This is a genomic window from Bacillus sp. FJAT-25509, assembly GCF_001420605.1.
In the GTDB taxonomy this organism is placed as follows: Bacteria; Bacillota; Bacilli; order Bacillales; family Bacillaceae_G; genus Gottfriedia.
Genome location: NZ_LJIZ01000026.1, coordinates 173015 through 230685, shown reverse-complemented (window position 1 = coordinate 230685; position 57671 = coordinate 173015). Strand labels below are relative to the sequence as shown.

The following is a 57671-nucleotide window of genomic DNA, read 5'->3' as shown; positions in this document are numbered from 1 at the left end:
GATCCTGTTTTTGATGTTGATTTAACAATTTCATATCCAGTTGCACCTGATACTTTTGACCAAGTTAATTTAACAGAATCTTTTCCAGCTTTCGTTAATTTCGCATTTGATGGTTTAGCAGGAATTGCTACCCATTTAGCGTAAATTGTAGTGTTAGCTGTAACGCGATCTTTTGCGAAGTTCCAAGCTACTTTACCTGCAGCATCTTTGTACCATCCAATGAATGCATAGCCTTTTCTTGTTGGTGACTTCGGTTGGCTAATTGTTGCATTGTAAATTGCTGTTTTAGAAGTAACTGAACTTCCTCCGTTACTGTTAAATTTAACTGTATACGTGTTAATGTTCCATTTTGCATAAAGTGTGATGTTGCCTGTAAGTTTAACAGAATTTCCTACTGGCGTTTTTAATGATGCATCTTTATACCATCCAGCAAATGTATAACCTGCTTTTGTTGGTTTTGGTAAATTAATGACGCTATTGTAATTTGCAGTTTGTGCAGGAACTGTAGAACCACCATTGCTTACATAACTTACTTTATACGAATTAATTTTCCACTTCGCATATAGCGTAGTGTCATTTGTCACTTTATCTTTTGCAAAGTTCCAAGCTACATTACCTGCAGCATCCTCGTACCATCCAACGAATGTGTAACCCGTTCTAGTTGTTGTCGGTGCAGTGATACCAGTGTTATAATTTGCAGTTTTGTCAGCTACTTGACTTCCACCATTACTATTAAAGTGAACCGTATAAGAGTTAACTTTCCACTTAGCATATAGAACCATGTCACCAGATACTTTATCAGTTGCAAAGTTCCATGGCGTTTTTAATTCTGCATCTTTATACCAACCAACGAATGTGTATCCAGTTCTTGTTGGTTTTGTTTCATCAAGTAATGAATTGTACTCAGCTTTTACTGAAACTACAAGTCCAGCATCTTGCGTGTCATAGATGACAGTGTATTTTGCTGGTTTCCATGTTCCGTAAAGTGTTTTTGCAGAGTAAATTGAATTTGTGAAATCCCAAGGGATTGTACGATCTGCATCAGCGTACCAAGTCAACTCATAACCATGAACAATTGGTGCTGTTATTCTGCGTGCTACAATTTGATCTTTCGTTCCATCTTTTACTTCAGATGGTGCGTCACCTGGAAGGACGAAATGCACATTATATCCATTTCCTACTTTTTGGACTACTGTCACATCAGCATAGTCAGTAGCATTAATCGTAATCGTATAATCTCTCGTTCTTGTGAACAAGCTCTTATCTAGGGTAATCGTACGGTTAACTTTATCCACATTGTATTTCGATCCATCTACCGCACTACCGTTAAGTTTAATGCTTGTAATCGCAGTTGCCCATTCATTATCACTGAACTCTAACACCATATCGTTCCCTAGTACATTATCCTTTGTATCTGCTGTCACAACAGAACCAGCTAGGGCATATTTCGCATAAAGTGTGATTGGTTTTGTTACAATCGTATCAAAATCATATGGCATTGTTAGATTTTGATCTGTATACCAACCATAGAACTTGTAGCCAACTTTTGTTGGATCAACTGGTTTTGTCGCATTTCTGTCTACGATTTGAGCTGGAACTGGATCTCCACCATTTGATGCAAAAGTTACCGTATAACCGACAACTTGATCAGTCACTGTAACATCTTTATATCCTTCTGAAACAATCGTTACATTGAACTTTTGTCCAACTGAGAACAGATTTGCTTTAAGTGTAATATTATTATTTGAGATTGTGTAATCCTTATTTAGATCTAATGTTTTAGCGCCGATTTGTACAGCCTTAATATTGTTTTTCCATATGCCGTCATCAGTAAATGTTAATGTAATATCACTACCTACAATGTTTCCTGCAACGTCTTTATTAACCGTTGGTGGTACTTTCATCCAACATAGATAGAAAGTTGAATTATCTGTTAGTACTTTAGGATTTGTTGTAATATCAGATTTCTTATCACTTGTACCAGCTGCGTTCAAATATAGGTCATTACTTATCGTTAAATTTCCATTTATTACATGTGCTGAACCCATACTCATAGTTGGCGCAGTTGTTTTTCCATTGACTAATGCATCAGCGAAGAATGTATCATTTGCATTCTTTAACGAACCACCGTTTAAATCAATATGGCGTCTATATCCAAGTTGTACACCTGGTATTGTAACAATTTCGCCTGTTGTCGATGTTATAGTTAAATCATATCCTTTGTTAAAATTTAGCGATGGCATTTCACTAAATGCAAACTTTTCTCCTAATTTGGTTTGACCTGCTTTAACAGCCTGATCATGTGTAGCTGTTGTAAAGGATAGAACTCCATTACTTCCGTTAGACGACAAGCTATAAGTACTTGGGTCTAATGTATAAGGTGTTGCTGTCGTTTCCGTTGAACCATCGCTCTTTATCTGATAAAATTTCGCTTCAATTTTTGCAATTTTATCTTTACTCGTTAGCCAAGAAACATTCGTTAAATAATCTGGGATACTGATTTTTAAATCGCCTTCACCAAGTACCCATCCTATCCCACTTGCACCGCTACTTCCGTCAAATTTTAGTCCATTCGGGTTCGCTTTATCAACTGGTGAATAACTTTGAGTCGTATTCATTTGCCATTTTGCATAAACGGTTGTGTCTCCTATTGCAGGAAATGATACTGGATCCCACTGTGTTTTACCTTCTGCTTCATTAAACCAACCTAGGAATTTATAACCAGGTTTAGTTGGTGCAGGTTTCATGTATGAGAATAAATCGCTATTCGGACCATCCGTTCTACTATTGCCTGCCTTGTAACCTATCGCCATCGGTTTGATTGCTGACCCGCCTTGGCTGTTAAAATTAACAGTATATCCAACTGGTTGTTGACCTGTGTAAACAGGATCAGAACCTGCGATGACATCCGGGTAATTCGTACCATCTGCACCTACTGAGCCAATTGTAAATCTGTATAGTTGTGGCAAATAATTTTTCCCACCAGGGTTGACAGTCGCATTAATATATGATGTTCCATTTTTAGGATCAAGAGTCGAATCTGTCATAAATGTTTTCGCATTAAACGTAATTTGACCTGGTTTACTAATATCGTAATATTTTTGATTTGTATCTGGATTGATTAAATTACTAATATCAATGCTCTGTTTATTATTAGTTGTCACGATCACTTTATTGATTCCATTTCGCCATTTCGCATCTTCTGGGAAGGTTAATGTTAAGTCCTTTCCAATATGCGCTACTGTTGGATCAGTAGTAATTGGAATTGTAGGCGTCGGAATCGGTACTGCTGATACAGTTATAGGCTTCGTTAAATCTTGGTAGCCTGTCGCTTTCACTGTAACAGTGTAATTCGTTGCCGTCGGGAATAAAGAACCTGGGAACGTAATTTTTGATGGCATAGTTTGCTGTGCACCATTTGCATCAAGATATAAATATGCTGGGTTGATTGTTACTAAATTCGTTACATCAGTTGAACCTAGCATAATTTGTGTAATTGATTTTCTCCATACTACATCATCAACGAACACCGTGCTTGAAGGTGACATCGAAATTGTTGCTCCATTTTGCAAGTCTTGTAACATTGGTGCTGTTATGTTTGCTTGAGCTGGAGGTGTAAAATTTAGTGCTTTCATTACTTCATTTATACCATCGCCAGCTTTTAAACTAATTGTTTTAACTTTCGAATCAAGTTTAGGATCAGTATATGTTCCTCTATTAGAAGTAATCGTTATATCATTTGCCAATTTTTTCTGAGGCTCTGCAACTGTTTTACCTGCAGCAATTGCACTATCATTTTTCACCCCAAAGTTTTTAAAGATATAGTAAAAATCATTGTAATTGATGTCACTAAATGAGATACCACCAAATGCGTTTTGACCTGAGAATGCATAACTGATGTCATTATTTCTATGATCAGTCGATCCAGTAAAGAAAGCTGCTTTTTCGGCTGAAGGTGCACCTACACCTTTAAGGAAATCAAAATCTAAATATGCTTGGATTTCTGAAACAAGGTCATTCATATCAATGACATTGTCGCCATTTACGTCTCCACCTAAAAGGATCGGGAATAAACCTCGAATATCCTTTATAGTACCTGATTGATAACCGAATTTGTTTTCACCAATTACAGGTGTTTTTTCATATCCTTTAAAGTGTCCTGGTACACTTGCTTCGACTGAATACGGTTTATCACTAACACCCATTGTCAGAGCATAATATGGGTTGATAAACGTATATGCCATTGTATTATTAAATGATGTTGGTTGGTCCGTTGTAAATTTATTCCCTTTATCATCCGTAGCAGTTACCTTCGCACCAGAATCAACCGTAAATTGAGGATATTGGTTATTTATATTATTTCTTGCGAAAGATTCCGCTGCCACTTGCCCTCTAAGTACAGAGATATTCTGTCTTACATAAGGTACATTTGTTGGGAACCAAGGGACTCTTGTATCTTCACCTGACAAAGTTAAATTCGCTTGTAGTAATTGATATTCGAATTGCCCTGTTACTGGATCAGGACTGTTATAGGTCACATCTGCTTCTATAATCGGCATATCATGATCAAGTGCACCCGCTGAACCTATATTTGAAATCGTCACATCTGTTGTTAAGCCAACTCCATAAGTTGGATGTTTATAAGGTTGACCTACCGTAAGAACTTTAGTCGGATCAATACCTTTACTGATTAAGTAATTTTTATACTCATCCGTAAGGCGAATATTACTGAATTCATAGACATTGTGACTATTCAGCAAAAATTTACCGCCGGTCATTCCTACTCCATACTTAGTTGTCATTGTCATTTTGAATGGTTTATTATTATCAACGACTACTTTATCTTCGTTACCTGGTCCTGCGTCTACTCCATTAGATGAAGTTAACGTGACATACGGATTTCCCTTTTTAATGAAAAAATAAGTCTGTCCGTATACATCTCCATCACTTTCACCTGAATAATCCTGAGGCTCAATATAAAATTCACTACCCATTTTATTTGCTACATCCTCAGCAGTCACCCCAAAATGGAAGCGACCTTTCGCATCAGTATCGAAGTAAACTGTTGGGAACGAACTATCTTGATAACCTATAACACTGTTCAAAGCTTGATCAACTGGAACTGGCGTTACGCCATCCTTAGGGCTTGGCACTGACGTTTCTCCATTGTTTTTCATCACGTCTATGTTTGAGTCATAAACTGTACCACGGAATCCTTTTATTTCTTGTCCAGGCAAGTACCCTGCAGTATCAATTTCATAAATTCCACCCTTGGAGTCTTGATCCATCTTCATTGTTGGTGGTGTACCGTCAACATAGACCGTATCTTCCGCTGTGTAACGTTTTCCATCTTTACCAGTTGCAATCAACTCGAGTGAGTAAGCACCTTCTTTTAGCACTTCCACTTTGTTTGAGATGCCAGAACTGTCATATGTTCCATCGTATGCCTTTGTAAATGGAAGATACCATCCACTAAAAAGTGTTATAAGTGGTCCATACTGAACACCTGGGATCAAATTACTACCGGTTGATAACGTGTTAGCTATACCGATATATTTTCCATCCTTGTCTTTTATGGCAATATATAAGTCTTTCATTTCGTTATTTACCGATAAATTATAAGCAGTAAGATTTCCTTCTGCCGCCGCTTTTATCGCTACTTGGAATTTATTAATTCCTTTTTCCGCAACTGTAATCGTAAACGGAATACGATAAGTTTCTGATGGGTCCTTTGAGTTTACAAGGTTAATATAACCTTCGTAAGTACCATCTAATGAATTTGAGGGAACTGTAATTTTTGCATTTGCTTTAACAGTACTTCCTCCGCCCACATTAATAGAGTTCACATTTTTCCCATCGACAGAAAAATCGATTTTTACATCATTTCCTGTGCCAGGACCTACTTTATTCGATCCAGCAAATTTTGATGTAATAAATGCAGTACTTACATTGAATGTTTTACTACCAGTTCCTAGATTTGAAACATTAAAGTCTTTTGAAGAAACCACATCATCAGAACCGTTCGTTGCACCTTCTCCTCTACCTTTGAAACCAAAGAACATGCTTCCAGTCAAGTTATCAACTTCATGAGCTGTTGATGCATCTGAAGGATCGTCAAAAGTAACTGTTTTATCTAAAACTTGGACTTTAACATCTGCAGCGATTGCACGAGCCGGATCAACACGTCCTGCTCCTACTTGATATACGCTATGAGTCTTTGAATCTGTGTCAATACTTTTAGCTGTATTCATTAATGCCGTCTTAACATCTGCAGGTGTATAATCTGGATGTGCAGCTAAAACTAAAGCTGAAATCCCAGCAACGTGTGGTGTTGCCATTGAAGTACCCGACATGATCTGATACGCAAGTTTATAATCATGAGTTTTATCGTTTTGTGGCTCCCAAATATCGTATGGAGCTGTTGAAGAAATATCAACACCAGGAGCTACAACGTCAGGTTTAATTGTCCAATCTTTAACTGGACCTGTTGAACTAAAGCTTGCCAACTCATCTCCACTCTTACTAATTGGTGTATCAAGTGTAGATGGGAAAGTAATGTTAGCTGATTTAGGGTCTTTTTTAATTGCATCAGACAGAGCTTGTCCTTGTGATTGTGTCAATGAAACTGAATAAACATTATCCATACTGACACCTAAGAAGTTAGGTATATAGCCTTGGCTATCTGGATCGGCCGTATTATCCCAGATAATCATACCCGCTGCTCCAGCATTTTTAGCATTTGACATTTTTGTTTGTAAGTAGTCAACTCCACGCTTAACTAGAACAAGTTTACCTTTCACATCAATTCCACTATAATCTGCTTCACTTCCTAAACCAACATCGACGATTGGTAGTGATTGCCCTTTATAAGCATCATCTGATTGTGAAAAGTCTTTACCGAATAAACGTGCTTTATAAGAAACTGGACCATTCTTAATTGTCATTGTTGCAATTTGTTCAGGTATCGTACTTGCGCCAACAGTAATTGCTAATGCTGAAGACCCTGGTGAACCGACTGTAGCTTGTCCAGGACCAGCGTTACCTGCTGCAACATCACAGACAACACCTGCTAAAGTAGCATTGTTAATAGCAATACTAGTTGGATAATATGGGTTATTAATATTTGCACCAAGAGAAAGATTAATCACATCCATGTGATCTTTTACTGCCAGGTCTATACCATTTAATACAGATTCTGTTGTACCATGTCCACCCGGTCCTAATACACGATAGCTATAAAGGTCTACATCTGGAGCTACCCCATTAGCCGAATAAACATCATTATTATTCGTTGTATTCGCTGCAATCGTCCCAGCAACGTGAGTTCCATGAGACGTAATATATGGCTTATAATCTGCAGGAGGTGTCCCAGAGATTACATCGGGATCCGCTCTATCCGCTAACCAATCCTCATAAGTTGTTTCCATTGGATCATGGTCATCTACGTATTTAACGTTTCCGTTTGCATCTAATCCTTCATTATTAACTAAGTCATGTCCACCTTTATAAACAGCCTTCAAATCTGGGTGATTATAATCAATACCAGTATCTAATATACCAACCTTAACCTTTTGTCCTGCACGTGGACCTGATTTAATGATACCAGTATTACCTTCAGCTTGAAGTTTATCAATACCTAAATAAGAAAGCCCACCTGTTGGCTTCCCTGCAGCTCTACTTGTCGCTACAGCTTGGGAAGAATTATCTTCTGGAACAGAATATTCTACTTCCGACCAAATAGAAGCAACTTCTGGATTTTCCGCAAGTTTTTCTACTTGATTTGCAGGTAAAGTTAATGATACACCATTAAATGCATCTGTGAATTCACGTGTAATCCCCATAGAAGTATTGACAGACTTACCGCCAACTATTTGCGTCTTAGGCTGTCCATTCACAAAGCTTTTAAATTTAGCATGAGAGTCTTTAACCCTTTGTTGTGCATCAGAATATTCACTTGCAAATGCTTGACTATTTGCAGTTGCTCCCCCTTTAGCTAGAGATTGCTTTATGATTTGGATCTTAGCTGGATCTTCTTTAAATTGAACAATTACATTAATCTTTTTTGAACCAGTTAAATCCTTTTTGTCCACATGAATTTTTTGAGCGTTATCTGCCCCAGTTAGCTTATTAATATTTGCTTTTTGTTCAGCAGTAAGGCCGTCAAGAATACGGTTTACTTCTTTCGCATCAAAAGTATTACTAGATGAATCTTGTTGATTCAGTTTAGTCTCAGCATTTGTACTTGCAAAACTTTGAGGAATCGCAACGTTTAAAAACATTGAACTTAACGCAAAGACTGAGATCATCTTTTTAGTTGGCTTCATACTCTTTCTTGATAATTTTCTCTTTTCCATGTTTTCCCCCCCATTAGATAAATCATCCACTTACAATCAATTGTTAGATGTTTTTACAGAAAATTCATGAATAAAAAAACTATTCTTAACAATTGGATAATTAAATTTTACTCCAAGATTTATTTGTCTTGTATTGGGGGAATTTAGCGTTTTTTGTTTCATTTTTGAATAAGAAAACGTAGAAAAATGAATTTTTTTTGTAAAAAAGGAGGATTTTCGGGCGAATATGATTAATAAAGACTTAATTTTTAAACCTGAGCAAAGTATAAAAACAAAGTTAAATCGTAAAAATTTTGAATTTTTTAAAATTTGGGGGAATTTCGTATAATTTCAGAATTTTCATTAAAAAACTTTTAAAATTTAAAATTCCAATTTATACAAAAAAAACTATCAAACTTAAAGTTAAAAAAGAATGATAGTTTTTTATGATTCTATAATTTTTTATATTTTTCTAATCTTTTTATAACATTTTCGAAATTTTACTATTATTTTAAACCTAATTGAGTTAACACGTCATCAAGTGTTACGCCTTTATATGAAATCTTAGCTTTAGGCAGGTTTGGAACTGTACTATTTTGTAATCCTAAGTTTTTAATTACATAATCCATATCCTTTTTATTTACAACACCATCGAAGTTCAAATCAGCAGATACTTTATTTGTTCCCCAATATGTTTGTATATTTAGAGCATCTAAAATACCAATGACATTATCTTTATTTGTATCGCCAGCTTTCGCAGGAGATAATATATTTATTATAGATTTTTCAAGAGATATTCATATTCCATTGACGCGATTTGTAGATTTTTGTTATTTAAAATACACTTGAAATTGGGGAATATTATCGTTACATTAATAAGTTGAATCATTAAAAACAATTAATAAAGACTTAATTTTTGATGACGAGATGACTATAAAAAAACTCAAATCCTTGGTTTACACGGACTTGAGCAGACCTTCAATTATCATTTTTTTTTCAACGCAGTTTCCTTTGTAAGGAGTACATATTTTTACATTTGGACAAAAACCAGGATTTTTAGAACATAACGCAGTAGTAATTACCGGATCCAGTCTACTAATGGTACTAAAATAACATCCAATATAATGATTACGAGCGATACTATTTAATTGAAAAGATACTGGATAATTATGGTTTACATTCTAATAATATAATCCTTCTTCTGTAAATGGAGGGGGATAAAATTTTTCTGGGAAAGTTTCAAATAAATCATGAATATTTACGATTCTTTTATTATTTTTTACCTCTTGATTGAATCGATAAACAAAGTCAGGATCACCTACACGCGGACTACCAAAAGTATATACTGAAGCATTCTTAAATTTTGAATTCATTATAATATCTAATGTTGCTAATATTGCCAACGCACCACCATAGTTATGGCCGGTAATAAATAGCTTTTTGTTCATTGAAAGTTTGTTTAATTCTTTAAATAATTTGTTCCTTGTAGATTGATAAATACATGTAAAGCCTCGAGAAGTTTTACCACTATTTTTAACAAATAGATAATCAACTTGAAGAATGTCATACGCTGCAATAAGGTCTGCAGGATAAGAAGCGTACCCTCTAAAAGAGATTATGATGTTTTCCTTTGATTCAGCAATAAACCAAAATACCTCATTTGTAGGATTCTCTACGTTTACATCAGCATGAATAATATATTTTAGCTCGTAGCCTTTTGGTAAAGTAATTGTTCCATTAAAGAATAGTAAATACGTTTGATAGCTAAGCCAGTAATATAGCCTCTTAACTATTCAAACTATTCCTTTTGTCTGAGAGTCTCAAATTTCCACGTCCTCCCTTTTCTTGAAATAAGAATTTCCAACCTAATACCTCATATATTGTATGTTTCATATCCCTATTTAAGATTAGTTTATGTTTTCACATATACATTTTACTTTTAGAATAATTATAAAAATTCGTAAAAAAAAGAGTCTTTCGCAGACTCTTTTTTACAAATTGTTTTGTTTTCTACTAATAAAAACATTATTTTCTCAAATGATAAGGAACCGTCGTAACAACTACATCCTTTTGACTTATTAACCAAAGTCTAAGTAAAAGTGCCGTTTGATTATGAAGAAGATTATGCCACCATTTTTTAGGTATAAATTGTGGAATCACAATTTGGATGTGGCTATCTGGCTCGTTTCCTTCAATTAATTTAATGAATCTTGAAATTGGTGCAAGTACTGAACGATACGGGCTTTTTAGAACGACTAAGCGACATGGATTACCCCATTCTTCCCATTTTTCTTCCATTCTCTTAATTGATTCATCATCAAATCCAACATAAACAGCTATCGGTTCTGTTGCAATACCTTTTGCAAATGATAATGTATTATGCACAACTCGATGAGTTCCTGAAACTAATACAACTGTAATAACTTTATTTGCTTCCGGTTGAAAAGAACTTAAATCGATACTTAATTCGCTTGATACATTTTGATAATGTTTATAAATAGCTAATGAGAAGAGAATTATTGTTGGAATGACAACTAATACAACCCAAGCACCATCTGCAAATTTTGTAACTGCAAAGATTACGGTTACAACAGATGTTACGATTAAACCAATAATATTGATTGCTAATTTGCCTTGCCAATTCGGACCTTTTACTCGCTTCCACCTTCTTGTTAAACCTAATTGAGCAATTGTAAAAGATAAAAACACACCAATTGCGTAAAGTGGAATCAGCGCATTTGTATGAGCTTGGAATGCAATAATTAATATACTAGCTGCTGCAGCAAGTGCAATAATTCCATTTGAGTAACCTAAACGATCCCCTCTGTTTGTAAATCCTCTAGGTAAAAAACCATCAGCTGCAACGATTGCTGCTAACTGTGAAAATCCTGTAAAAGTCGAGTTAGCTGCCAAAATTAAAATGATAAATGTAAACCAAATGATTACTTGATATAAAATCCCTTGACCAAAATACACCTTTATTAATTGAGATAACATCGTATCATTTGGATTAGGTGAAATTCCGTTTACATATAAATGATATGCAAAGCCTAAAAGTGTAATTGAAGTAATTACGCCTAATGCTATATATGTTTTAATCGCATTTTTTTGACGAGGTTCTCTAAAAACTGGTACTGCATTTGAAATGGTTTCAATACCTGTTAAAGCAGAACATGCAGAACTAAATGCTTTTAAAACAAGTAAAATACTTAATCCTTGTGGAACTGTACCAAATGTAGGTGTATGGTGCTGTACAAAACCATTTTGGAATTCGTCAAAAAATCCGGTAAAAATCAAAAGCAACATACAGATCATAAAGCCAAATGTTGGCCACGCAAATATTTTAGCTGATTCAGCAACCCCACGAAGATTAACAACTAATAATAAAAATACACAAAATATCGCTAAAACTGTTTCATAAGGTTTAACTGCTGGGTATGCAGATGACACTGCTTCAAGAGCAGCGGAAACTGAAACCGCAACTGTTAAAATATAATCAACTAAAAGTGAGCTTGAAGCGACGAGTGAAACCCATCGAGGTTTGAAATTGTCCTTGGCAATTGCATATGCTCCGCCACCACTGGGATAAGCTAAAATACCCATAATATATGAAAGAATAAGTATTCCTAATAAAAGAACAGTTGCGATCGTAATCGGTATGATATACCAGTGTGCTTTAACCCCTAGACCGAGCAACTCGGTCATTCCCGCCTCTGGTCCATACGATACAGATGAATACAAATCGGCTGCTAGAATTGGCAGGGCAATAAACCAAATCAACTTATTATGCTGTGCATGAATTTCAGCTGTTCTCATAGGTCTGCCAATAAATACGCGTTTTACACTATTAAAATTTGATATCGAATAATAAATCCCAAAAATCGCTAAAATAAATAGTCCAATTTCTATATATTCGGACGGATGATGCATAAATTTCTCCCCTTTTCTTAAAAAAGCAATAAAACTAACAATACCTTGGTAAAAACTACCAATTTCCACTTTTTTGCATACAAAAAAACACTAAGCTTTACTTAGTGTTTAAAAACAATACTAAATAAACCCCCTTCTTTAAATGCTTACGAGGTTAGCTGTCGGATTCGGGATTAAAGAATACCCCTACCTTTACAAAAAAGGATTCACCCCAATAAAGAAATGGTTCCCCCGCTCTTTTTAAGATTAAGCAACTATGGTTATGAATTAGAAAAATATAGAATTTAAATGTAAATATATAACTTCAGGATAAATTTGTAAAGAGACTTTTTTTAAAATTTACAATAAAAAAATTTAAATCTCAAAATAAAAGAATTTAAGAATCAAGTATGGTTAAATCCCAATCTTATACTTATTAGCGTACTTGATTCCAAACAATTTGTTGTGACTTTCCCGTAGCTAAAGAGTTCATTAATACGTTTTGCACTTCTGTTTGATTAACCGTTGAGATCTTTTTATTAGCTTCTGACATATTTGTTTCGTAACCCGTCAATAAAATAGAAAATCCACATCCAACTACTAAAGATAAAATTACTTTTTTCATTTTGTACTCTCCTCTCTCGATTATTTTCAAATAAAAAAAAACCATGACCAATGGTCGTGGTTTGACGTTCGTTTTTAAACGTAAGACCAGTTCTACGGAAAATTCGCGACTAATTATCGCGCTTGATTCCAAACGATCTCTTGTGCTTTATCAACTGTTAAAGTATTTGTTAACACGTTTTGTACCTCAGTTTGATTAAAAGTTGAGACCTTTTTATTAACTTCTGAATTATTCGTTTCGTACCCTGTCAGTAAAATAGAAAATCCGCATCCAACTACTAAAGATAAAATAATTTTTTTCATTTTTGTTTTCTCCTTTCGTGATTTTTTAATATAAAAAAACCATGACCAATGGTCGTGGTTTGACGTTAGTTTTTTAACGTAAGACCAACTTCGGAAATTTCGCGACTAATTATCGCACTTGATTCCAAACGATCTCTTGAGCTTTATCAACTGCTAAAGTATTTGTTAGCACGTTTTGTACCTCAGTTTGATTAAACATAGAGATCTTTTTATTAACTTCTGACTTATTCGTTTCGTACCCTGTCAGTAAAATAGAAAATCCACATCCAACTACTAAAGATAAGATTGCTTTTTTCATTTTGATTACTCCTTTCGTGATTTTTTCATATAAAAAACCATGACCAATGGCCGTGGTTTGACGTTCGTTTTTAAACGTAAGACCAACTTTATCATGATAAAATCCACTCGTCAATTGGTGATTTTTGGAATTAGTATTGTAAACGATTACTTGAAATTAATGTTTTTTGATGTCTTATTTTTGGTAATCGTTTACATATTTATTAACTTTTAAATAAAGCTAGTTGACGAAAACATAATTGAAAAAGACAACTAAAAAATAGTTGTCTCAATGTGTAAAATTAAGATGTTTTATTGGTGTATGTTTAGACTAATATATAAACCTAATAATGTAATGAAAAGTACTGGAATGGTTATAATAATTCCGATTTTTAAATAAGTTCGATAAGAAATTTTTATCCCTTTTTGTGCCAAAACATGTAACCATAGTAAAGTAGCTAGAGATCCGATGGGTGTCATCTTTGGTCCTAAGTCCGAACCAATTACATTCGCATAAATCAGCCCTTCTTTTATAATTCCTGTCGTATGTGTATGTTCAATTGCAAGTGATGCAATCATTACTGTAGGAAGATTATTCATAATAGCAGAAAGAACTGCAGAGATAAAACCCATTCCTAGAGTTGCAATTAGTATTCCTTTATTAGCAACATAATGAATTAAATGGGCTAATACATCAGTTAAACCAACATTCTTCAATGTATAAACAATTATATACATTCCAATTGAAAACACTACAATTGTCCATGGTGCATCGCTAATATAATTGGGGTAAGAATTAATGCTCCACCATCATTCGTAAAAAAAGCAGTGACGAATGCTCCGAGAACATTTATATAAACGAACATCTTTATCCCGTTTCCATTTGCAGCACTGACCATATGTAAAGCAGCCCACTCAAAAAAACCAATTTCATCTAATATCAATGAAATGATTATGACAGCTATTAATGCAAAAGTTGCATTCCATACAATACCGGTTACTACGATAACATCATGGAAATCAACTAGCCCTAAAATGAAAGATAAGGCCGCTCCTCCAAATGCGATCCACCCAATAGAAATATTTTTCGGCTGCCAAATTACTAAAACAAGTGTTGTGATAAAAATTAATGATGCAAGAATGATTGAAACCAATTAACAATACAGCCTTTCTAGTTTTTTGTTTAGACTGAATAATTATATTACAGTCTTTTTATTAAAGATACTTTGAAATAATTTTCATTCCGTTTAATAAAATGTAGCTTTATTAAAAAAATTATTTAGAAATCGATTCTTATTTACTATTAAAAAAACGAGGGTCTCCACTTTAAGGATCCCCTCGTTTCACATTCATTTTTATTTATCTTTTTTCTTATTTACTTTCATTTATTTCATCTTCATATTTCGAAATTTTCCGCTGAATTTTATTTAAGTTTTCTTCCATTTCTTTGATTTGATCTAAAACATTTTTTTCTTGTTGAATCATCAGGCTTAAACGTTGCTGTAAAGTTTCTTCCCCGTTCATAGACCAGTCAACAAATTGCTTTATTTTCTTAATTGGCATACCTGTATTTTTTAGACACAAAATCATATCAATAAATTTAAGTGCGTCCTCATCAAAAATTCTGTCTCCACTCTCAGTTCTTTTTAGAAAAGGTAACAAGCCTTGTTTATCATAATATCTTAATTGAGAAATTGTTAAACTATTCAACTTTGCTACTTGTCCAATTGTATAATTCATGAACTCTCATCCTTACCAAGGCATAATTCCTTTTGCATTTAGAATTTTACCATTGTAGTTAATATTACTTAATGCATAGTTCGTAATAATTGTAGCACCTTCAGCTGTTGTTTTTCCTCCAGGTGTATTTCCGTTTAGGTCAGTCGTTGTAAATCCAGGAGTAACACCAAAAATTTCTGGACCATCACTACCAAATTCTTTACCAAAAGTAAGTGTCAATGAATTGTTAGCAGTTTTCGAGGAATTATATCCTAGAATATTTATTGTTGCAGTTTCTCCGCGATCAAATAATGTTTGCGATGCCATATCTGTCGTTACATTAATAATTTTTCCGCCTTCTGATTTTTTAACCAATGGTAAAAAAGTTTGAATCATTTGGAAAGTGCCGAAGAAATTCACTTCAAATGCTTGACGTAAAGTTTCAAGTTTGATTTCACTTGGTAAAATATGAAAATCTGGTGCAATCCCTGCATTATTTATTAATAGATCTAAGTGGTCAGTCACTTTCGAAATTTTATTTAAAGAATCTTGAATAGATTGTGAGTTAGTCACATCCACTAGAATAAACGTTACATTTGAAAAACCTAAATTCTGCACTGCTTCCATTCCTAGTTCTTCATTTCGTGCGCCTAAGAAAACATGATAATCTTTTTCAGCTAATTGACGAACTACTTCTAATCCAATCCCTTTATTAGCACCTGTTACTAAAGCATATTTTGTCATTTTAATTTCCTCCAATTTATAAATTTCTTGCTTACAAATCAGAGATTACAGCCTAAACCTTAGTTTAGGTCAAGGGTTTTAATTATAATTTTATTAAATTTAATAATAATAAATGAATATGAGGTAATTGTTGAAAAACATATATTATTTATGTTTTAATCAAATCGCAGTGATAAACAGATACCGCTACTAAAAAACGGAATTGAAGTTATAAACTTCAGCATTATAGAATAATCAAACTTTATATCTAGAAAAATTAAGGAGTACGAAAAATGAATATTGCGTTTTTCTTTACCCCCAAAAATGAACTTGTTTATATGAATATCAACTCGACAATGCGTCAAGCACTTGAAAAAATGGAACACCATCGTTTTACTGCAATTCCTTTAGTTGATGATAACGGCAAATACGTTGGTACGCTAACTGAAGGTGATTTATTATGGAAATTAAAAAATACAGAAAGTTTATCTTTTTCTAATACAGGAAAAATAAATCTAAATGAAATTTCCTTGCATCATGTTTATGCACCAGTTTCAATCAATGCACAAATTGAAGATTTATTTACAAGAGCAATTAATCAGAACTTCATTCCAGTAATTGACGATCATGACGTTTTTATTGGCATGGTAAAGAGAAGAGAAATAATTGAGTATTGTAGTAAGAAATTATTATCAGAAAGTGAAAGTATTTAAAGCTTTTCATATTACGAAAAGAGCAACTACAGTTTTTTTGTAGTTGCTCTTTTTTATTAAAGAAACGAAATAATAAGTCAGCTTATCTGACCCGAAGGCCCCATCTATTGTTACTGAATTGAATCAAATCTATTTAGCCTTAACAAAAGGGAAAGCTCTTATTTTAATTGATGGGTTCGATCAAGGGATTTTAGCCGATTCAGCTGATTGGCAAAAAAGGGCGTTAACCGAACCAGATACACAAAGAATTGGGAAAGGATCATTAGTAGGATTTAATGAACAGTTAAAAGTAAATGTAAATCTTCTTCCGAATATGATTCAAACTAGGGATTTTGCTGTTGAGAACTTTTCACTTGGGAAGAAATCAAAGACTGATGTGGCAATCGTTTACATTGATGAATTTGTTGACAAAAAAGTACTTGAGGAAACTAGAAGAAAGATAAAAGAAATAGATGTAACTTACTTACTCGAAGCTAGAGTTATAGAAGATGCTTTATAAGAAAAAAAGTATTGTTTCCCTTAGTATTTACTTGTGAAAGACCTGAAGTAACAATATCAGCATTGTATGAAGGTAGGGTTGCCATTATCATAAACAGTACCCCTTACGTCTTAATTGTACCGACCTTATTTATCCATTATTTTCAACAACCGGATGAATACAATATGAAAAGTAGACGTTTTATTATTAGATTGATCCGTTTTTTCTCTTGGTTGCTCTCGATCGGACTACTTGGGGTTTACGCAACAGTAGTTCAATTTCATCAGGACTGGTTTCCACATAAGTTTAGTAAAGAACTTTTATCACAATCAAATACATTATTACCGTTACCATTAGAAATGATCTTTTTACAATTTATTTTTGATTTACTTTCTGAAACATCATTACGCATTCCTATATCGACGGTTTTATTAGTGTCACTCATCGGTGCAATTGTAGTTGGACAAATATCTGTTGATGCTAAAATAGTTCATTCATTAAGTTTAATCATTGTGGGCATAAACTTTTTAGCAAGCATGTCACTAACTGCAGGAGGACTGTGGGGTGTAATGAGCTTCCTCCGTTATTTATTTCTATTTATAGGTTATTTTTTCGGAATAACTGGTATGTCTATAGGATTCTACTTACTATCGTATATATGGCATCACTAAAATCAGTTGGAGTACCTTATTTAGCACCCTTTATTCCTTTCCAATACAAGGAATTCAAAGATGTTTTATTTCGTGGAGATTTGCGTAATTTAATCAATAGTAGGCATACTTACCCACACAAGGATAAGAAATAGCTTTTCAATCATTAATTTAAAGGTGCACTTAGATCATTAGTGCTCCTTTTTTATTTTGGTGTATCCTGTTTCTGTTATCGATTTAACAATTTGTCTAATCGTAATAGGATAATATGCTCTATTCAGTAATATTAATTAATAAAGTGAGTTTTCTATAAAACTAGAATACTGAAAGTTGGTGACATTTTCATGAGTGATAAAACTGTAAAAGTAACTCATTCTACCTCTCTATCTAAGGAAGAGCTTCTTGATTTAGACCAAAAATATGTTTGGCATCATATGTCGCCTCATAATCCTAATCCGATGGTTTTAGTATCCGGAAAAAATAGTACAGTCACTGACATTGATGGTAAAAATTATTTAGACGGTATGTCAGGGTTATGGTGTGTGAATGTAGGTTACGGCCGCGAAGAAATAGCCAAAGCAGCTGCCGAACAAATGCAAGCAATTCCTTATGTTCCAATGTCCCAAGGCAATGTTCCGTCCATCTTATTAGCTGAAAAGTTAAATGAATGGCTAGGTGGAGACTATCGTATTTTTTATTCGAATTCTGGATCTGACGCAAATGAAGTAGCTTTTAAGATTGCTAGACAATATCATCAACAAAACGGAGAACCTTTACGATATAAATTTATATCAAGATACCGTGCATATCATGGTAATTCGATGGGTGCATTAAGTGCTACTGGTCAAGCTAACCGTAAAGTTAAATATGAACCGCTTTCTTCAGGTTTCCAGCATGTAGCACCACCATATTGTTATCGATGCCCTTTTGGTAAAACGTATGGAGATTGCGGTATCCAATGTGCAACTGCAATAGAAGATGTTATTAATTACGAAGGAGCTGAAACGATTGCAGGGATCATAATGGAGCCAGTTATTACAGGTGGAGGAGTTATTGTACCACCTGCCGAATACTTAACAAAAGTTCGAGAAATTTGTGATAAATTTGGTATTTTGTTAATTGTTGATGAAGTAATATGTGGTTTTGGCCGCTCTGGAAAACAGTTTGGACATCAAAACTTCGGTATAAAACCAGATATCGTCACAATGGCTAAAGGTATGACCAGTGCCTATTCACCTCTTTCAGCAACTGCAGTAAGTAGCGATCTATATGAAGTATTTAAACAACCAGGGGCAGATAATCATTTTCGTCATGTTAACACATTTGGAGGAAATCCAGCTTCATGTGCAGTTGCACTTAAAAACTTGGAAATTATTGAAAGAGAAAATTTAATAGAGCGTGCTGCCTATCTAGGTGAAGAACTCCGTAAAAAATTAGATAGTTTACTAACTTATAAAAATGTTGGAGACATCCGAAGTTTTGGTTTTATTGCAGGAATTGAGCTTGTTGAAGATAAAAAAAGCAAAAAACCTGCTAGCCCAGAGTTAGTGTTAAAAATAATAACTGAATGCAAGTCACAAGGATTAATAATCGGTCGAAACGGTGATACGGTTCCAGGCTATAATAATATCCTTACACTTTCTCCTCCATTTACAACAACTGATGAAGAGCTTGATTTTATTGTAAATACTTTAAACAAAGCATTCTCAAAACTATAATCGTACGGGGTGATATTCTTGTCTACACAAACTAATATAAAGGTTTTAAAGAATTTTATAAATGGTGAATGGATTGAAGCTTCACCAAATGCCAAAACAATTCCAGTTCCAAATCCTGCTACTGAAGAAATATTAGCATTTGTACCTCTCTCAACTAAATCAGATTTAGATTCCGCTGTAAAAGCTGCTAAAAATGCTTTTATTACATGGAGTAAAACCCCTGTTCCTAAAAGAGCAAGAATACTATTTTCATATCAACAATTGCTAATTAAACATTGGGATGAACTTGCTAATTTAATAACGATTGAAAATGGTAAAAGCTATAATGAGGCATACGGAGAAGTCCAACGTGGAATTGAATGTGTAGAATTTGCTGCCGGTGCGCCAACATTAATGATGGGTAAACAATTACCTGATATTGCGACAAATATTGAATCGGCGATGTATCGATACCCTGTTGGAGTTGTTGGGGGAATAACGCCTTTTAATTTTCCAATGATGGTCCCTTGCTGGATGTTCCCATTAGCGATTGCGTGTGGAAACACGTTTATTTTAAAGCCTTCCGAACGTACACCATTACTTGCAAATCGTTTAGCAGAACTCTTTACCGAAGCAGGTCTTCCAATAGGTGTATTCAATATTGTTCATGGGGCACATGAAATTGTAAACGAGCTACTTCAAAACAAAGATGTTCCTGCCATTTCATTTGTAGGCTCTCAGCCTGTGGCAGAATATGTTTATAAAACTGCATCTTCAAATGGTAAGCGCGTTCAAGCTTTAGCTGGTGCTAAAAACCATAGTATCGTTTTACAGGATGCAAACTTAGATGAATCGGTAAAGCAAATCATTACAGCAGCATACGGTTCAGCAGGTGAACGATGTATGGCATGCTCAGTAGTCGTAGCAGTTGGCGATATTGCCGATCCTTTAATCGAAAAATTAAAAATAGAAGCAGGTAACATTACAATTGGAAATGGACTAGATGATGATGTATTCCTAGGTCCGGTTATCCGCAGGGAACATCGCGAAAGAACGGAAAAATATATTGAATGTGGGATTCAAGAAGGTGCAACCTTATTGCGTGATGGACGCAATGATTTAATTCGAAAAGAAAAAGGTTATTTTATTGGACCAACAATCTTTGATAACGTGAACCCATCAATGAAAATTTGGAAGGAAGAAATTTTTGCACCAGTACTTTCGATCGTTAGAGTTGAATCATTAGAGGAAGCGATTGAACTTACAAACAAATCAGAGTTCGGAAATGGCGCGTGCATTTTCACCGACAGTGCAGCAAGTATTCGATATTTCAGGGAAAACATTGAAGTAGGAATGCTCGGCGTAAATATCGGTGTACCAGCTCCAATGGCATTCTTCCCTTTCTCTGGTTGGAAAAACTCTTTCTATGGTGACCTTCATGCAAATGGTGCAGATGGTGTCGAGTTCTATACTAGGAAAAAAATGATTACTAGTAGATTTGAATAAATATAATTGGGCTTTTCCATTAGTTTAGGTAACTGACTAATGGGAAAGTCTTTTTAAATAGAAAAAATCGCATATTCCGTTAGTCGTTACGGATTAGATGCGATTTGTTATTCATTATTGGTTTATTTTTATAAATCTGAGTGAAATTCATCTATTCTCTTAATGATTTAACCTTTTATAACACTCAAATTCAAGGTTAATTGCGATTCGGCCAATTTAATTGCGATTCCGCCTTTTTATTTGCAATTTACGGATTTTAATTGCGTTCGTCAGTCCTATTTGCGATTCTCAGACCTTAATTGCGATGCGACCAATTTAATTGCGATTCACTGATTCTCACAAATGAATCTGCTTAATAATCAACGATCCAAAATACTTCCGTGTATCAGCGTTCATTATATGCAGAGTGATAAACTTCTCCTCTTCATCTGGATTTTCAAAGTCAACATAAGCACCGTCTAACGTTTCTCTAACATTTTTAATCTTGTAGCCTTTTTTTATAAGGGAATCTATTTGATTTCTCTCGATTAAAAACTCCTTATATGTTGACATTAGCTACTCATTCCCTTCTTACTAATCTTCTATTAAACTAGTTTCACCATACTTCTTCCTCTTTAAGTACTGTCCACTACCTGCATTACCAACAAATTGCTTCTCTTTTATGACAAACTCTCCACGAACTAGGACACTCACTGGCTCTCCCGTTACTTCCATTCCTTCGAATGCGTTATAGTCTACTGCCATATGGTGAGTTTCAGAGGAGATTGTTCGTTTACTATTCGGATTAAAAATGACCAAATCGGCATCTGAACCAACTGCAATTGTTCCTTTCTCGGGATATAAACCAAATAATTTTGCACTTCTAGTTGAAGAGATGTCAACGAATTGATTTAATGATATTCTGCCTTTTTTAACACCTTCAGAGAACAAAATGCTTACTCGATCTTCAATCATCGGTCCTCCGTTTGGAATTTTAGAAAAATCGTCGCGACCTATATCCTTTTGACCATTAAAATCAAAAGAACATTGATCGGATCCTAAAGTTTGAAGATTTCCATTTTTTAATGCATTCCATAAAACATCTTGGTTCCATTTTTCGCGAAGTGGTGGGGACCAAACGTATTTTGCTCCTTCAAAATCAGGTTTTTCTAGCATAGACTGATCAAGCACTAAGTATTGTGGGCATGTTTCTCCCCATATATCGATTCCATTATTTCGGGCTTCCGTTATTTTTTCAACGGCCTCTGCACAAGTAACATGAACGACATATAATTGTGAATTTGCAAGTCCAGTTAATGTAGCCGCTCTTCCTGTCGCTTCACCCTCTACTTCTGGAGGTCGTGTCAATGCATGGTAAATAGGCTCTACTTTTCCTTCAGCTAAAGCTTGATTGATTAAATAATCTACAACATCTCCATTTTCCGCATGCACCATTACTAATGCCCCATATTCTTTTGCTGCTAATAGCGTACGGTACAATGTCGCATCATCAGCTTGAAATACATTTTTATAAGCCATAAATACTTTAAATGATGTAATTCCCTCTCTTTCTATTACTCTAGGTAACTCTTGTAATACTTCATCATTTATTTCTCCAATCATAAGATGGAAACTATAATCAATCACTGCTTTGTTTTCCGATTTTTCATGCCATGTTTCGATTGCTTTCTGAAGTGGTTCTCCTTTATTCGTTAAACAAAAATCAATAATTGTTGTTGTCCCACCAAAGGCAGCGGCAATCGTTCCTGATTCAAAATCATCTTTTGTGACAGTCCCACCAAATGGCATATCTAAATGTGTATGTGGATCTACTCCACCTGGAAAAATATAATGATCTGTTGCATCAATCATCTCAGCGTCTGTACAATCTAAATTTATTCCAATTGCAGTAATTTTATTTTCCTCTATTAAAATATCTGCCTTATAAGTATCCGTTGCGGTAACGATCGTTCCATTTCGAATGATTTTCTTCATTTTCTTTTCCTTCCCCCCTTTAAAATTGAATATTGATTAGATCTTGATAATACTTTTAAAGCTTGTTGACGTTCGTTCCAAGTCATCGATTGTTGTTTACTTGGAACCTTTACCATGTTGATTGCATCTTCCACCGGACAGACGATTTTGCATAAATTACATCCTACGCAGTCTTCCTCCCGAACCTTTAAATATGACTTTCCATTTTCATCTACGGACATATCAATACATTGGTGAGATGTATCTTCACAAGCAATATGACATTTATTGCAGTTAATACACTCTTCAGTATCAATCCTAGCAACTACTTGATAATTTAAATCTAAATTTCCCCAATCTGAATATTTATGAACTGCCTTCCCTACTAGCTCCGTAACTGAGGACAGACCTTTTTCGTCTAAATAATTATTTAAACCATCAATCATGTCTTCAACAATGCGGAAACCATGGTGCATTGCTGCAGTACATATTTGAACTCCAGTCGCTCCCATTAATAAAAACTCTACTGCATTTTGCCAATTCGAAATGCCACCAATTCCGGAAATTGGAACTGATATATGTGGATTACGTGCACATTCTGCCACCATATTTAATGCAATAGGTTTTACTGCAGGTCCACAATAACCACCATGTGCTCCCTTCCCGGCAACATGAGGAACCGTATTCCAAGAATCTAAATCTACTCCCATTAAACTGTTAATTGTATTAATCATACTGACTGCGTCAGCTCCGCCTCGAACTGCCGCTTCCGCTGTTACAGTAATATCAGTAATGTTTGGAGTTAATTTTACAATGACAGGTGTCTTCGCAACTTCTTTTACCCAAGAAGTTTGTTGCTCTACTAATTCAGGAACTTGACCGGATGCAGACCCCATTCCTCTTTCTGCCATTCCATGTGGGCAGCCAAAGTTCAGTTCTAAACCATCAACTCCAACATCCTCTACTCTTTTCACAATTTCGTGCCATTTATATTGTTGCGGTTCAACCATAAGTGATGCAATAATCGCTCGGTCTGGAAATCTTTTTTTTGTTTCATAAATTTCTTTTAAATTTACTTCAAGAGGTCGATCAGATATCAGTTCAATATTATTAAATCCTGCAACTCTTTGTCCGTTAAAGTTAATAGCAGCAAAACGTGAGGAGGTATTAATAATTGGTTCCCCTAATGTTTTCCAAACTGCCCCACCCCAACCAGCTTCAAACGCACGTTGGACTTGATAACCCGAATTTGTTGGAGGCGCAGAAGCAAGCCAAAATGGGTTAGGGGATTGTATGCCCGCAAGATTGATTCGTAGATCTGCCATGAATGAAAACCTCCTTTTAAGTGTTTAACTGTTTATGAATCGCATAAGCTACTTCTTTCCCTTGTTGTGCTGCAGTTACTACCATTGCTTCACCTTGCCCTTTTCCAAAAATGACATCACCACACGCAAAAACTTTAGGATTAGACGTCTGAAAAGATTCTTGGTTAATTTTCACAACTCCATCTCTATGTTCTAACCCAAATTGTTCGATTAACTCTGTATAGCGAGTTTGACCGATCGCTTTTATGACTCCATCTACCGGTATCGTGAAATTGGAATCGGGAACAAGTACAGGCCTGCGGCGACCATCTTTTCCAACTTCACCTAATTCCAATCGTACACACTCAAGTGCAATTACTTTTCCGTTTTCACCAATTATTCGTATTGGTAATGTCAGCCATCGGAATTCCACTCCATCTTGCTTGGCAAAATCATATTCAAATTGATAAGCGCTCATTTCCAATTGCGTCCTACGGTATAAAATTTTGACATTGCCTGCGCCTAAACGAACAGAACAAGTCGCAGCATCAATTGCAGTATTGCCCGCTCCTATTACAGCAATGTTTTTACCTATATAACGATTTGATAGCTCCCCTGATTTTGTCTCTTTTACAAAATCAATCGCATCGTATACTCCGTCCAAATCCTCTCCATCAATATCTAACATCGGAACTTTCCCCATACCTATAGCCAGAACAACCATGTCATATTTTGCTAATAATTCATCGGAAGAAATATCCGAACCGACTCTAGTATTCGTATGAATTTTTACATCCAAGTTTTCAATTTGTTGAACTTCCCAGCTTGATATACTTTTTGGTAACCTGAAAGAAACGATCCCATAACGATTTAATCCTCCAGCATGATTTTCCGCTTCAAAAATCGTTACATCGTAGCCTAATAGGGCAAGTTCACGAGCAGCTGCTAAACCTGATGGACCACTACCTATGATTGCAACTGTTTTTCCGTTCTTTTTTCCAGCCTTAAATAATGATTGATTATTTTTTATCGCCCAATCAGTTGCATAACGTTGTAAATTGCCAATCATGATCGGTTTAGTAGAAGATTTTAGTACGCATGCACCTTCGCACAGTTCTTCTGTAGGACAAACCCTAGCACAACTTGCTCCAATAGGATTAGATGACATAATCGTTTTAGCTGATCCTTTTAAATTACCTGAACCAATTTTCTTTATAAACGTTGGAATGTCAATCCCAGTTGGACATGCTTTAATACATGGGGCATCATAGCAATAAAGACATCGATGTGCCTCTTCAAATGCTTCTCGTTCTGATAACCCAGGATGTACTTCTTCAAAGTTCTTCGATAAATTCTCTAACGAAACTCTATTCACTAACAACACCCTCCTATTAGGCTACAAATTTACTTTTTAAGAAAGCGGATTATACAATTCATTTTCTTATACATCAGTAGTCCCTTAAATAAAGTCGTTTTCAATTAAGAAGAATTACTTACTTTCTTTCTTAAAAAGGTAAAGCTTTTTCTAAAATTGAGGTATTTCAATATATGATTAAAAAAATTAATTTAGACATGTTTATGTAAAGGGTTGTCAGTGTTTAATTAATGAGTTTTAAAGCTTTTGATTTAGAAGCTAAAAAAGCTCAAACCCTTATATTAGGTTTGAGCTTTTTTACATTTTTCTAAAATTTATTCTTCACAAAAACATTAGATCGTTTTCTATAAAAATAGATCAACAAGACGATAATTAACAGCGCTAAAATGACTTTACCGAATAAAGTGAACTCTAAAACTTGATTAACAGAATACGATTCAAATAATACGACGGGTAGCTTACCAATCAAACTTGCTAACATAAAACTTGACCATGTGATTTTTCCAAAGGCTGCAAACAAAGTAATCAAACTAGATGGAATAAAAGGAATAAAACGCAGAACTAACACCCCGTAAAAAGCTTCTTTTCCTTCTAGTCTTAATAACCTATTTAAACCTTTAAATTTAGTTGATTTACTAATAAATCTTTTTTGTAAACCCTTTCTATACAATATGAAAGATACGAATGTACCTAATAATTCACCTATGAAAGAGATTAAAAATCCACCAGTAAAACCGAATAATTTAATATTGATTGCTGTCAAAAACCAAGCTGGTATAATACCAACAATACTAATTAGAACATTAATTAAAATACTAAGTATCGCAGCATAGTCTTTGTATGTATTTAAAAAATGTTCAATTGCAGAAAGTGTCATAATTTTCCCCCATTTTTTTTAACCACTTAATTGTACAACATTTAGTATGATAAAAAAGCTAAGGTTCCAAAAATACATAAATCTTCCATAAATTAAAACCTATTTACTATTTTAGACATTGAAATTTTAAACATACTAACCAATTTAAATTTAATTTTTCAAACAAAAAAAGATGACTTCGAATGCTACTCGAAATCATCTGTTTGATTATTATTTACTCTTCTTCAGTTTGTCCTTGGAAGAAGATAAATAAATATTTTACTAATTCTAAAACTGAAATTAAGGTTGCCGCTAAATACGTAAGAGCAGCAGCCCCTAATACTTTATTTACACCTTTTCTGTCTGTATCATGGATGATACCACTTGCTAACATTAATTTCTTTGCTCGTGAACTAGCATTATACTCAACTGGTAAAGTGATTAGTTGAAATGCTACTGCTATAGAAAATAGTAAAATCCCTACTCCAATTAGAGAAAATGCTTGAAGTAAAAATCCTGCTAGTAGTAGTAATGGTGCTGCACCCGATGCAATGTTAACGATTGGGAAGATTCGATGACGAAGTGTTAAAAATCCATATGAAGTATCATGTTGTATAGCATGACCTACTTCGTGTGCTGCAACTGATACAGATGCAATTGATCTACCATAGTATACTTCCTCAGATAAGCGAACTGTTCTTGCCATCGGATCATAATGATCAGATAATCGCCCAGGCACTACTTCCACCGGTACGTTAGGTAAATTATTATTGTTTAATATATGTCTTGCTACTTCAGCTCCGGTTAATCCTCCTGATGCTGGTACTTCAGCCCAGTGATTAAAACTAGATTTCACTTTAAATTGAGCCCAAATCGATAAACCGAAGGCAATAATAATAAGGAAATCCATAGGGTGAAAAAACATTTACATTCTCTCCTTTTAAAGAATAAATGACAATAACGTCTGAATTAATTCTGATGTTTGTGACGTTAATTGACGGATAATATTTAGCTTTTGTTCTTCAGTTAAATTTTCTAGTAAATATTTTAATTGTGACAATTCTGTCTTCAGCTGACTCATATGAATCGTTACTTCTTCAGTTAGTGGCAGGATACTCTGGTCCTCCACCAAAGTTTTTTTCTTATCTAAAATCTCTTTTATTTCTTGGAGTGGTAAGTGCATTGATTTGCATTGCTCAATAAATTTTAAAGTTTCTAAAGAAGCTTCATCATAAAAACGATGCCCAGATTCTGAACGCTTTGGTTCAAGTAATCCTAGGTTTGTATAATAATCAATTGTGCGCTTTGACACTCCGACTTCTTTTGCTAGTTCTCCAATTTTATAGACAATCCCAATGGTCTCACACTCCTTCTATTTGTATTATATGTGATTCCAATAAAAACGTACAGTAAAACGTTCTATTGTTCAAATTTAAACATTTAAAAAAAACAGAAAATATCTACATTTTTAAGGACAGAATAGTAAAGGAAACAATGGGAAAAATAGGGTAAAATTACCAACCGTAGAAATGAGGAGTATTCAATGATAGCTGACCGAGATTTAGATAAAAATGAAAAATCGCTTCGGGAATTGCTATTTAATAGTTCTGACTTTAAGTCAAGTGATTTCGGAAGCAATGACCGACGTTATCGGTTATTTTATTTGGATTCTATGATTGATGATAAATCGGTACAAGAATTTATTATTCGTCCTTTACTTAACAATACAAATGTCAGTGTACGTGAAGCCGTTTCAATTCTCGATTACAATGAAACGGAACTTCTATCAATTGCTTCAAATGCGCTAATTGAAGGTAAATCAGTCGTCCAAATTGACGGACAACCAAAGTTCTATTTACTTAGAACCGAGCTAGTTAAAGAACGCCCAGTAAACTCACCAATAAATGAACGTGTTTTACGTGGATCACATAAAGCATTCAATGAAAATCTGAATACGAATCTAAATATTATACGAAACCTTGTTGCTACTCCAGATCTTGTCGTTAAGACTTTTCAAGTTGGGCGCAGGTCGAATACAAAGGTTGCTTTACTTTATTTACAATCCCTTGCTAATGATGTTGTTTTACATGAATTTGAACGTAGAATTGCTAATATTGAAATAGATTACATTGATGCGCCAGGATTTTTCCAAGAACTAATACAAGATAAAAAAAATTTCTCTCTATTTCCAAAAACGCTCGTAACGGAAAGAGCAGACCGAGTAAAATCTTACTTGATGGACGGAAAAATTGGTTGTTTTATAGATGGTACTCCCGAATGTGCATTCGTTCCAATTTCGTTTTGGGCATTTTTTCAAAGTCCAGATGATTACCAAGTTAGCTGGTTATTCGGAAGCTTATTAAGATTTCTACGTATTCTTTGTTTTATTATTGCAATTAGTTTGCCTGGAATTTATGTTGCACTTGTGACTTTCGACCCTAGAGTTCTCCCATTGGAAATTGCACTAACTCTGCAAAGCTCTATGCAATACGTTTCAATGCCACCAGTATTAGAAGCAATCACAATGCTAGCCATACTCGAGGTCTTAAAAGAAGCAACTGTTCGTTTACCAAATCCAATTGGTCAGACGATTGGTGTCGTCGGTGGTATTGTAATTGGAACTGTCGTTGTTCAATCCAATCTAATTTCAAATATGATGGTAATCATTACAGCACTTACTGGTATTGCTTCGTTTATAATTCCGTCTTATGAAATGAGTAATATTGCTCGCTTATTAGCTTATCCTTTTATCTTCATGGCTGCAGTTTTTGGGTTAATCGGATTGGAAATTTCATATTTGTTGGTTTTAACACATTTATCCCGGATGAATACAATTGGTATTCCGTATTTTTATAATTGGTTTAACGGCGATACAATTAAAGATACGATTTTTAGAGCACCGATTTGGAGCATGAAAAAACGTCCAATAGAAAGCTTGGCTAAAGACGAAATCAGAATGGAAAATCCTAGGAGTAAGACTGAATGATTCAATTAAAAAAGATTTCCATTAATCAACTTATTTGTCTTGTCGTTTTGAACCAGGTGGGCGTAAGCGTTTTATCAATTCCTTATAAAATGTCTCAAATATCAGGCTATGATTCCTGGATGTCTCTTATTATTGGGGGGGGTATAGCTCAAATTGGTATATTTGTTGTCTATCAACTTGGAAAAACTTATCCCGATCGACCGATCCAACAGTATATTACTTCAATTACAGGAAAAACAATAGGCTTGATTATAAACTTGCTTTTTGCGGTATATTGTGCTGAATCTTGTTTAATGCTCATAGTTTCTTATTCAGATGTCATTAATCGATGGTTGTTATTTGAAACACCTTGGTTCGTCCTAATCGGGCTAATGGTTTTAATCACAGGATATATTGCGTCATCAACACTTCGTTCCATTTCTACAATTACACAGTCTATCATGTTCATGTTCATAGTATGCTTTGTAATCATTTTTATTAGTGGGTTTGGAAACGGAGACTTACGCCATTTTCTACCTATAGGTACTCATGGAATTGCTCCGATCTTAAAAGGTGCTATTCCTTCATTTTGGGCGTTTGCTGGATACGAACTTCTTCTGTACGTTTTTCCATATGTAAAATGTAAAAAAAAGAAAGATATTTTAGTTGCTATGTCTGTAGCTAATGGGATCACAACGTTTTTTTACGTTTTTATAGCTTTTATAGTGACTTACAACTTTAGCGAAAAACAATTAAATCATATCCCGGAGCCAATGATTTTTATACTTCGAAAGTTCAGATGGCCAGTCGTTCAAAGTTTAGATATTTTATTTATCACTATTTGGCTATCGGTAACTTTAGTTACAGCTTATATTTATTTGTTTTTGTCCGCTCGTTATTTAGCTTTTCTTCGTAAAAAAGAAATTCAGAAACATTCACTTTTAGTGTGGGTTCTAGCTATCTTGTGTTTTTTGGCAGGAATATTTTTTACTGAAAGGCAGCTGATTCCCATTTTTTCTAAATATCATAAGATTTCAACAGCGTTCATTATTATAGGAGTGCCTACATTACTACTAATAATATCTTTTGTTAAAGAAAAGGTGACGAGCAAATGAAGAAAACTTTAATTTTATTACTTCTATTGCCTCTTTTGACAGGATGTTGGGATCGACTTGACTTAAAAAAACTACATTTGGTTGATGTAAATGGTTTTGACTTAAATGAAAAAACTGGTGAAGTAGGCGCATTTTTTCTCATTACGAAGCTTAAAAGCACGGGACAAGGTACCGGGGAGTCTATTTCAGTAGTGAATGAACTTAAAGGACCTTCATTAGCAGAGGCGATCGGCCAGTGGGATTTTACTGATCAGTCTCCTTTCATTGGAATTAGTACGAGAGTTTATTTAATAAGTAAAAGTTTCGCTTCAGATGATCCTGTTTCAGAACTTGATTTTTTACTTGGGGCACCTTATTCATCTATTAACACCCCATTAGTTGTAGTTGACGGTGATTTTTCGAAAGTATTTGAAACTGCTACAGATCCAAAAAAAGAGTTTTCGAAAGATTTAAATGAGTTTGTAGTCTCAATGGAGAAGAACAGAACAATTCCAACTGTTTCGATGATGAATTTTATACAATCCCGTGATGATCCGTTATCTGATTTAGCATTACCTATGCTAAGTCCAATCAATTCAGATTTGGAACTAAATGGCGCGTTATTATACCGGCATGGTACACCTACTGGGAAAACACTTGATCGAGATCAAGTAAAACTGTTGATGTTAATGGAAGGTGGAAATACTGGAAGGCAAAGATTTACGGGGAATTTGGAAAGGTATACTGAAAAATCATCAGGCAAAAATGGTGAAAAATCATATTCTGAAACTGCGAATAAAAATAATTTTGGTTTTACAGTGAAAAGAAACTTTTCAAAAATTACCGTTTCTAATAAATCAAATAAATTACCAAAAATTGAGGTAAAAGTAAAGTTACAAGTTAGTGCTTTTGAGCTTGGTAAAGAAGGTCATAAGTTAAAGCCTGATTATGTTCAAATGGAAAAAGTTCTAAGTAACCACTTTGAAAAAATGGCATTGGCAACAATAAAGACAATGCAATCAGCAAATTCAGACGTTCTCGGTATTAGTAAGGAATTAAAAGCATTCCACCCAAATGTTTGGAAGTCCTTAAACTGGAGAAAAGATTATCCAAAGATGACAATTGAACCGAAGATTGAGATTGATATACTTAATACTTAAATAGTTTTAGATCAATTCCACTTCATGATTAGCCCCCCTACATTTTTGTGGGGACTTAATAGACTACTAACATTACGTGTAAAAAATAAAACCCATGAACATGTGCAACTGTTCATGGGTTTTCAGCTTTCCTTTAGAATACAATTTATTTAATTACTCTTCCCAATAACGACGAGCACCAGAAAATTCTTCGATATACCCAGGAGTGTTTAGTGGAATGATCTCAACACTTCTAGCAGCGTTAGGCGCCTGAATCATTAAACCATCACCGATATACATTGCAACGTGATGTACTGATCCAGTTCCATTGTTACTCGCAAAGAATAAAAGGTCACCAGGTTGAATCTCATCTTTTTTAACTTCTATACCGCTCTTAGATTGAGGTCCTGAATCTCGGGGAATTGTTATACCATATGACTTAAATAAGCTATATGTAAATCCAGAGCAATCAAATCCAAATCCCGATACACCAGCCCATAAGTAGCGTAAACCAAGGAACTTCTTTGCAGTATTAATTAAATTTTCTGGAGTTGCCTTAGGAAACTGATTTTCATTTTGATAAACTGCCACGTCTTCTTTTTTAATAAATTTATTTCCATCATCTGGTGTTGCAACCATTACAACATCCCCAAAGTCTTTAATAACAGGTAATCGCGTATTAAAGCTAATCTCCATAAACTTATGATTTAAGGCTTTTCCATCATACAACCAAGCCGTTTGGCTAGATACCATAATAAATGGGGTATCCTTATAATTCTCTAAACGATCATCCGTCGTTAATTGTCTTTTCGGCATCCAACCAGGATAACCTAATGTATTACGTGGTGTAGGCTGACCATCTACAGCAACCTTCACCCAGTCTCCAGATTCCTCTAAAATGGTTACTTTTGTACCGTATACGGCTTGTGTTTCAAGATAACTTGTTAGCCAACGTCGAGTTTCAGTATCTTCCATATTAGCTGACCATTGACGCGGATCAACTGGATTGCTTAAAGATGGGGCATCAATATCTCTAACTTGGAATCTACCATTTGTTGTCCACTGAGTTGAAACAGACACATCAACGTAGGCTGTCTCACCTGGAGTAAGTTCTTCTTGCGATTTTGCAAAAGATTGGCCTGTCATTGTGGAAAGTAATGTACCTGCAACACATAAACTTAAAATTAAATTTTTTGTCTTTTTCATTGTAAATCCCCTCTCCATATTTTAACGAAGACTCTTTGATAATCTTCGGTGAAGCCCTAAGCCAGGTAGAGATGATAAATGGACTTCATCCCCAATAAACTCGATTCCATCCAAATCTTGATTCTTTAACCAAAGTGGAGCATCCAAATCGATTTTTTGAATATTCGGATGGGCGGTAGCTATATGTGCTGCTGCAAGTACTGAGACCGAAGTTTCCATCATACTTCCAATCATGCAAGGAATATTCGCTCTTTCAGCAATATCTGCTATTTGCAGTGCTCTTCTAATTCCACCAGTCTTCATTAACTTAATATTTAGAAGATCAACTGCATCCTCTTTAATTAGTCGTATTGCGTCTTGCGGAGAAAAAAGACTTTCATCTGCCATGATTGGAGTATTGACGTTTTGCTTAACAAATTTTAGTCCATCAATATCACCTGCATGTACGGGTTGCTCAATTAACTCGATATTAGAATTCAATTGTTCTAGTTCTTGGATAATCGAAACAGCTTGTCTTGGAGTCCATCCTTGGTTGGCATCTACACGAATTATGACGCGATCACCGACCTTTTCACGGATTGCCATAATACGTTCAATGTCAGTCGTCCAGTCTTTTCCGACTTTGACTTTCAAAATAGAAAAGCCATCCTTAATTATTTGCATTGCATCCTGACTCATTTCATCTGTTGTTCCAACGCTAACAGTCATATCATTTTTTAATTGATTTGTCTTACCCCCAAGATATTGATAGAGTGGAAGATTAAGATGTTGGCATAATGCATCATACAGTGCAATTTCCATAGCTGCCTTCGCACTTGTATTTGCCACGCAAGAGCGTTCAATCAGTAGAGAGAGTTCATTAACACTTCGAATATCTCTTCCTAATAGTAGTGGTGTAAGGACAGTCTTTAAAATCGCTTCAATACTTTCTTTTGATTCTCCTGTAATAGCCAATGTTGGTGCTGCAGCCCCTACTCCGACAATCCCATCCTCTAGCTGGACATATACAAAAATATTCTCTATTTCAGTAACTGTCCTTAGAGCTGTTTTAAATGGCTTTTTTAAAGGGAAAACTTCTGTTTGCACTTGTATGGATTGAATAATCATCGTTTTCGTCCTTTCCTATTAGATTAAAGTTAGTTCCAAGACCTCTGAGTGTCTCAAAATCTTGTATTAAATAAAAAATCCAGCTATTAGAAAGGGAGTATCCCTGCTAATAGCTGGATTTCATCTACGAAAATAGATAAAGCAGCGTTTAAGATTCGATTATTTGAGTGTATTTTATATGTGCATTTTTAAAGGCAACAGCCAGAGCTTTCTGAGAAGAACCAAAATAACGTGTATTAATTTCTTGTATTACCCCATCCACGTCTAACATTGATTGTCCAACAAATAGTTGCTGCACAAAGGATGAAGTTAAAGAAATTGTAGCTGAACAATCGGCATCACAAATCTTGTGACTTGTCCGATCGACTACCAAACCAATAAAAAATGCATTATATTTCTGCATAATCGGATTATTGGATGAAGTCTTTGCATCCCCAATAATGTAAATAGTGTCTTTATTGTACAAATTATTTCCTCCCGCAAAACAGGTATTCCGTGCAAAACTCTAACCGATTAGGAAAGAATTGGCAACGACATATGTATTCGCTTACAGTTTATATTAATATACGAAACTATTTTTGACAATATATTATGAATATTCAGTTTTAAGAAAAGTACTTGTGAACTATATTGAGACCCTTACTTTTTTACTAGAAAGAAATTTCCATTGCTATCTTATAATAAAAACAAGGAAAAATTTCCCTTGTTGTATCTGCTCCTGGTTATCAGTACCCCAATATGTTTGGATGAAAAGTTAAAAAGTGGATTGAATCTAAATAAAAAATCTCATTCTAATAAATCAGAATGAGATTTTTATTTAGTTTACATATTTAAATAGTTGAAAATAATTCGTCGCTTGATATGTTAATTTACTTTTTGAATTCTTCCTTCAACTTCATAATTGAAAGGTCTTGGAAGTGATTTAACATAATCTACAGTCGCTTGTAAATCTTCTGGTCCTACTTCTAAATCAGTCGAACGTTCGCCAATACCATATTTTACATTTCCGTACATATAATTGTTAACTACAACTGAATATTCTTTGTTCGGATCAATTTTACTACCGTTTGGTAAAAGGATGTCTACTACTTTTCTAGTTGATGAATCCCAAGTATATTTAAATCCAGCGATGTGGAAATCTAAGCCCTTATCGGTAATTTGATTATTTAATACTGTTTCAATATCTTGACCACTAAGCATTACTTTATTTAATACATTACCAAAAGGCTGAATTGCGAATAAATCACCAAATGTAACTTGACCAGCGTCAAGTTGTGATCGAACTCCGCCACCGTTCATCATTGCGAAGTCAGCATTCATTGATGCTTTCATTCCATCTGCAATTAAGTTACCTAGTGCAAAATCGCCATAAGTATCAGAAGATGGATATCCTTTTGGTAAAGATTGCATTGAGTCACCAATAATCTCAGCTTTAATTGGCATAATTAAATCTTCATATTTTTTCATGATCGCTGAAACTGTCGGATCTGGTGTATAGTCTTTTTGATAAACTGTTACTACTTCTGCTTCCTTCTTAACAACATCACCTGTTACTGCATCTAATTCTAAATCTACATCAGAAAATGCAGAACCATATGAATAAGCTTGTACGATTAATTTATTATCAACTTCTTTATTATTAAATACATGATTATGAGCAGCAAAAATAACATCTACTTCATCATCAACTTTTTCAGCAATATCAGTTGCATCATATAAATCTGCTTTACCTGTTTGAAGAGTAGGGTTATGTGCTAATACTACGATTGCTTTAATTCCTTGTTTTTTTAGAATATCCGTATAATGGTTAATTGCTTCAACTTCATCACGAATTTCAAGCGTTTCATTTCCTTTTCGAACAATCATATTAGGAGTTTCTTGCGTTACTACTCCGATGAAACCAATCTTTTTACCGCCCACTTCTTTAATTGTGTATGGCTGAGTAATTAATTCTCCTGTTGCAGAGTCATATGCATTGGCAGCAATCACTGGAAAGTTCATTCCGTCATAGCCTTTTGTACCTTTAGGATGTTCTCCACCATTAATCATACGCTTTAATTCAGCTATACCTTCATCAAACTCGTGATTTCCTACTGTTCCTACATCAAAACCCATTGCTTCCATCACTTCAACTGTTGGTTCATCTTGGAACAACGCAGAAATCAGTGGGCTACCACCAATCATATCACCAGCGTGAACTAGTAATGTATTCGGATTAGTTGCTTCATGTTGTTTCATTGCAGCAGCTGTGTATTCCATGCTTCCAGCTAAAACTTCTTGTCCATTCAGCATAACTTTTGTATCCGTATCAAGCTGACCATGTAGATCATTTAAGCCTAATAATTGAACTTTAATATTCTCTTTAGGAGCAGTGCCTAAATCTAATTTAAAAATTCCAAAGCCTGCATTATCCGTTTTATTTGTAAACGCAATATTACTATTAGGCTTTATAAATTCTTCCGCTCTTGGTGAAGACGTAAACGTTACATTTACTTTCCCACTAATTGGTGCAATCGACCAATTATTATCTGCAGTTGGTGTAATTGTTTTTGATTCAGAAATGTAATCCATTAAGATTTGACGATTTTCATCAGCAGAATCTACAACAAGTTCGCTTCCTTTAACACCTGGGAAATTACCACCGCCACCAGCACGGTAGTTATTTGTTACAACGATGAATTCTTGATTTAAATCTATTGGTTGTCCATTATAAGTTAAATTGATTACACGACTTGAATTACGATTAACAAGATTTCCGTTTAGATCATACTTTGCAGGCTTTGTTACATCAATTTGATAGTTAACTCCGTCAATTACGTCAAAGTTATAAACAGGGAAAGCTGGATTTAATAATGCTTGTTCTTCTGTTTTATTTGGATCAATTTGATTATATTTTCCAGCAGTCATTTCAATCCATTCTTTAACAACGGAACCTTTTACTTTAATTGCTTTTAACGTATTATCATAAAGATAAAGATCGCCTGCACTTCTAATTGTAAGATCGCCTTTTTTAATCTCAGTATATTCAGCTACACCATTACGGCCAGCTTTGAATGGAGCTCCTACAGATAAAATTGGTAATTCTTTATATTCTGGTTTCTTTTCAGCAATATATTTTTCTACAAACCATTTTTGTGCATTTGTAACTACTTGAATCGATGGATCATCTTGTATTAATGAAAAATAACTATGAATATCATCAGTAGTTGTTCCAATTGGTGTATTTACATATTTAACAGTTGCATCATGATTTGGTTTGACAGCATTTACGATATCTTGATCCGCAACTACAGTACTTTCTGTTATTGTTTTACCAGTAGTTGGATCCTTCACATCAGCCCAAATTTCTCTAGTTGAAGACTGGGAATTTACTACTGACCATTTTCCTTTTTCTTTTTTAAGTGTTAAGTCAATTAATCCTAATGAACCACCACCGTATCCCGCTTGAACTGCAGGTACACCATTAATTGTTCCTTTCGAATTATCGACACCTGGTAATGGCTTTTTATCTGCCCCTAAAAATAATGCATCCAGTGTAGCTTCTGATTTTGCTGGAAATACCTTATGTGTATGAGAAAACGTAATTGCATCAATACCAGGTACTTCACTTAATGAATAAATTACATCTTCTGTATTTTCTTTATTCGCATTAAAGCCTGAATGAGTCATTGCAACAATTACGTCTGCACCGTCTTTTCTCATTTCAGGTATGAATTTTTTAGCTGTTTCTACTATATTTTTAGTGATAACTTTTCCATCAAGATTTGCCTTGTCCCACTCACTAATTTGAGGTGGTACAAATCCAATAAAGCCGATTTTAATTTCTTGCTTCTTTCCTTGTTCATCAATCACTTTTTTCTTAATAATTTTATAAGGATTAAATTTGTTCTTATCATTATTAGGATTTTTATCGTGATCATCTACGTAAACGTTTGCATTAATGTACGGAAAATCAGCTTCATTATATGCTTCGTTTAAAAAGTCTAATCCATAGTTAAATTCATGATTACCTAAAGTTGCAATATCATACCCCATTATGTTCATTGCTTTAAATACAGGATGAACTTCTCCTTTTTTTAATGGGTCAATTTTTGCTTCATAAGTTCCAAGTGGTGTACCTTGTATTAAATCCCCATTATCGACTAAAACATTATTTTGAATTTCTTTTCGAGCTTCCTTTACTAAAGTTGCAGTCTTAGCTAACCCAACTTTTTCATATGCTGCATCCTTGTAGTAATCATAGTTTAGTAAATTTGTATGGATATCTGTCGTTTCCATAATTCGGAAATTCACTAAATCCTTATCAGCTTTATTCTTATTCGATGCAAGTACGTTTACAGGCACATCCTCTTTTGGTGCTGCATAGGCCTGCGTACTCACAACTGACATACCTACTAAAGATAATGCCAATGAAAATGACAACGCTTTCGAAATTGTACGATTCTTTCTCCCCATTAAAATTCCCCTTATATCTTTTATTAGGCTGTGATTAAAAATCAAACCCAAAGACTATTATAAAATTAAAATAAGTTAAAATATATTTAATTATACTTAAACTAAGTTAACCATTTCTTAATGAACACATAAATGAATTTAGATCTTTTAGCCTATATTGTTGATGTTTCGAAAACAAAATCTCTATCAATGGCAGCAAAGAATCTACATATTTCATCGTCCTTTTTATGTCGGATGTGTTCGAAATGAGTATCCTCTTCTTTCAGTAGCAGATAAAATGTATATAAATGAGTTAAAAAATGAATTTAATCGTAGGAATATTAATTAGCAAGCAATAGCTAAATAGGAAATGGCTATTACTTTAGTTCTGATCAAAAATACAATTTAAAAAGCTGATCGATAGTGCTAAAAGAACCTTTAATCGTATAAGACTAAATAGATTGTATAGTTTTCTTTTCAAGAAGAGAAATAAAAGAAATCTAAAAAGAGGTTATGGTTAGTACATAGATTACTCCATAACCTCTTTTTATTATTTAAGATTTGTAAAACGATGTAATTCTTTATTTTCCCCAATCACAACTAAGATGTCTCCTTCAAGGAGCTTTTCTTCAGGAGAAGGTGAAATATTAACAATGTCTTTACTTTTAATGGCAATTACAGTTAAATTATATTTTACTCGTATATTCAATTCTTTTAAATTTTTACCAACCATCCAAGAAGGTATTTTAATTTCTTCAATACTATAATTTTTAGCTAGTTCAATAAAGTTTAGAACATTTGGTGACATAAGTTGATGAGCAACTCTTGCACCCATATCTTTTTCTGGGTAAATTACCCAGTCAGCACCTATTTTTTTTAGTACTTCTCCATGACGTTTATCTAGCGCTTTGACTACTATTTTCTGAATGCCTAGTTCCTTTAATACTAACGTAGCTAATATACTAGATTGCATATCGTCACCAATTGCAACAATAACTGTGTCAAAATTTCCGATCCCGATCGCTTTTAAAGCCTCATTGTTTGTCGCATCAGCAACTACAGCATGTGTAGCAATATCTGCAAATTCATTTATGACTTCTTCATTTAGATCAATTACCAATACTTCATTACCTGAATTTAATAACGTCTTCACAAGGCTCGTACCGAACCTCCCCAGTCCAATTACAGCATATTGATTAATCATATTTGAATCACTCCTACCTGAGATTAATGATTAATATTTATCCAATCATAATTTTTCCTCTTGGATGTTTAAATGGATCAGAATGTCTTCGTAAAGTAACAGCAAACGCGATCGTTAACGGGCCTACTCGTCCAGCAAACATTGTTAATATAATTAGAATTTTTCCAATTGGAGTTAAATCTGGCGTCAGCCCCATCGAAAGCCCAACTGTAGCAAAGGCAGAAGTTGCTTCAAATACAATCATTAAGAAGTTTTTTCCATGTTCAGTAATTGTTAATAGCAAAGTAACAACCATTACAATAAGAAGTCCACTCACCATTACGGTTAATGCTTTATAAATCGTATCGTACATAATACGTCTTTTAAAAAGTATCACATCTTCTTTCCCTTTTATTTGTGAGCGGACCGCTCCTAATAATGTTGCAAAGGTTGTTGTCTTAATTCCTCCTCCAGTTGAGCCTGGAGATGCCCCAATAAACATTAGGATAGCAGTAATAAATAGTGTTGATTGTGTTAAATCAGGAATATTTAATGTATTTGAACCCGCTGTTCTTGGAGTTACTGATTGGTACAATGATCCTAAAATTTTACCAGTCATGGACAAAGGTTGTAATGTCTTTGGATTATTAAATTCAAAAATAAAAATAAGAATCGTCCCTAAAACCAATAATAAACCACTAGTCCAAAGAACGATTTTCGTATGTAAAGAGACTCTACGAATTCGTTTGTATTCGTATATTTCATTCATAACAATAAATCCAATTCCACCTAGCGTAATTAGTATACAAACTACTATCGTTACAAGGGGATCTTCTACATAACGAGTCAAACTTCTAAACCCTCCCATTAAATCAAATCCCGCATTATTAAAATTTGATATTGAGTGGAAAATACCAAAATATATAGCTCTTTTGAATGGCATGTCGAAGGAAAATCGAGTTGCTAATAATACAGAACCAATTAATTCAATTAGAATTGTAAAAATAAAAATCCTTTTTACTAACTTAACTATTCCAGCAAATGTCATATTATTTAGAGATTCTTGTAATAATAATCTTTCCTTTAGCGTTATTCTCTTTCCTAGAAGTACAGCAAAAAAAGTAGCAAACGACATAAATCCCAAACCGCCTACTTGAATAAGTGACAGAATAACGAATTGACCAAATAAAGTAAATGTTGATCCAGTATCAACTACGACAAGCCCTGTAACACATGTTGCTGATGTAGAGGTGAATAGAGCATTTAACCAACTAAGCCCTTCCCCATCTTTTGTAGCTATTGGAAGCGTTAGCAGAAAACCTCCCAAAACAATTATCAGCGCGAATCCTGTTACTAGTATTTTTGAAGGATCTAATGAAACTAATCGTTTATTTTTCAAGATGTTCATCCTCACTTTTTAAATAACTAGACTTCAACTTCCCCCATAGATTAGATAATTCATGAATAGCGTACCCATTGAATCGGTTAATATGAATATCTCGTATCTAATGAAGATTTTTCATTATTAAATATTTAGTAAACATCATGGTCATTATAGATAAGTAAGAGTACTAAAAAGGAGTAGTAAAAATGGAATCAGATGTAATGAAAATTGTTCAACACGAATTATTTATTATAACTTTCATCTTGGGAATTGGATTACTAGCAATGAAATTAGCAGCTAGGATTAAAATTCCTGATGTGGCCTTATTTATGATTCTAGGAATAATTGTTGGTCAATCAGGACTTAAATTAATCTCAGTACCAAATGAATCAATAGCCAATCAATTTATTATTGTATTAGGATCAATCTTAATTTTGTTTGAAGGAGGAAGGGCAATTCATTTTTCTATACTAAAAAAAGTATGGATAACAATTACTCTCTTATCGATACCAGGTGTAATTATTACTGCAGCAATTGTTGCAATTACTTCCTTTTATTTATTACATATACCTTTTTTATATTCTTTATTGCTTGCTTCTGTCATTGCATCTACAGATCCAGCAACCTTAATTCCGGTTTTTAAACAAGTTAAAATTCGTAATAAGGTAAGACAAACTGTAGAAAGTGAATCCGCATTTAATGATGCCACTGGTTCCATTTTGGCTTTCACTATACTTGGAATCATCTTAGGAACAACTCAATTATCGATTACTTCTAGTATTTGGAGCTTTATTCGTGAAGCTGGGGGAGGAATAATAATTGGAGCAATCGTAGGATATCTCGGTGTTTTATTTACCTCTGAACAGAAATTAGGTTTTTTAAAAAATTACAGTACAATTATTAGTATTGTAATGGCCATTAGCTCATATTTAATCGCAGTTTCGGTCGAGTCGAGTGGGTTTATGGCAACTTTTACAGCAGGTCTCTTTTTAGGTAATCCTGAAATTTTTCGTCTTCATATTTCAGATGAAAACAGTATGCATAGCTTTCATTTTTCTGAAACAATTACTTTAATTATGAGGAAACTGATTTTTATGCTACTAGGTACACAAGTCAACTTTCATATATTCAGTAAATATTGGGTTCAAGGAATATTGATTGTTCTTGTTTTCATGTTTATAGCTCGCCCAATTACTGTTCTCTTTTGTACTTTACCTGATCGAAAGGCAAAATGGGAGTGGAAAGAAATTATCTTTATGTTTTGGGTTCGTGAGACAGGTGTCATCCCTGCAGCACTATCCGGGATGATCGTAGCGGCCGGAGTTAAGCATGCAGATGAAATTACTACAGTCACCTTTATCGCAATATTAATGACCATTCTTATACAAGCTAGTACCACAGGTTATGTCGCTAAAAAACTTGGAATTACTATAGATGTATAAGTATATAAAGAAAATAATCTTACGAAAAAAGTAAAGAGGCTATAGTAAATAACTAATTGATTGTAGTTATTTACCATAGCCTTTTTCAACATCACTTTTCGTTTAGAAAAACTTAACGTGATTATTAACTTGCTCATGTTTGTCTAACTTTTTCTTTATTTTTTATATTCATGATTACTTTAGGGATACTCAAACCTTGAATCAATAATGAAAACACTACATTTACATATACAATCAATAAAATATTTTCTCTATATGGAAAATCATTTGGCAAAGTTAGTGCCAAGGCAATTGACAACGCACCTTTTAACCCACCCCAGTTAATAAGAAACTTTTCATGGTTTGTAAAAGTTTTAATTTTTAATAAACTAATATTCACAGCAATTGTTCTTGAAACTAAAACGATTATGATCGTTAATAAAGAAACTTTCCAATTTGCAAAAACGTCTAATCGATAAACTACTAAACCAATTAGTATGAATAAAATCGTATTTCCAACAAACGAAATGATGTCCCAAAAACTTGAAATATAATCTTCGGTTACTGTACTCATCCCGATTTTCTTTCCATAATTTCCAAATACGATGCCTCCGACTACAACTGCAATTACGCCACTTCCATGAAAATGTTCTGAAATTATATAGCTTCCATAAAAAAGTAAAAAAGACACCATTGTTTCAAGTGGGTAGTCATCTACGAAACTAATCATGTATGAAGCTAAATACCCTAAACTTAGCCCAATAACAGTTCCAATAAAGACAACTTTCAAGAATAGTAAAATGCCAGCTCCAATACCTGATAATCCCATGTTGATATAACTTAATAAAAATACGGTTGATATTTTAAAAAAGACAACTGCTATTCCATCATTAAACAGGCTTTCGCCTTCTAAACTAGCTGCAATACTTTTTTTTACATTGTATCGTTTAAACATTCCCATTACCGAAATAGGATCAGTTGCGCACATAAGTGAAGCAATCGTAAAGGATACCACAACTGGTAGCTTACAAATATAAATCAAAGCTACTGCAACAAGTACAAATGTTAAGAATGTACCTAAAAGTGCTAAACTTAAGATTTCTTTTCTATATTTTTTAATCTCTTTATATTCAAATTTCATCGAAGCCTCCCCTAGAAGTGAAGGCAAAAAAAGACCTAATACAATCAATGAAAATATCTCGCTACTGGTAAATAGATCTGCAATTTTATTTAAAAAATTAATATTCAATAAACCAATTACTAACCCAATGATTACAAGAAATATTGTATAAGGTTTATTGAACTTATTTGCAATCAACCAAGATATTACACCAATTAAAAGTAATAATAAGAATGCACCTATGATCGTATTAGCAACGCTTAGCAATCCGTGTTCCATCTAAAAACCCCTTAGTTGAATTTTGATTAGACAAAAAAATATAAAAGACACTTTTGAAAGTTGAATTGGATTGAATAGAAGTACAGAATTCAATCTAATAAAATAGATTTTCATTTAGATTATCCTCAATATTATTAATTTATAAATGAAAACTAATTTTTAAATTTATGTAACTAAACAGATATCATATAGGAGTTGAAACTACTAAAAAACAAAGAAAAGACCCATACCCTAGAAATACTTAGGTTTGAGCCTCACACTTTTATGATCACAACTGGACTTGAACCAGTGCATTATCATTAATTAGCAAAGTACTATACATAAACTTGTTCATAGTTTTTATATCCAGAGAAAAAGTTCAAACTCTTAATAAGAATTTATGCTTTTAATGATATAAAATTCTACAACGCTATCAATTTAAGTTTATTAAATCAAAACACAATCAAGTTAAAACACTAATCCCTCTATACATAAAGTGCAGAAGAAGTAATTCCTATTTCAAGAGCCGATGTTAGACCTTCATAAGTAGCTTCTTCGATTGTACGAGGTGCTAAACAATCCCCGATTTGCCGAACAACTGGTGCCATACCTTTCACTTGTTCATAAAGCTCAGAATTAGGTACTCGTCCCATTGCAAGTACAATCGTATCCCAGTCGTTAATCAATTCAGTCTCATGAGTAAAAAGATTTCTCAATTTGACCTGATTATTATGAATACCACCAAAATCAAAATGCGGGCGAACATCCACTTTTAATTGATAGAGTCTTTTTAGATATTCATTTACTAGATATGAATGTAGTTCTTTTCCAATATGAACCTTAGCGGAAAACAAGGAAACATCGTGATTTTTCTCCTTCAAGTGTATAGCAGCTTCTATTCCTGGCCAATCGCCAATTAAATCGAATACCAATACACGCTTTCCAATCTGGATAGAGTTTCTGCCAAATAGGTCATCAACTGTTATGATTCTGGGATCACCGATGCCCTCTACATGTGGAAAATATGGTCTGGATCCAACTGCACAAATAATGACATCAGGTTTTATTTCTTCTATTTTCATAAGGGTAATTTTCTTTCCAAGCTGGACATTTATCTTACTTTTTGATAGCTTTCTTGTATAATTGTCCAACATCGTTTCAGCTACTTCATGTCGCATTGGAGCCTTTCTCATTTTTCTTAGCAATCCGCCAATCTCATTACTTTGTTCAGCTAATATTACTTCATGTCCTTCACCATCAGCAGTTAAAGCAGCATGTAATCCAGCTGGGCCTGCACCAATGACAAGCACTTTTTGTTTTACTTTTACACTTTGGACAAGCGGTAATAATTCTTTTTCTTTGCCGGCCATCGGATTTTGAACACATCCAATTGGAAGGCCTTTAGAATAGTGACCTATACAAGCTTGTATACAGCCTAAACATGCATCAATTGAATGTAGATCCCCTCTCATTGCTTTATTCGGTAATTCAGGATCAACGATTAAAGCTCGTGTCATACCAACAACATCCGCTTTTCCGGAACCAACGATTCGATCTGCTTCCATTGGGTCTATGATCCGCGAGCCAACAAAAACTGGAACTGCACCTGCCATCCGAATTTTAAATGAATGTGGAGCATTATAGGAATGCTTAATTGGAGAAGGTGGAACTATATGAGTCGAACCTGCATATGTACTTGAATCGCCGGATGTTACATTTATAAAATCTACTCTAACATTTTCAACTAAGTGCTCGACGATTTTTACCGCATCTGTTACATTCGTTCCATCCATTGTCATTTCATCTGCACTCATTCGAATTCCTACAGTAAAATCTTCACCCACTTTTTCCCAGATTCGTTGTACTATTTCTACTATAAAACGCATTCGGTTCTCAAAGGTACCACCGTATTCATCTGTGCGATGGTTCGTATGGCCAGACCAAAATTGAGCTGGTAAATAACCATGGGAGCAGCAAACTTCTACTCCGTCGAGTCCAGCTTTTTTAGCTAATAAAGCTGAATAAGCATATCCCTCTATGACATCTTTAATTTCATCAATGTTCATCGGTCTAGGCATTATTCCAAATCGAAAACTTGGTTCAGAAGACGGTGCCCAAGCAGCATTACGATAATCGCTAGATACGACCTCTCTACCTCCGTGAAATAATTGACTAAAAACTTTCGTGCCATATTGATGAAGTTGCTTTGCAATTTCTGCATATGCTGGTACCACTTTTTCATCAAATCCTGCGATCGTATGTGAGGTTAGCATGCCAGATGAATGAACTGCAGCTGCTTCAAGAATAATTAGTCCAGCCCCACCCTTCGCACGTGCAATATGATATGCAGTCATTTCAGGAGTAGGAATGCCATTTTCTACATAATTTGTTTGATGTGCTGTCGATAAAATTCTATTTTTAAGCTCAGTATTTCCAATCGTCACTTTTGAAAATAGGTGTTTAAGGTCAGTCATAATTGAACCACTTCCTTTCTCCTAAAATAAATAATTTGTTTTTCACCTTTATACATTTTCTCGGAAGTTAGTAAGCATCCGATCGTTCTTTTCGATAATCATTTTAGGTTTTCTTGTAACTCTACTTACTACTAGCGTTACAGTAAAATTAATAACCATTACAACTAAACCAACATCAATATCTTGGATAACATGAGGAAACGATGGAAACAGAGTTGCTAACGTTGTACCAGTAGTTGTTGAATAAGTAACAGCCGCTACACCAATGATGATTCCGGCTGACGCACCTTGAACTGTTACTGGATTCTTTTTCCAAAGACTAAAATACAATGCTGGGAACAATTGTGCCATAAAGCTGTACGCCATAATATACAGTGTCATAATTGTAGCGCCACCATTTAAAGTAAAATAAAGTGTCACTAGTGCAATAATTGGCACTAGAACTCGGGTTAATTTTATAAGCTGATCATCTGTCGTATTTGGCTTCAAAACCTTGTATACATTTTTAGATAAGATGGTGGCAGCAGATGTTAATACTAATGAACTTGGAATAAGTGCAGCTAAAGCACCAGCAGCACCAATGACTCCTACGAACCAAGGATCAAACGAAATCTTTGCGAGTTTAAATAAAGCTAAATCTACATCTCCACCTTTTAAAGTTGGAGTTTTTAAAATAGCAGCGAATCCAACAAATAAAGAAAAGACGATAATAATTTGATAGATTGGCATAAATGCAGCATTTTGGCGAAGGGCTTTTGCACTCTTTGAAGAGAAAACTCCCATAAGCATATGAGGAAACATATAAAAGGAGAGTGCTAACATGATACTAGTTGTAATAAACCAAGAAACACTTAAACCTTTTTCTGGAAATATCAACAAATCGGGTTTAGCAGTTTGGATTGCCTCGAACATCGGCTGAAAACCACCATAATAATGTACAGGAAAATAGATTCCTAAGAAGATTACAACAAATAAAATTAGAAAGTCTTTAATAACAGCCGTCCAAGCTGAACCATGAATGCCCGAAACCGTTACATAAATTGTTATCGCAAAAACGGCAATCGTAATAGCAATACTCTGTGGGATTTTCCCATAAGAAGCCTCAGAAACAATAATACCTAAACCTTTTAACTGCATCGTTAAATACGGAATAATTGAAATGATACTAATAACTGAAACAAGTACACCAAGTGCTGAACTATTATACTTTTTCGTATAAAAATCAGCCTGTGATACAACATTATTTTCTTTTGCATACTTCCAAACAGGAGGTAACAACCAATAAGCTACAATAAAATAGAATGCATTAAATGCATAAACTGCTGGCATTCCAAAAGAGTAGGCACTTCCCGATGCCCCCATAAAAGTAAATGTCGTAAACATTTCTCCTGCTAGCAATAGAAAAACAAAAAGAGATCCAAAACCTCGTCCACCAATTGACCACTGCTCAAAAGTCATCTCTTTACCTTTACGTGCTTGTAAACCTAACCAAATTGATAAAGCTAGAAAGCCAAGAATTACGATTAAAGCTGAATTCACTATTACTCGCCCCCTTTATTAGCGGGATCAAGTTTATTCACTATTAATAAAAATATAGCTGTAAGAAAAACCCATAATATCGTCCAAAATAATACAAATGGCATTCCAAGTACAAATGGCTCAACCTTATTAATAACTGTGAGTGAACCAATTGCTGGGATCGCACTTAATCCATACAGTAATTTTTTCATTTGATTCCCTCCTTATTTTGTACGACTAGATAAACCATAAAATTAAAACGTTTTCAAAATAGAAAATAAAAAAGAAAAGCTAAGTATGTTCCATTTGATTTTTTCATTATGAATTCAAATACTTAGCTTTTTAAATCATAGTCTTTTTCTACCACTCTCAATTAACTAGATTATAAGTCGATCACTTCTTTAATCATTTTGTGGAAGTGTTGCATTGCGTTCTCAGTTGGAGAAAAAATACCATTTTCAAATGCTTTTGAATGTAAACCAGATTGCAATAATTCCACTAAATCAAAATCTTCTTCACGCACTTGATCAACAAATTTAATCAATTCCTCTTCTTCTTTCGAGATTTCTTCATTAAAAAAGAAATAACGATAGACTGCTAGTGTTTGGTTGGCATCAATTGGAATCAGTTGCGTTGTCGTCATATTTCCTCCTCCAGGAAATACACTCATCATCATATTTGGCCAAATCCAGTAGAAACGTGTTAAGCTATCATCTTGATTTTTAACATTTGAACATTGGTAAGAGAATTTATCACAAGGAACAATGCTGTAATTCGATAAATCAAATGTTTTCGAGAATGATGGATGCGCAACTGGACAATGATCGCACTCTAAGAAATTATCAACTACAGCTTTCCAATTTGCTTTAATTAAACGACGGTTTTCTTTTACTAATTGTAATGAATCAAGGAAAGAATAACGGCTTAGTTCGTTTACCAACTCCCCATATTCAACAGAAAAAGGCGCAGCTTCTCGATCCAAGTTTACAAAAATCATAGAGCGCTGTATTTCTAATTGAACCGACTTTAAGCAGTTATATTCTCCTAAATCAATATTTTTAAAGTTTGGTGCTCGATTAACATGTCCATCCAAATTAAAAGTCCAACCATGATAAATACATTGTAGGATTTTTTTATTTCCTGTTTCACTTTGCTCCACTTTTGTACCACGATGAGGGCAAATATTATAAAACGCGCGGATTTTACCATCATTAGCATGCGTAACTAAAATAGATTCACCAGCAACCTCAAAAGTGAAAAAGTCACCGACTTTTTTAACCTGACTAGTATGACCTACGAAGATCCAATTTTTACTAAAAATCTTTTTTCTTTCTGTATCGAATATCTCTTGGCTGACATATGTTTTATACGGCAATGAAGTTTGTAAAGGTTGTACTGTTTCCTTTGTAGACATAATAATGATTCCTCCTTTTATTTGGATTTCATTTGAAACGAAATTCCATCCTTTATTCATTAACTTATGCAAGATTTATGCCAATTTTAGATTCCGCTTTACCGTAAGGAGATAACACTATTTATCTATTTCCAAATCAAGGTAATTATCTTATAATTTACTCAATTCAGTCAATTTTAACTCAACTTACTATTTTGCGAGATTAAAAATGTTTTAAGAGGGGGTTATGTTTTGCCAAATACAACAAATGACAAACTAAAACTTGAGTTCAGTAATGAGATTCTACAAAAAATATTGGACAATTCTCCTAATGAATTTTATGTACTTGATAGAGATGCCCGAATCGTGTATATAAACAAGGCTTGTGAAAGACATTACGGGATTAAACTCAAAGATGTCGTAGGAAAATCAAACGATGAATTAATTTCAAAAGAATATTGGAAGCCTCTTATTCTTCCACGTTTATTTAAAGAAAAGAAAACGGTCATCATGAAACAAATAAGTTATGTTGGAAAGGAAATTATTACAACAGCCATTCCGTTATTAAATGATCAGCAGGAAATTGAGCTAATTATCACCACTTCACAAGATGCAAGCTATAAAGACTTATACATACCTGATGAACAGGAAATAAATGAAGCGGATCAAGCTGCAATTTATAAAAATAATATCATTACGAATAACAAGGAAATGAGTAATATTGTTAAAGTTTGTGAAAAGGTTGCTAAAGTAGATGCAACGGTATTAATTCAAGGAGAATCCGGCACAGGAAAAGGAGTAATTGCAAAATATATCCATCAGAAAAGCAGCCGAAATAAAGCTCCTTTTTTATCTTTAAACTGTGCAACGATTCCGGAAGAACTACTAGAATCAGAACTTTTCGGATACAAAGATGGAGCATTTACTGGCGCAACAAAAGGTGGCAAACAAGGACTTTTAGAGCTTGCAGACGGAGGAACGGTATTTTTAGATGAGATTGGCGATATATCACCTAAAGTTCAAGCAAAGCTTCTAAAAGTAATTCAAGAATTTGAATTTATGCCTGTTGGAGGCAAACAACCAAAAAAAGTAAATATCCGTATCCTTTCTGCTACTAATCGAAACTTATATGAAATGGTACAGAATAAGGAATTTAGAGAAGACTTATATTATCGCCTACACGTAGTTAATTTAAAAATACCACCACTACGGGAAAGAAAAGAAGATATCATTCCACTAACCTACCATTTTCTTTCTGAGTTTAATAGAAAACACCAAATGAATACGATCATTTCTGAAGAAGCTTTGAATACTTTTTATAACTATTCATGGCCTGGGAATATTCGACAATTAGAAAATATGCTTGAAAGCCTCGTCGTCACAAGTGATGGCATTATAAAAGTGCAAGACTTAACTGACCTATTAATTGAAAATAAAAAAGAGAGTCCAGTTAATGAAGAAATAAGTGACTGCTCGCTCCTAGCTTCTCTAGAAGAAGTTGAGAAAAACATAGTGATAAATTCCTATACAAAATATAGGAATACAAGAAAAGTAGCAGATGACTTAGAAATCAGCCAGTCAAAAGCAGCTAGACTAGTTCGTAAGTATTGTAGTGATTTAGACTTCTATAAATAAATGATGAAATGTTTTAAATAAACAGTGTACTGCAAATAAAATCTGAAAATCGCAATTAAAATTAGCAAAACTGCAATTAAATCCAATAGAATCACAAATAAAATCAAAAATTACCCATACCAGTTATGGTATCTCGACCTAAATATTGTACAAAAGAAGATACCTTCACAAAGGAAAACTTGTAAATTACTCAAATTCTTACTAAATGGAATAAAATTTGATCATTTTCTTTTAAAAAGTGATCTTAAATAAGAAAGGGAGGCTCCCTCATGTCAGTTCCCCTGACTTATGAGGCAGCCTCTTTTATTTTCAAGCTGATTGATTACATTTGATCCATATAAACTGTTTTGACTTGTGTATAAAAATCTATTGCTGTCTTTCCTTGTTCGCGGGATCCAGTACTTGAGTTTTTGATGCCGCCAAATGGTACTTGTGGCTCTGATCCTGCTGTTTCATTGTTTACATGTACAAGACCAACTTCAATGTCTTCAACGAAACGCTGTGCGATTGTAAAATTGTTTGTACAAATTGCTGCACTTAACCCATATTCAGTATCATTGGCCATCCCTACTGCTTCCTCATAGTTTTTTACTTTAAAAAGCGCTATTACGGGTCCAAATATTTCTTCATGGGCAATACGAGCATCCGGGGAGACATTTTCAAAGATTGTTGGTTGTACATAGAAACCATTTTTTAGTTCTTCATCGGCAGGAACTTCTCCACCGTATAATAGAGTTGCCTCGTCCTTTCCAGCTTCAATCATGGCAAGTACACCGTCAAGTTGCGATTGAGAAACAGCTGGGCCGACAAATGTATCGTCATGAAGTGGATTTCCGACTTTTAATGTTTTTGTCCGTTCTACAAGTCGGTCCCGAAATGCTTCATAAATCGGTTCTTCTACAATTACCCTGCTCGTTGCTGTACACTTTTGACCAGTAGATCTGAAAGCGCCGCTCACGGCAATTTCAATTGCTTTTTCTATATCTGCATCAGCAAGTACGATCAGTGGATTCTTCCCACCTAATTCCATTTGTACTTTCTTTCCTTTTGCTGTCGCCTTCTGCTGAATCTGATTTCCAACCTGATTGGATCCTGTAAAAGAAATAGCTTTAATATAAGGATGTTCTACTAATTCTGTTCCAACGACAGATCCTCTACCAAATACACAGTTTACAACCCCTGCCGGAATACCGGCCTCATCAAGCGCTTTTATAACATGGTAAACAGATTTTGGAGTCAGATCCGCTGGTTTAATAACGACCGTATTTCCGTAAACAAGTGCAGGAGCCATTTTCCATACAGGAATTGCTATTGGAAAATTCCAAGGCGTAATTAATCCAATTGGCCCAATTGGCGTTCGAGTCGTATATAAGAATGTATTTGAATTACCAGAAGGAATCACTTCTCCGACTGGCTGTCTTGCTTCTCCAGCAAAGTATTCAAGGATACTGATGGCACGCTGTGTTTCTCCAATACCTTCAGCAAGTGTTTTCCCTTCTTCTAGTGTTAAATCACGTCCTACTTCATGGACTTTTGCTTTTAATAGATCTGCTGCTTTTTGGAGGTAAGAAGCCCTTTGTTGGTACGAAAGTTTCCTCCAAGATTGAAAGGCTGTTTTGGCTGCAAGAATGGCTTGTCGTGCATCCTCTTCTGTACTTGAAGGAAACTCTCCTAAAGACTCTCCATTATGTGGACTGTAATTTTCCCGATATTCACCTAACGTAGGTTGTTTCCATTGTCCATTAATATAGTTTGCATAACGCATATCGTTTCCCCCAATTAGATTTTTTTTACTAATTAAATAAAGAGTCCATTATTTGCTATAAAGTAGATTCATTTTAGATTTATCTTGACTAGCAGATAAAATCCGTGGATTTGTTACAACTTCGATAACAGCTGGACGCCCTGATGATAAGGCCCTCTCAAGTGCTGGAGCAAAATCAGTATTTTTTTCGACCTTCTGACCGTATGCACCGAATAAGCCTGCTAACTCAGCAAAGTTTGGATTAGACAGCTCCGTACCGATTACTCGATCTGGAAAATGCTTTTCTTGATGTGTTCGAATTGTTCCATACATATTGTTGTTTACTACAATTGAAATGACAGGAATGTTATAACGTACCGCTGTCTCGATTTCCTGAAGCGTCATCATGAAGCCTCCATCACCTGAGAAGGAAACAACTGTTTTATGTGGCTGGGCTAGTTTTGCTCCAATAGCAGCCGGTAGCCCATACCCCATCGCTCCAGATGTTGGTCCGACATATGTATTTTCATGCTCAAAGCGATAATATCGAGAAAGCCACCCAAAGAAGTTTCCTGCATCATTTGTAATAATCGTATCTTTTGGTAGATGCGAGACGATATCATGCATAAAACCATCCATGTCTACAAATTCATCCGAGTAATCTTCCTTCACCTTTGAAAAGTTCATGTATTCGTTATGAAGTTTTTCTACACGCAGTTCATCTGAATTTAATGGCGTAGATAAAGCAATTGATAATGCTTCCGCTAAAAAGGCTTTCACATCTGCTGTAACTGCCAAAGAAGGCGCATAAACTTTTCCGAATACATCCTCCGAAATATCAATGTGAATCAGTTTTCCTTTTCCTGAAAGCAATGAATAATCTTGCGTCCCTACTTGGGAGAATCTTGTACCTAATGCAATCACCAAGTCTGCATTGTCGATCGCTTCAAGTAAATACTTTGGTGTTCCAAAACCAAGCCAGCCTGCATAACAAGGATGTGAATTTGGAAACGCATCGAAACGACGGAATGCAGTCACGACAGGTATTTGAACTGTTTCAGCAAATTTAACTAATAAAGGAACAGCATTTGAACGAATGACTCCCCCACCAGCTATAAGAATCGGTCGTTTGGCATTTTGAATCATTTCTACTACTTGCTGAACGCTCTCTTTATGTGGACGAGCCGGTTGAGTCTGATAGACTGGAATTTCTACCATTTCGGCTGTATCTTCTAGCATGTCATGAGGTAATGCAACTAACACAGGACCAGGACGACCCGAACGGGCAATATGAAATGCACGATGTAAAAGCTCTGGAATTCGTTCTACTCGGTCAATCTCCACTGTCCATTTGCATAAATGACTAAACATCCCTACAAGATTAACCTCTTGAAATGCTTCCTTTTCTTTAAAAGGACGCTCTACTTGTCCAATAAGTGCAACTAGTGGAGTGGAATCTTGGCTGGCAGTATGAATTCCAATCGCCAAGTTTGAAGCTCCAACACCACGAGTTGCCATACACACACCTACTTCACCCGATGCTTTTGCATAACCTTCCGCCATAAATGAAGCTCCACCTTCATGTCGGGCAGAAATCAAACTAATTTCTGGATGTTCATATAACGCATCCATAACTCCTAGATAACTCTCACCGGGTACACAAAAAACTTTATTTACCCCTTCTTTTGCCATAACATTAACTACTGCTTTTCCACCGCTAATTTTCATTACGAAACACTCCCTTCTCTTATGCGATTACATTGAAACCCTTACTAGTGATCTATTTTCTACTCAAATTTTTTATTAAGATTTAACAGTTTCTACGTTAACCTCTTCGAATGGCCAAGCTGGAAGCATTTTTCTTAAAACTTTATCTTCCCTATAACCTAGGTCATATTCAGCCTGCATAATTGTATGAACCTCTCTTGTTCCTTCATAAATGACTGGTGCTTTTGAGTTTCTTAAATAACGCTCTACTGGGAACTCATTTGAAAACCCATATGCACCATGAATTTGTACAGCATCATTAGCTGCCTCGTTTGCTGCATTACAAGAAATCCATTTTGCTAGTGACGTTTCTCTAGTGTTACGTTTTCCACTATTTTTTAACCAGCCAGCTTTATAGACTAGTAGGCGGGAGATTTCTAGATTTGAAGACATTTTAGCGATCATTTGCTGTACTAATTGATGTTTTCCGATTTCTTTGCCAAAGGTTTTTCGCTCATGACAATATTTTACGCTTGCTTCAAGTGATGCCTGAATTAATCCACAAGCACCAGCTGCAACTGTAAATCGTCCATTATCAAGCGCAGACATCGCAATTTTAAACCCTTCACCTTCAAAGCCTAATAAGTTCTCTGCTGGTACTCTTACATCATCTAAAAATACTTCACCAGTGTTTCCAGCTCTAATTCCCATTTTTCCTTTAATTGCTTTTGTAGAAACACCTTCAAAAGTACGTTCTACGATAAAACAAGAAATTCCGTGGTGTTTTAAGTCATGATTTGTTTTTGCAAAAATTAAGAAATGATCAGCGACATCACATAGAGAAATCCACGTTTTTGATCCGTTTAAGATATAACTATCACCATCTTTTACAGCTGTTGTCGCCATTGCTACTACATCAGATCCTGCATTTGGCTCAGTTAACCCGAAAGCACCAATTTTATTCCCTCGCGCTTGAGGAACAAGATACTTTTTCTTTTGTTCTTCAGTTCCCCATTGTAGTAATGTCATACTATTTAATCCCGTATGTACTGAAACAGCCGTACGGAAAGCTGTATCTCCGCGCTCTAGTTCCTCACATACGATTGCTAAAGTATTATAGTCCATTCCAACTCCACCATATTGTTCAGGAATACATACACCCATTAGTTCCAACTCAGAAAGTCGTTTTAGAATATTTACTTCAAAATGTCCTTTTTCATCCCATTCCTTAATAAATGGAATAATTTCACGATCTACAAATGATCTAACTACCTTTCTTACACTTTTTTGCTCTTCTGTTAATGAAAAATTCATTTTATTTCCTCCTCAAATTGTATTATTACGTTTCATTTCTTCTATTTCTAATTGAGAATAACCAAGTTTGCTCATTACTTCTTCAGTATGTTCTCCATGTAAAGGAGGATGTCTTACTACTTCAACTGGAGTTTTTGATAATTTTAATGGTGAACCAACTAACTTTAGATCATTGATGAATGGATGATTTACTTCTAGCACCATATCCCTTGATCTAGCTTGTTCAGACTGCAGGGCTTCACTTACGTTATAAATCGGTCCATTTGGAATACCAATTTTATCCAAGAGAACTTTCCACTCATTTTTACTTTTTGTTTTTATTTTATTTGAAATTAATCCCTCAATTTCATTTCTATACTGCAATCGACCAGCATTCGTTCTATATAATTCATCTAATAAAATCGGTTCTTCAATAAGTAACGCAAATCGATTAAATTGATGATCATTACCGACGGCGATCACCATCTCACCATCACTTGCTGAAAAAACTTGATACGGAACAATATTAGGGTGATAATTTCCTAATCTCTCCGGAATAGCACCACTACATAAATAATTGCTAGCCACATTTACTAAAGCAGCTAATTGAGAGTCAAATAGCGAGATGTCAATTTCTTGTCCTTCCCCTGTACGATTTCGATGCTGTAATGAAGCAAGAATCCCAATACATGTAAATAACCCTGTTAATACGTCTGAAATAGCTACTCCCACTTTTGTTGGCTCTCCATCCTTCTCTCCAGTAATGCTCATTAAACCAGACATCGCCTGAATGATATAATCATATCCAGGAAGAGAAGAATTAGGTCCTTTGCTACCAAATCCACTAATTGATGCAAGAATAATATCTTTCTTCATCACTTTCATTTCTTCAAAGGAAAAACCTAGTTTTGATAAAGTTCCAGGTTTAAAGTTTTGGACAACAACATCCGCTTCTGAGATAAGTTTTTTTAAAACCTCTTTACCCTTATCATCCTTCAAATTCAAAGTAATGCCTTGTTTATTTCGATTAGCACATAAATAATATGCACTTTCTCCTTCTACAAAAGGAGGCCCCCACCCCCTTGTCTCATCCCCACCGCTAATACTTTCAATTTTGATTACCTCAGCCCCAAGATCCCCAAGGATCATCGTACAAAAGGGGCCGGCTAGCACTCTAGTTAAATCGATAATTTTGATACCATGTAATGCCCCTGGCAATTTGATCACCTCTTCATCTGCTTTTCTTTCGCTAATTTACTAGTTTCCATTAGGCAATTAAAATGGTTATCACTGTACTTTTGCATGTATTTAGAAAACTCAAGGTATATTAACCTTCATTTCCGTTATACTCTTTATAATGCAAAACTTATGCCAACTTCGAAATTCCTATAATTATTAAATGTTTACTGTATTTACGGATCTAATTAGTGAAAAATAAAATTAAAAACCACTCAAATCCGTCATTTTTAACTCATAAAAATATTTGCTACAAAAGTGAATCTATTAATCTAGTTCATAAATAAAAAGAGCTATCGAAGTAGCTTATAAATGTTAAAAACCCACAAAGAAATTTGTTTTCTTTGTGGGTTTTAAGTATTATTTAACTTCTTTTAACACTCTATCAAATCTCTAACTGTGGGCTCAAACAGTTCACAAGCAATATCTCTTTGATATCGTTTTTGCTTTTTAGCTTCTGTAAATAAGTTAAAGGTATTCTTTCTGCTTAATCTTTCAATATCATCAATAACTTCCTGAGGTTCAGGTTTCACTAATCCAAAAATAACTGCATCATAAAATCTAATTGCTCCTAAGTTCGCTACAAAGTCATTTACCACATCAATCCCTCTTCGTTTGATGATCTGATCACCTTCAGCAGAGATTGGAATATTTGCAGCCTCTACAATTAAACTACCTTTTACTTGATTAGCGTTTGATACATTAATAACATCCTCTAAAGCTGCCGGAATCAAGATGTCACATTTTACATCAAGCCATTCAGTATTACTTCTTACCACATAGTTCGGTTCAAAAAACTCTCGACTCATTTCTCCATGTGAATTTTTGTGGTCAATTAATTTCTGAACATCTAATCCTTCTTCACACGTAACTAGTAGATTTGCATCCGATATGCCGACGATTTTATAGCCTAACTGTGATAATTTCAACGCACAGCTTGC

The 57671-nt window shown here is 34.6% G+C and carries 41 protein-coding genes, 2 pseudogenes and 1 riboswitch (2 of these 44 running past the window's edge); of the genes and pseudogenes, 10 read left to right on the top strand and 33 right to left on the bottom strand.

Annotated features, from left to right (window positions below; translation table 11 throughout):
* The 10 genes and pseudogenes from AN960_RS17180 to AN960_RS17135 form a co-directional block, all read right to left on the bottom strand.
* Positions 1-8354: the 5' portion of an InlB B-repeat-containing protein gene (locus AN960_RS17180; RefSeq protein WP_056473895.1), read on the bottom strand. Its footprint begins 154 nt before the window's first position; only the first 8354 of its 8508 coding nucleotides appear in the window; the start codon lies at positions 8352-8354; the stop codon falls past the left edge of the window.
* A 485-nt stretch (positions 8355-8839) separates the two neighbouring features.
* On the bottom strand, positions 8840-9103 hold the full coding sequence (locus tag AN960_RS24805) for a dockerin type I domain-containing protein (RefSeq protein ID WP_286131745.1): 264 nt from the start codon (positions 9101-9103) through the stop codon (positions 8840-8842).
* A gap of 411 nt (positions 9104-9514) precedes the next feature.
* Complete coding sequence (locus AN960_RS25145) at positions 9515-9949, bottom strand: lipase family protein (RefSeq protein ID WP_502692555.1); 435 nt, start codon at positions 9947-9949, stop codon at positions 9515-9517.
* Between the two features lie 409 nt (positions 9950-10358).
* On the bottom strand, positions 10359-12263 hold the full coding sequence (gene kimA, locus AN960_RS17170) for a potassium transporter KimA (RefSeq protein WP_056473893.1): 1905 nt from the start codon (positions 12261-12263) through the stop codon (positions 10359-10361).
* A 128-nt stretch (positions 12264-12391) separates the two neighbouring features.
* A riboswitch (cyclic di-AMP (ydaO/yuaA leader) is annotated at positions 12392-12526 on the bottom strand.
* A gap of 152 nt (positions 12527-12678) precedes the next feature.
* Positions 12679-12867, bottom strand: coding sequence for a hypothetical protein (locus AN960_RS17165; RefSeq protein ID WP_056473892.1), 189 nt, complete (start codon positions 12865-12867; stop codon positions 12679-12681).
* A 113-nt stretch (positions 12868-12980) separates the two neighbouring features.
* Positions 12981-13169: a hypothetical protein gene (locus tag AN960_RS17160; protein ID WP_056473890.1), complete on the bottom strand. Its 189-nt coding sequence runs from the start codon at positions 13167-13169 to the stop codon at positions 12981-12983.
* 109 nt (positions 13170-13278) lie between these two features.
* Positions 13279-13467 carry a hypothetical protein gene (locus AN960_RS17155; protein WP_056473887.1) on the bottom strand — a complete coding sequence of 63 codons (189 nt, stop codon included), beginning with the start codon at positions 13465-13467 and terminating at the stop codon, positions 13279-13281.
* Positions 13468-13757: 290 nt separating this feature from the next.
* Positions 13758-14599, bottom strand: a pseudogene (locus AN960_RS24120) (ArsB/NhaD family transporter).
* A 217-nt stretch (positions 14600-14816) separates the two neighbouring features.
* On the bottom strand, positions 14817-15185 hold the full coding sequence (locus AN960_RS17140; protein ID WP_056473882.1) for a MerR family transcriptional regulator: 369 nt from the start codon (positions 15183-15185) through the stop codon (positions 14817-14819).
* Between the two features lie 12 nt (positions 15186-15197).
* The gene (locus AN960_RS17135; RefSeq protein WP_056473880.1) at positions 15198-15908 is read right to left on the bottom strand and encodes an SDR family NAD(P)-dependent oxidoreductase; all 711 of its coding nucleotides are present in this window, start codon (positions 15906-15908) and stop codon (positions 15198-15200) included.
* 272 nt (positions 15909-16180) lie between these two features.
* On the opposite strand from AN960_RS17135, the gene AN960_RS17130 reads away from it, so the two are divergent.
* The 5 genes and pseudogenes from AN960_RS17130 to AN960_RS17110 all read left to right on the top strand — a co-directional run bounded on the left by AN960_RS17130 (position 16181) and on the right by AN960_RS17110 (position 20931).
* Positions 16181-16600 (top strand): CBS domain-containing protein, encoded by a 420-nt coding sequence (locus AN960_RS17130; protein ID WP_056473878.1) that lies wholly within the window; start codon positions 16181-16183, stop codon positions 16598-16600.
* A gap of 118 nt (positions 16601-16718) precedes the next feature.
* Entirely contained in the window at positions 16719-17099 is a 381-nt protein-coding gene (locus tag AN960_RS17125) for a spore germination protein (protein ID WP_056473876.1), read from the top strand.
* Between the two features lie 11 nt (positions 17100-17110).
* Positions 17111-17883 (top strand): annotated as a pseudogene (locus AN960_RS17120) (spore germination protein).
* Between the two features lie 189 nt (positions 17884-18072).
* The gene (locus tag AN960_RS17115) at positions 18073-19446 is read left to right on the top strand and encodes an aspartate aminotransferase family protein (RefSeq protein ID WP_056473872.1); all 1374 of its coding nucleotides are present in this window, start codon (positions 18073-18075) and stop codon (positions 19444-19446) included.
* 18 nt (positions 19447-19464) lie between these two features.
* The gene (locus AN960_RS17110; RefSeq protein WP_056473870.1) at positions 19465-20931 is read left to right on the top strand and encodes a CoA-acylating methylmalonate-semialdehyde dehydrogenase; all 1467 of its coding nucleotides are present in this window, start codon (positions 19465-19467) and stop codon (positions 20929-20931) included.
* Positions 20932-21267: 336 nt separating this feature from the next.
* On the opposite strand, the gene AN960_RS17105 is transcribed toward AN960_RS17110, so the two are convergent.
* The 7 genes from AN960_RS17105 to AN960_RS17075 form a co-directional block, all read right to left on the bottom strand.
* On the bottom strand, positions 21268-21483 hold the full coding sequence (locus tag AN960_RS17105; protein ID WP_056473868.1) for a hypothetical protein: 216 nt from the start codon (positions 21481-21483) through the stop codon (positions 21268-21270).
* 21 nt (positions 21484-21504) lie between these two features.
* Positions 21505-22905, bottom strand: coding sequence for a dihydropyrimidinase (hydA, locus tag AN960_RS17100; protein WP_056473867.1), 1401 nt, complete (start codon positions 22903-22905; stop codon positions 21505-21507).
* Positions 22902-24209, bottom strand: coding sequence for an NAD-dependent dihydropyrimidine dehydrogenase subunit PreA (gene preA / locus AN960_RS17095; RefSeq protein ID WP_056473865.1), 1308 nt, complete (start codon positions 24207-24209; stop codon positions 22902-22904). The genes hydA and preA overlap by 4 nt, the downstream gene beginning before the upstream one ends.
* A gap of 16 nt (positions 24210-24225) precedes the next feature.
* Positions 24226-25563, bottom strand: a complete 1338-nt coding sequence (locus AN960_RS17090) for an NAD(P)-dependent oxidoreductase (RefSeq protein ID WP_502692554.1) — start codon at positions 25561-25563, stop codon at positions 24226-24228.
* A 307-nt stretch (positions 25564-25870) separates the two neighbouring features.
* A complete protein-coding gene (locus AN960_RS17085) occupies positions 25871-26440 on the bottom strand; it encodes a TVP38/TMEM64 family protein (protein ID WP_056473861.1) in 570 nt (189 codons plus the stop codon).
* Positions 26441-26654: 214 nt separating this feature from the next.
* The gene (locus AN960_RS17080) at positions 26655-27344 is read right to left on the bottom strand and encodes a zinc metallopeptidase (protein ID WP_056473859.1); all 690 of its coding nucleotides are present in this window, start codon (positions 27342-27344) and stop codon (positions 26655-26657) included.
* Positions 27345-27359: 15 nt separating this feature from the next.
* Complete coding sequence (locus AN960_RS17075; RefSeq protein ID WP_056473858.1) at positions 27360-27770, bottom strand: MerR family transcriptional regulator; 411 nt, start codon at positions 27768-27770, stop codon at positions 27360-27362.
* 192 nt (positions 27771-27962) lie between these two features.
* Here AN960_RS17075 and AN960_RS17070 point away from each other — a divergent pair, with 192 nt between their 5' ends.
* The 3 genes from AN960_RS17070 to AN960_RS17060 are packed head-to-tail and all read left to right on the top strand — an operon-like array spanning position 27963 to position 31638.
* On the top strand, positions 27963-29405 hold the full coding sequence (locus AN960_RS17070; RefSeq protein ID WP_056473857.1) for a spore germination protein: 1443 nt from the start codon (positions 27963-27965) through the stop codon (positions 29403-29405).
* On the top strand, positions 29402-30499 hold the full coding sequence (locus tag AN960_RS17065) for a GerAB/ArcD/ProY family transporter (RefSeq protein WP_056473856.1): 1098 nt from the start codon (positions 29402-29404) through the stop codon (positions 30497-30499). The genes AN960_RS17070 and AN960_RS17065 overlap by 4 nt, the downstream gene beginning before the upstream one ends.
* Entirely contained in the window at positions 30496-31638 is a 1143-nt protein-coding gene (locus AN960_RS17060) for a Ger(x)C family spore germination protein (protein ID WP_056473855.1), read from the top strand. Before AN960_RS17065 ends, AN960_RS17060 begins: the two co-directional genes overlap by 4 nt.
* 153 nt (positions 31639-31791) lie before the next feature.
* Here AN960_RS17060 and AN960_RS17055 read toward each other — a convergent pair whose 3' ends face one another.
* The 6 genes from AN960_RS17055 to AN960_RS17030 all read right to left on the bottom strand — a co-directional run bounded on the left by AN960_RS17055 (position 31792) and on the right by AN960_RS17030 (position 40955).
* Complete coding sequence (locus AN960_RS17055) at positions 31792-32823, bottom strand: C40 family peptidase (protein WP_056473854.1); 1032 nt, start codon at positions 32821-32823, stop codon at positions 31792-31794.
* Positions 32824-32844: 21 nt separating this feature from the next.
* Entirely contained in the window at positions 32845-33930 is a 1086-nt protein-coding gene (locus tag AN960_RS17050) for a dipeptide epimerase (RefSeq protein WP_056473852.1), read from the bottom strand.
* Positions 33931-34078: 148 nt separating this feature from the next.
* Positions 34079-34396 (bottom strand): DUF3870 domain-containing protein, encoded by a 318-nt coding sequence (locus AN960_RS17045; protein WP_056473850.1) that lies wholly within the window; start codon positions 34394-34396, stop codon positions 34079-34081.
* A 398-nt stretch (positions 34397-34794) separates the two neighbouring features.
* Positions 34795-38385: a bifunctional 2',3'-cyclic-nucleotide 2'-phosphodiesterase/3'-nucleotidase gene (locus tag AN960_RS17040; RefSeq protein ID WP_056473847.1), complete on the bottom strand. Its 3591-nt coding sequence runs from the start codon at positions 38383-38385 to the stop codon at positions 34795-34797.
* Positions 38386-38914: 529 nt separating this feature from the next.
* The gene (locus AN960_RS17035; RefSeq protein WP_056473845.1) at positions 38915-39568 is read right to left on the bottom strand and encodes a potassium channel family protein; all 654 of its coding nucleotides are present in this window, start codon (positions 39566-39568) and stop codon (positions 38915-38917) included.
* Between the two features lie 37 nt (positions 39569-39605).
* Positions 39606-40955, bottom strand: a complete 1350-nt coding sequence (locus AN960_RS17030; RefSeq protein WP_056473844.1) for a TrkH family potassium uptake protein — start codon at positions 40953-40955, stop codon at positions 39606-39608.
* Positions 40956-41137: 182 nt separating this feature from the next.
* Between AN960_RS17030 and AN960_RS17025 the strand changes: the two genes are divergently transcribed.
* Positions 41138-42373 carry a cation:proton antiporter gene (locus tag AN960_RS17025; protein WP_056473843.1) on the top strand — a complete coding sequence of 412 codons (1236 nt, stop codon included), beginning with the start codon at positions 41138-41140 and terminating at the stop codon, positions 42371-42373.
* Positions 42374-42506: 133 nt separating this feature from the next.
* On the opposite strand, the gene AN960_RS17020 is transcribed toward AN960_RS17025, so the two are convergent.
* From AN960_RS17020 to AN960_RS17000, 5 genes are all read right to left on the bottom strand, one after another.
* On the bottom strand, positions 42507-43751 hold the full coding sequence (locus AN960_RS17020) for a cation:proton antiporter (RefSeq protein ID WP_056473840.1): 1245 nt from the start codon (positions 43749-43751) through the stop codon (positions 42507-42509).
* Between the two features lie 464 nt (positions 43752-44215).
* Complete coding sequence (locus AN960_RS17015; RefSeq protein WP_056473839.1) at positions 44216-46204, bottom strand: oxidoreductase; 1989 nt, start codon at positions 46202-46204, stop codon at positions 44216-44218.
* A 48-nt stretch (positions 46205-46252) separates the two neighbouring features.
* On the bottom strand, positions 46253-47743 hold the full coding sequence (locus AN960_RS17010) for a sodium:solute symporter family protein (RefSeq protein ID WP_056473837.1): 1491 nt from the start codon (positions 47741-47743) through the stop codon (positions 46253-46255).
* Between the two features lie 2 nt (positions 47744-47745).
* Positions 47746-47934 carry a DUF3311 domain-containing protein gene (locus AN960_RS17005; RefSeq protein ID WP_056473835.1) on the bottom strand — a complete coding sequence of 63 codons (189 nt, stop codon included), beginning with the start codon at positions 47932-47934 and terminating at the stop codon, positions 47746-47748.
* Positions 47935-48104: 170 nt separating this feature from the next.
* Positions 48105-49136, bottom strand: coding sequence for an aromatic ring-hydroxylating oxygenase subunit alpha (locus AN960_RS17000; protein ID WP_056473833.1), 1032 nt, complete (start codon positions 49134-49136; stop codon positions 48105-48107).
* Positions 49137-49367: 231 nt separating this feature from the next.
* On the opposite strand from AN960_RS17000, the gene AN960_RS16995 reads away from it, so the two are divergent.
* The gene (locus AN960_RS16995) at positions 49368-50750 is read left to right on the top strand and encodes a sigma-54 interaction domain-containing protein (RefSeq protein WP_056473831.1); all 1383 of its coding nucleotides are present in this window, start codon (positions 49368-49370) and stop codon (positions 50748-50750) included.
* A gap of 322 nt (positions 50751-51072) precedes the next feature.
* Here the strand turns inward: AN960_RS16995 and AN960_RS16990 are convergent, their stop codons facing one another.
* From AN960_RS16990 to AN960_RS16970, 5 genes are all read right to left on the bottom strand, one after another.
* Positions 51073-52515: an aldehyde dehydrogenase family protein gene (locus AN960_RS16990; protein WP_056473829.1), complete on the bottom strand. Its 1443-nt coding sequence runs from the start codon at positions 52513-52515 to the stop codon at positions 51073-51075.
* A 48-nt stretch (positions 52516-52563) separates the two neighbouring features.
* Positions 52564-54222: a thiamine pyrophosphate-dependent enzyme gene (locus tag AN960_RS16985; protein WP_056473827.1), complete on the bottom strand. Its 1659-nt coding sequence runs from the start codon at positions 54220-54222 to the stop codon at positions 52564-52566.
* A gap of 75 nt (positions 54223-54297) precedes the next feature.
* A complete protein-coding gene (locus AN960_RS16980) occupies positions 54298-55515 on the bottom strand; it encodes an acyl-CoA dehydrogenase family protein (protein ID WP_056473826.1) in 1218 nt (405 codons plus the stop codon).
* Positions 55516-55527: 12 nt separating this feature from the next.
* Positions 55528-56712 (bottom strand): CaiB/BaiF CoA transferase family protein, encoded by a 1185-nt coding sequence (locus AN960_RS16975; protein WP_056473825.1) that lies wholly within the window; start codon positions 56710-56712, stop codon positions 55528-55530.
* Between the two features lie 392 nt (positions 56713-57104).
* On the bottom strand, positions 57105-57671 hold the final stretch of the coding sequence (locus AN960_RS16970; protein ID WP_056473823.1) for a Glu/Leu/Phe/Val family dehydrogenase. 579 nt of this gene lie beyond the right edge of the window; only the last 567 of its 1146 coding nucleotides appear in the window; its start codon lies off the right edge, out of view — the gene reads right to left on this strand; its stop codon occupies positions 57105-57107.

Coding starts and splice junctions, on each gene's coding strand:
- AN960_RS17165 (WP_056473892.1), bottom strand. CDS start 12,867: ATGAAAAAAGTAATTTTATCTTTAGTAGTTGGATGTGGATTTTCTATT.
- AN960_RS16980 (WP_056473826.1), bottom strand. CDS start 55,515: ATGAATTTTTCATTAACAGAAGAGCAAAAAAGTGTAAGAAAGGTAGTT.
- AN960_RS17020 (WP_056473840.1), bottom strand. CDS start 43,751: ATGGAACACGGATTGCTAAGCGTTGCTAATACGATCATAGGTGCATTC.
- AN960_RS17050 (WP_056473852.1), bottom strand. CDS start 33,930: ATGATTATTCAATCCATACAAGTGCAAACAGAAGTTTTCCCTTTAAAA.
- AN960_RS17065 (WP_056473856.1), top strand. CDS start 29,402: ATGATTCAATTAAAAAAGATTTCCATTAATCAACTTATTTGTCTTGTC.
- preA (WP_056473865.1), bottom strand. CDS start 24,209: ATGGCAGATCTACGAATCAATCTTGCGGGCATACAATCCCCTAACCCA.
- AN960_RS17085 (WP_056473861.1), bottom strand. CDS start 26,440: ATGACACTTTCTGCAATTGAACATTTTTTAAATACATACAAAGACTAT.
- hydA (WP_056473867.1), bottom strand. CDS start 22,905: ATGAAGAAAATCATTCGAAATGGAACGATCGTTACCGCAACGGATACT.
- AN960_RS16990 (WP_056473829.1), bottom strand. CDS start 52,515: ATGCGTTATGCAAACTATATTAATGGACAATGGAAACAACCTACGTTA.
- AN960_RS17080 (WP_056473859.1), bottom strand. CDS start 27,344: ATGTTTTTTCACCCTATGGATTTCCTTATTATTATTGCCTTCGGTTTA.
- AN960_RS17135 (WP_056473880.1), bottom strand. CDS start 15,908: ATGACAAAATATGCTTTAGTAACAGGTGCTAATAAAGGGATTGGATTA.
- AN960_RS17060 (WP_056473855.1), top strand. CDS start 30,496: ATGAAGAAAACTTTAATTTTATTACTTCTATTGCCTCTTTTGACAGGA.
- AN960_RS17115 (WP_056473872.1), top strand. CDS start 18,073: ATGAGTGATAAAACTGTAAAAGTAACTCATTCTACCTCTCTATCTAAG.
- AN960_RS17015 (WP_056473839.1), bottom strand. CDS start 46,204: ATGACTGACCTTAAACACCTATTTTCAAAAGTGACGATTGGAAATACT.
- AN960_RS17035 (WP_056473845.1), bottom strand. CDS start 39,568: ATGATTAATCAATATGCTGTAATTGGACTGGGGAGGTTCGGTACGAGC.
- AN960_RS17140 (WP_056473882.1), bottom strand. CDS start 15,185: ATGAATTATACAATTGGACAAGTAGCAAAGTTGAATAGTTTAACAATT.
- AN960_RS17130 (WP_056473878.1), top strand. CDS start 16,181: ATGAATATTGCGTTTTTCTTTACCCCCAAAAATGAACTTGTTTATATG.
- AN960_RS17160 (WP_056473890.1), bottom strand. CDS start 13,169: ATGAAAAAAATTATTTTATCTTTAGTAGTTGGATGCGGATTTTCTATT.
- AN960_RS17070 (WP_056473857.1), top strand. CDS start 27,963: ATGATAGCTGACCGAGATTTAGATAAAAATGAAAAATCGCTTCGGGAA.
- AN960_RS16985 (WP_056473827.1), bottom strand. CDS start 54,222: ATGAAAATTAGCGGTGGAAAAGCAGTAGTTAATGTTATGGCAAAAGAA.
- AN960_RS17155 (WP_056473887.1), bottom strand. CDS start 13,467: ATGAAAAAAGCAATCTTATCTTTAGTAGTTGGATGTGGATTTTCTATT.
- AN960_RS17025 (WP_056473843.1), top strand. CDS start 41,138: ATGGAATCAGATGTAATGAAAATTGTTCAACACGAATTATTTATTATA.
- kimA (WP_056473893.1), bottom strand. CDS start 12,263: ATGCATCATCCGTCCGAATATATAGAAATTGGACTATTTATTTTAGCG.
- AN960_RS17040 (WP_056473847.1), bottom strand. CDS start 38,385: ATGGGGAGAAAGAATCGTACAATTTCGAAAGCGTTGTCATTTTCATTG.
- AN960_RS17105 (WP_056473868.1), bottom strand. CDS start 21,483: ATGTCAACATATAAGGAGTTTTTAATCGAGAGAAATCAAATAGATTCC.
- AN960_RS17055 (WP_056473854.1), bottom strand. CDS start 32,823: ATGAAAAAGACAAAAAATTTAATTTTAAGTTTATGTGTTGCAGGTACA.
- AN960_RS17030 (WP_056473844.1), bottom strand. CDS start 40,955: ATGAACATCTTGAAAAATAAACGATTAGTTTCATTAGATCCTTCAAAA.
- AN960_RS17000 (WP_056473833.1), bottom strand. CDS start 49,136: ATGTCTACAAAGGAAACAGTACAACCTTTACAAACTTCATTGCCGTAT.
- AN960_RS17005 (WP_056473835.1), bottom strand. CDS start 47,934: ATGAAAAAATTACTGTATGGATTAAGTGCGATCCCAGCAATTGGTTCA.